General features: G+C 33.0%; 46 protein-coding genes and 1 riboswitch (2 of these 47 running past the window's edge). Of the genes, 22 read left to right on the top strand and 24 right to left on the bottom strand.

The window, feature by feature from the left end:
- From HM986_RS06640 to HM986_RS06625, 4 genes are all read left to right on the top strand, one after another.
- A protein-coding gene (locus tag HM986_RS06640; protein ID WP_179334252.1) for a chloride channel protein crosses the window boundary here: on the top strand, positions 1 to 924 show its 3' portion. Its footprint begins 867 nt before the window's first position; 924 of the gene's 1,791 nt are visible here — the last part of the coding sequence; the start codon falls outside the window, past its left edge; it ends in the stop codon at positions 922 to 924.
- Positions 925 to 995: 71 nt separating this feature from the next.
- Entirely contained in the window at positions 996 to 2,798 is a 1,803-nt protein-coding gene (locus HM986_RS06635) for a chloride channel protein (RefSeq protein WP_179334251.1), read from the top strand.
- A gap of 34 nt (positions 2,799 to 2,832) precedes the next feature.
- The gene (locus HM986_RS06630) at positions 2,833 to 3,078 is read left to right on the top strand and encodes a hypothetical protein (protein WP_179334250.1); all 246 of its coding nucleotides are present in this window, start codon (positions 2,833 to 2,835) and stop codon (positions 3,076 to 3,078) included.
- A gap of 111 nt (positions 3,079 to 3,189) precedes the next feature.
- Positions 3,190 to 3,381 carry a cold-shock protein gene (locus tag HM986_RS06625; RefSeq protein ID WP_020898101.1) on the top strand — a complete coding sequence of 64 codons (192 nt, stop codon included), beginning with the start codon at positions 3,190 to 3,192 and terminating at the stop codon, positions 3,379 to 3,381.
- Between the two features lie 108 nt (positions 3,382 to 3,489).
- Here the strand turns inward: HM986_RS06625 and HM986_RS06620 are convergent, their stop codons facing one another.
- Genes HM986_RS06620 through HM986_RS06610 form a run of 3 tightly spaced genes read right to left on the bottom strand, consistent with a single transcriptional unit; the run spans position 3,490 to position 7,084 of the window.
- Positions 3,490 to 3,954 carry a hypothetical protein gene (locus HM986_RS06620; protein WP_179334249.1) on the bottom strand — a complete coding sequence of 155 codons (465 nt, stop codon included), beginning with the start codon at positions 3,952 to 3,954 and terminating at the stop codon, positions 3,490 to 3,492.
- Positions 3,955 to 3,985: 31 nt separating this feature from the next.
- Positions 3,986 to 4,435 (bottom strand): nucleoside deaminase, encoded by a 450-nt coding sequence (locus HM986_RS06615; RefSeq protein WP_179334248.1) that lies wholly within the window; start codon positions 4,433 to 4,435, stop codon positions 3,986 to 3,988.
- 24 nt (positions 4,436 to 4,459) lie between these two features.
- Positions 4,460 to 7,084, bottom strand: coding sequence for a T9SS-dependent M36 family metallopeptidase (locus HM986_RS06610; protein ID WP_179334247.1), 2,625 nt, complete (start codon positions 7,082 to 7,084; stop codon positions 4,460 to 4,462).
- Between the two features lie 127 nt (positions 7,085 to 7,211).
- On the opposite strand from HM986_RS06610, the gene HM986_RS06605 reads away from it, so the two are divergent.
- Positions 7,212 to 8,996, top strand: coding sequence for a 1-deoxy-D-xylulose-5-phosphate synthase (locus HM986_RS06605; RefSeq protein ID WP_179334246.1), 1,785 nt, complete (start codon positions 7,212 to 7,214; stop codon positions 8,994 to 8,996).
- A 228-nt stretch (positions 8,997 to 9,224) separates the two neighbouring features.
- On the opposite strand, the gene HM986_RS06600 is transcribed toward HM986_RS06605, so the two are convergent.
- Complete coding sequence (locus HM986_RS06600; protein WP_179334245.1) at positions 9,225 to 10,565, bottom strand: deoxyguanosinetriphosphate triphosphohydrolase; 1,341 nt, start codon at positions 10,563 to 10,565, stop codon at positions 9,225 to 9,227.
- 234 nt (positions 10,566 to 10,799) lie between these two features.
- Here HM986_RS06600 and HM986_RS06595 point away from each other — a divergent pair, with 234 nt between their 5' ends.
- Both HM986_RS06595 and HM986_RS06590 read left to right on the top strand, forming a co-directional pair.
- Positions 10,800 to 12,104, top strand: a complete 1,305-nt coding sequence (locus HM986_RS06595) for a hypothetical protein (protein ID WP_179334244.1) — start codon at positions 10,800 to 10,802, stop codon at positions 12,102 to 12,104.
- 110 nt (positions 12,105 to 12,214) lie between these two features.
- Positions 12,215 to 15,016: a TonB-dependent receptor gene (locus tag HM986_RS06590; protein WP_179334243.1), complete on the top strand. Its 2,802-nt coding sequence runs from the start codon at positions 12,215 to 12,217 to the stop codon at positions 15,014 to 15,016.
- Positions 15,017 to 15,118: 102 nt separating this feature from the next.
- On the opposite strand, the gene HM986_RS06585 is transcribed toward HM986_RS06590, so the two are convergent.
- A complete protein-coding gene (locus HM986_RS06585; RefSeq protein WP_179334242.1) occupies positions 15,119 to 15,475 on the bottom strand; it encodes a toxin-antitoxin system YwqK family antitoxin in 357 nt (118 codons plus the stop codon).
- A gap of 435 nt (positions 15,476 to 15,910) precedes the next feature.
- Between HM986_RS06585 and HM986_RS06580 the strand changes: the two genes are divergently transcribed.
- The 3 genes from HM986_RS06580 to HM986_RS06570 all read left to right on the top strand — a co-directional run bounded on the left by HM986_RS06580 (position 15,911) and on the right by HM986_RS06570 (position 20,103).
- Entirely contained in the window at positions 15,911 to 18,181 is a 2,271-nt protein-coding gene (locus HM986_RS06580) for an inorganic phosphate transporter (RefSeq protein WP_179334241.1), read from the top strand.
- A gap of 246 nt (positions 18,182 to 18,427) precedes the next feature.
- Positions 18,428 to 19,279 carry an OmpA/MotB family protein gene (locus HM986_RS06575; RefSeq protein ID WP_179334240.1) on the top strand — a complete coding sequence of 284 codons (852 nt, stop codon included), beginning with the start codon at positions 18,428 to 18,430 and terminating at the stop codon, positions 19,277 to 19,279.
- Positions 19,280 to 19,386: 107 nt separating this feature from the next.
- Entirely contained in the window at positions 19,387 to 20,103 is a 717-nt protein-coding gene (locus tag HM986_RS06570; RefSeq protein ID WP_179334239.1) for a DUF6503 family protein, read from the top strand.
- 640 nt (positions 20,104 to 20,743) lie between these two features.
- Here HM986_RS06570 and HM986_RS06565 read toward each other — a convergent pair.
- Positions 20,744 to 22,528 (bottom strand): ribonucleoside-diphosphate reductase subunit alpha, encoded by a 1,785-nt coding sequence (locus HM986_RS06565; protein WP_179334238.1) that lies wholly within the window; start codon positions 22,526 to 22,528, stop codon positions 20,744 to 20,746.
- A 21-nt stretch (positions 22,529 to 22,549) separates the two neighbouring features.
- The gene (locus tag HM986_RS06560; RefSeq protein ID WP_179334237.1) at positions 22,550 to 23,824 is read right to left on the bottom strand and encodes a ribonucleotide-diphosphate reductase subunit beta; all 1,275 of its coding nucleotides are present in this window, start codon (positions 23,822 to 23,824) and stop codon (positions 22,550 to 22,552) included.
- Between the two features lie 829 nt (positions 23,825 to 24,653).
- Between HM986_RS06560 and HM986_RS06555 the strand changes: the two genes are divergently transcribed.
- Both HM986_RS06555 and HM986_RS06550 read left to right on the top strand, forming a co-directional pair.
- A complete protein-coding gene (locus HM986_RS06555; protein ID WP_179334236.1) occupies positions 24,654 to 25,388 on the top strand; it encodes a LytR/AlgR family response regulator transcription factor in 735 nt (244 codons plus the stop codon).
- A 9-nt stretch (positions 25,389 to 25,397) separates the two neighbouring features.
- Positions 25,398 to 27,350: a tetratricopeptide repeat-containing sensor histidine kinase gene (locus tag HM986_RS06550; protein WP_179334235.1), complete on the top strand. Its 1,953-nt coding sequence runs from the start codon at positions 25,398 to 25,400 to the stop codon at positions 27,348 to 27,350.
- Here the strand turns inward: HM986_RS06550 and HM986_RS06545 are convergent.
- From HM986_RS06545 to HM986_RS06510, 8 genes are all read right to left on the bottom strand, one after another.
- Positions 27,347 to 28,063 carry a DUF4412 domain-containing protein gene (locus HM986_RS06545; RefSeq protein WP_179334234.1) on the bottom strand — a complete coding sequence of 239 codons (717 nt, stop codon included), beginning with the start codon at positions 28,061 to 28,063 and terminating at the stop codon, positions 27,347 to 27,349. The two genes, HM986_RS06550 and HM986_RS06545, sit on opposite strands and share 4 nt — an antisense overlap.
- Before the next feature lie 95 nt (positions 28,064 to 28,158).
- Positions 28,159 to 31,974, bottom strand: coding sequence for a DUF7619 domain-containing protein (locus HM986_RS06540; protein WP_179334233.1), 3,816 nt, complete (start codon positions 31,972 to 31,974; stop codon positions 28,159 to 28,161).
- Positions 31,975 to 31,996: 22 nt separating this feature from the next.
- Positions 31,997 to 32,830 (bottom strand): DUF4412 domain-containing protein, encoded by an 834-nt coding sequence (locus HM986_RS06535; RefSeq protein WP_179334232.1) that lies wholly within the window; start codon positions 32,828 to 32,830, stop codon positions 31,997 to 31,999.
- A 213-nt stretch (positions 32,831 to 33,043) separates the two neighbouring features.
- Positions 33,044 to 33,559: an outer membrane protein gene (locus tag HM986_RS06530; protein ID WP_179334231.1), complete on the bottom strand. Its 516-nt coding sequence runs from the start codon at positions 33,557 to 33,559 to the stop codon at positions 33,044 to 33,046.
- Positions 33,560 to 33,647: 88 nt separating this feature from the next.
- On the bottom strand, positions 33,648 to 35,720 hold the full coding sequence (locus HM986_RS06525) for a tail fiber domain-containing protein (protein WP_179334230.1): 2,073 nt from the start codon (positions 35,718 to 35,720) through the stop codon (positions 33,648 to 33,650).
- A 36-nt stretch (positions 35,721 to 35,756) separates the two neighbouring features.
- Positions 35,757 to 36,272: a DUF6252 family protein gene (locus HM986_RS06520; protein ID WP_179334229.1), complete on the bottom strand. Its 516-nt coding sequence runs from the start codon at positions 36,270 to 36,272 to the stop codon at positions 35,757 to 35,759.
- A 4-nt stretch (positions 36,273 to 36,276) separates the two neighbouring features.
- Positions 36,277 to 36,759: a T9SS type A sorting domain-containing protein gene (locus HM986_RS06515; protein WP_179334228.1), complete on the bottom strand. Its 483-nt coding sequence runs from the start codon at positions 36,757 to 36,759 to the stop codon at positions 36,277 to 36,279.
- Between the two features lie 145 nt (positions 36,760 to 36,904).
- Positions 36,905 to 37,468 (bottom strand): hypothetical protein, encoded by a 564-nt coding sequence (locus tag HM986_RS06510; RefSeq protein ID WP_179334227.1) that lies wholly within the window; start codon positions 37,466 to 37,468, stop codon positions 36,905 to 36,907.
- A 185-nt stretch (positions 37,469 to 37,653) separates the two neighbouring features.
- On the opposite strand from HM986_RS06510, the gene HM986_RS06505 reads away from it, so the two are divergent.
- Positions 37,654 to 38,205, top strand: coding sequence for an RNA polymerase sigma factor (locus HM986_RS06505; protein ID WP_179334226.1), 552 nt, complete (start codon positions 37,654 to 37,656; stop codon positions 38,203 to 38,205).
- A gap of 2 nt (positions 38,206 to 38,207) precedes the next feature.
- A complete protein-coding gene (locus tag HM986_RS06500; RefSeq protein WP_179334225.1) occupies positions 38,208 to 38,924 on the top strand; it encodes a tetratricopeptide repeat protein in 717 nt (238 codons plus the stop codon).
- A gap of 3 nt (positions 38,925 to 38,927) precedes the next feature.
- On the opposite strand, the gene HM986_RS06495 is transcribed toward HM986_RS06500, so the two are convergent.
- Positions 38,928 to 41,960, bottom strand: coding sequence for a CHAT domain-containing protein (locus HM986_RS06495; protein ID WP_179334224.1), 3,033 nt, complete (start codon positions 41,958 to 41,960; stop codon positions 38,928 to 38,930).
- 286 nt (positions 41,961 to 42,246) lie between these two features.
- Positions 42,247 to 42,816 carry a DUF3109 family protein gene (locus HM986_RS06490; RefSeq protein WP_179334223.1) on the bottom strand — a complete coding sequence of 190 codons (570 nt, stop codon included), beginning with the start codon at positions 42,814 to 42,816 and terminating at the stop codon, positions 42,247 to 42,249.
- A 171-nt stretch (positions 42,817 to 42,987) separates the two neighbouring features.
- Between HM986_RS06490 and HM986_RS06485 the strand changes: the two genes are divergently transcribed.
- The 3 genes from HM986_RS06485 to HM986_RS06475 are packed head-to-tail and all read left to right on the top strand — an operon-like array spanning position 42,988 to position 44,386.
- Complete coding sequence (locus HM986_RS06485) at positions 42,988 to 43,569, top strand: MarC family protein (RefSeq protein WP_179334222.1); 582 nt, start codon at positions 42,988 to 42,990, stop codon at positions 43,567 to 43,569.
- An 11-nt stretch (positions 43,570 to 43,580) separates the two neighbouring features.
- The gene (locus tag HM986_RS06480; RefSeq protein ID WP_179334221.1) at positions 43,581 to 43,781 is read left to right on the top strand and encodes a hypothetical protein; all 201 of its coding nucleotides are present in this window, start codon (positions 43,581 to 43,583) and stop codon (positions 43,779 to 43,781) included.
- A complete protein-coding gene (locus HM986_RS06475) occupies positions 43,781 to 44,386 on the top strand; it encodes an NAD(P)-binding domain-containing protein (RefSeq protein ID WP_179334220.1) in 606 nt (201 codons plus the stop codon). The genes HM986_RS06480 and HM986_RS06475 overlap by 1 nt, the downstream gene beginning before the upstream one ends.
- Before the next feature lie 4 nt (positions 44,387 to 44,390).
- On the opposite strand, the gene HM986_RS06470 is transcribed toward HM986_RS06475, so the two are convergent.
- The 3 genes from HM986_RS06470 to HM986_RS06460 all read right to left on the bottom strand — a co-directional run bounded on the left by HM986_RS06470 (position 44,391) and on the right by HM986_RS06460 (position 47,152).
- Positions 44,391 to 46,001, bottom strand: a complete 1,611-nt coding sequence (locus HM986_RS06470; RefSeq protein ID WP_179334219.1) for a S41 family peptidase — start codon at positions 45,999 to 46,001, stop codon at positions 44,391 to 44,393.
- A 1-nt stretch (position 46,002) separates the two neighbouring features.
- Complete coding sequence (locus HM986_RS06465) at positions 46,003 to 46,455, bottom strand: deoxycytidylate deaminase (protein ID WP_179334218.1); 453 nt, start codon at positions 46,453 to 46,455, stop codon at positions 46,003 to 46,005.
- Positions 46,456 to 46,561: 106 nt separating this feature from the next.
- The gene (locus HM986_RS06460) at positions 46,562 to 47,152 is read right to left on the bottom strand and encodes a HupE/UreJ family protein (protein WP_179334217.1); all 591 of its coding nucleotides are present in this window, start codon (positions 47,150 to 47,152) and stop codon (positions 46,562 to 46,564) included.
- 135 nt (positions 47,153 to 47,287) lie between these two features.
- Positions 47,288 to 47,411, top strand: a riboswitch (SAM riboswitch).
- Positions 47,412 to 47,510: 99 nt separating this feature from the next.
- Here HM986_RS06460 and HM986_RS06455 point away from each other — a divergent pair.
- From HM986_RS06455 to metF, 4 genes are all read left to right on the top strand, one after another.
- Positions 47,511 to 48,680: a trans-sulfuration enzyme family protein gene (locus HM986_RS06455; RefSeq protein ID WP_179334216.1), complete on the top strand. Its 1,170-nt coding sequence runs from the start codon at positions 47,511 to 47,513 to the stop codon at positions 48,678 to 48,680.
- A 60-nt stretch (positions 48,681 to 48,740) separates the two neighbouring features.
- Entirely contained in the window at positions 48,741 to 49,742 is a 1,002-nt protein-coding gene (locus tag HM986_RS06450) for a homocysteine S-methyltransferase family protein (protein WP_179334215.1), read from the top strand.
- A gap of 27 nt (positions 49,743 to 49,769) precedes the next feature.
- Complete coding sequence (gene metH / locus HM986_RS06445; RefSeq protein ID WP_179334214.1) at positions 49,770 to 52,445, top strand: methionine synthase; 2,676 nt, start codon at positions 49,770 to 49,772, stop codon at positions 52,443 to 52,445.
- A gap of 81 nt (positions 52,446 to 52,526) precedes the next feature.
- Positions 52,527 to 53,480 carry a methylenetetrahydrofolate reductase [NAD(P)H] gene (metF, locus tag HM986_RS06440; RefSeq protein ID WP_178986112.1) on the top strand — a complete coding sequence of 318 codons (954 nt, stop codon included), beginning with the start codon at positions 52,527 to 52,529 and terminating at the stop codon, positions 53,478 to 53,480.
- 4 nt (positions 53,481 to 53,484) lie between these two features.
- On the opposite strand, the gene HM986_RS06435 is transcribed toward metF, so the two are convergent.
- The 4 genes from HM986_RS06435 to HM986_RS06420 all read right to left on the bottom strand — a co-directional run bounded on the left by HM986_RS06435 (position 53,485) and on the right by HM986_RS06420 (position 56,707).
- Complete coding sequence (locus HM986_RS06435; RefSeq protein WP_449441498.1) at positions 53,485 to 54,315, bottom strand: DMT family transporter; 831 nt, start codon at positions 54,313 to 54,315, stop codon at positions 53,485 to 53,487.
- 41 nt (positions 54,316 to 54,356) lie between these two features.
- On the bottom strand, positions 54,357 to 54,872 hold the full coding sequence (locus tag HM986_RS06430) for a LacI family DNA-binding transcriptional regulator (protein WP_179334212.1): 516 nt from the start codon (positions 54,870 to 54,872) through the stop codon (positions 54,357 to 54,359).
- A 3-nt stretch (positions 54,873 to 54,875) separates the two neighbouring features.
- Positions 54,876 to 55,544 (bottom strand): bifunctional 4-hydroxy-2-oxoglutarate aldolase/2-dehydro-3-deoxy-phosphogluconate aldolase, encoded by a 669-nt coding sequence (locus tag HM986_RS06425; protein WP_179334211.1) that lies wholly within the window; start codon positions 55,542 to 55,544, stop codon positions 54,876 to 54,878.
- A gap of 116 nt (positions 55,545 to 55,660) precedes the next feature.
- Entirely contained in the window at positions 55,661 to 56,707 is a 1,047-nt protein-coding gene (locus tag HM986_RS06420; RefSeq protein ID WP_179334210.1) for a sugar kinase, read from the bottom strand.
- A gap of 147 nt (positions 56,708 to 56,854) precedes the next feature.
- Here HM986_RS06420 and HM986_RS06415 point away from each other — a divergent pair, with 147 nt between their 5' ends.
- Positions 56,855 to 57,671, top strand: partial view of a LacI family DNA-binding transcriptional regulator gene (locus tag HM986_RS06415; RefSeq protein WP_179334209.1) — the 5' portion only. 203 nt of this gene lie beyond the right edge of the window; the window shows 817 of its 1,020 coding nt (coding positions 1-817); the start codon lies at positions 56,855 to 56,857; its stop codon lies off the right edge, out of view.

The raw sequence follows: 57,671 nt of genomic DNA, 5'->3' as shown, positions 1-57,671 counted from the left end.
TATGGTGAAGGATTTGATGTTATTAATAATCTTATTGTTGGAAATCCGGAAAAAGCTTTAGTCAATAATTTTTTAAATTTAGATCTGAGTAATATATGGATTGTAATTGCGCTTTTAGCTGGACTCGTATTCTTCAAAATTATTGCTAGTGCTTTGACTTTTGGTGCTGGTGGTGTTGGTGGAATTTTTGGACCAACGCTTTTTATGGGAAGTATAATGGGGAATTGCGTTGCTAAAGTCATTAATAATTGTGGCTTATTTAATACTCCTGTTTCAGAAAGTAATTTTACGCTTGTTGGGATGGCTGGGTTATTAGCAGGAGTGCTTCATGCTCCTTTAACAGCGATATTTTTAATTGCAGAACTTACAGGCGGATATGACTTATTCATACCTCTAATGATTACTGCTGCGATTTCATTTGGAATAACAAAATACTTTGTGTCGTATTCTGTTTATACGATGGAATTGGCTCGAAAAGGGGAATTAATCACACACGATAAAGATCATGCTGTTTTAACTTTAATGGATATAAATAAAGTTATTGAAACCAACTTTATTCATGTCACCACCAATATGACATTAGAAGAGATCATAAAAGAAGCCGTTATTAAATCGAATCGAAATATTTTTCCGGTAATAGATGAAGAAGACAACACTTTAAAAGGTATAATTTTATTAGATGATATTAGACCAATAATGTTTGACCAAACCCTATACGATAACGTATTTGCAATCGAAGTGATGCAAAAACCACCTGCGATCATCGATATTGAAACAGATAAAATGACCGTAATTATGAAAAAATTTCAAGACAGTAGTGCTTGGAATTTGCCAGTAGTTAAAAACGGTAGTTATATTGGATTTATTTCAAAATCAAAATTATTGACGGCATACCGGAGAGAATTAATTAATTTTACATCTTAACCTGAGTTAAGAAATCTTATAGTTAAGGTTTTGAATTGCAAAATAGTAGTACTACCAGGTTTTTTTAATTTATGCCAACAAAAAACTTCATAAGACGATTACTGCTATTGCGATACAAATATATATCGCAAAAGAACTTTATCTATATTTTAAGTATCGCTGTTGGCTTATTAACTGGTATTGCTGCCGTAACTCTAAAAAACATTACTTACGCCATACAGTCTGGATTAGAAGAAGGTATTATTTTTTCTCAAAACCAACTCTATTTTATACTGCCTGTAATTGGATTGTTCTTGGTATATCTATTAACAAAGTATATGTTTAACCAAGGAATGACACCGACGATTCCTCCGTATATAAAACGTGCAATACCTTCACTACTCTATTCTTTATTAAGGCAAAAAGGACTTTTATCTTATAAACTTATCTATCATCCGTTAATTATGGCACCGTTAACCGTTGGATTTGGTGGGTCTGTTGGGTTACTAGGACCTGCAATAACCTCTGGCTCTGCATTAAGCTCTAATTTAAGTCGGATTTTACATGTCGATAAAAAAACCAGGACACTTCTTATTGCTTGTGCGACCGCTGCGGCTGTGGCATCTATGTTTAAATCCCCAATTGCCGCGATTGTTTTGGCTGTAGAAATTTTCAGTTTAGATCTCACCTTTGCATCATTATTACCTTTATTGATAGCCTCAATATCTTCTGTCTTAACCTCTTATTTTTTCTTAGGCGATGAGTTGCTTTTTAACTTTAATGTCACAGAAAAATTCAACCCAAGAGATACGGCTTTTTATATGATTTTAGGGTTAGGAACAGGTATCGCATCCATCTATTTCACCAAAATGTATTTTGCTATTTATGCTTTTTTCGACCGATTTAAAACCAAGTTTACAAAACTTTTAGTAGGCGGAATCGCTATTGGTATTATGTTGTATTTTATTCCACCACTTCATGGTGAAGGTTTAAGTTTTACCAAAGATTTATTTGAAGGCAACTATCTACACGCACTTGGCTCTAATCCGTTTGACAAATACACGGATAATATTTGGGTAGTTATTGTGTTGCTCATCGGTTTTACCATATTTAAAGCTATTGCAATGACGACCACTTTTGCTGCTGGAGGTGTTGGTGGAGTTATTGTACCCACTATGGTAATGGGAAGTGCCCTAGGTAATGTTGTGGCTAAAATAATTAACAACATTGGATTTGGACACCAAGTATCTGAATCGAACTTTACACTCATTGGTATGGCAGGGTTAATTGCTGGTGTAATCCATGCACCATTAACGGCTATATTTTTAATTGCTGAAATTACAGGGGGTTATATTCTATTTTTACCTCTGATGATCACGGTGGCAATTTCATATATGATTACTAAGAATTATATGGAACACACCATTTATACCAAAGAATTAGCAGAGCGTGGAGATCTTTTAACGCACGATAAAGATCAAAGTGTTCTAACGGTAATGACATTAGATTCTGTTATAGAAAAAGATTTTATTGCCTTACATCCCGAAATGAGCCTAGGTGAGATGCTAAAAAAAGGGGTTTCAAAATCGAGTAGAAATTTATTTCCTGTTACGGATTCTAACGATATGTTTGTCGGTATTATTCTGCTAGACGATATTCGCTCTGTAATGTTTGATCAAAGTTTATATGAATCGACAACCGTAGAAACCTTTATGCATCAAGCACCAGATTATATTATTTATGAAAAGGATGCTATGCATATCGTAATGAAAAAGTTTCAAGACTCAAAAGCTTGGAATCTTCCCGTAATTAAAGATAATAAATATTATGGCTTTGTTTCAAAATCTAAACTATTAACGGCATATCGTACCGAATTAATTAACTTTACATCTTAAACCTATTATTAGGTATATTGAAAAATTTGCTTTTATGAAACCCATAAAAATTATCACATTTATTGCTTTTTTAGCGTCATTTACAAGTATCGTTTGCGGTTTAGTGTTCGCGCTGGAATACTCACAAAAACTAATTGGTTTTGGAGTTCTTGGATTGTTCTTTGTAGTATTCCCCCTATTTTCTTATTACAGATGGAAAGATAAAGATGTGAAAGACTATATGCTCACTAAAGAAAACCTTGATAAGATGCGTGAAAATCAACGAGATTCTATAAACTAACGTTTTAGATTATCTCCTTTGATTGAAGTAATAATTCAAAAAAAAACAATTTCTTAACATAGGGTTTTATTTTTATTTTATCTTTACACTTTAATTTTTATTTATATTATAATGACTGGAACAGTTAAATTTTTTAATGATTCAAAAGGATTTGGATTCATTACCAACGAAGAAACAGGAAAAGACATCTTCGTACACGTATCAAACCTTAATGGCGTAGAATTACGCGAAGGTGACACCGTAGAGTACGACGAAGAAGAAGGAAGAAAAGGTTTAGTAGCTGCTAACGTGCAGGTATTATAAGTATATATCTTACAAGTTTCAACGCTCAACCAATGGTTGGGCGTTTTTTTTTGCATTAATTTTAAGTTGCGACTTATTCAAAATATTTTAGAGAATTGATCTCATGCTCTACTGAAAAAGAATTGGCAACTTTGTCTTAGCAATCTTAGCAATATAAAATGGCTGTGTCATTACATTAGTCGCATATCCTGTAGAACTAACATACGTCACAGCAACAACTGTATTATGTTCCGAGGAAGTAGAAATCTCTAACTCTATACTATTACCTCCGTTTCCTTTAACACTACTAAACACTGCGATAATAGCATATTTTGAAAAGTCAATTTCCGTTTCTTTAAAACTATCCGAAACATTATTTGTTGTGTTCATTTGAGTCATTAAAAGCTCCCAATCACTCTGATTTTCTATAACAGCATTTTGTTTAGCAATACCTTCACCCCCTGCTCCATAGAGATCACCTTTAGCTATTAAGTTAAATTCTGAATTTTTTATTTTAGAATCATGCTCTTGGATTTTGTTGCTTTTACAACTCAAAACAGATACTAACAAAAGTATTAAAGTTTGTGTTTTCATAATTAGTCGCTATTTGAAATCTAAAATTTACTTAATTCAAACTACGCTTTTCGATGAAAAAGCGTTTTATCAAAGCAGAAGCTTCTTTTGCTAATACTCCACTAACCACTTCTGTTTTGGGATGCAGTTGTGTTCCCATTGTTTTAAAACCTCTTTGTTCGTCTGGAGCACCATACACAATCTTAGAAATCTGACTCCAATACAATGCACCAGCACACATTTGGCAAGGCTCCAAGGTGACATACAGCGTGCATTGATTCAGATATTTTCCACCTAAAAAATTAGCAGCAGAAGTAATAGCTTGCATTTCGGCATGTGCTGTAACATCATTTAGTAATTCTGTTAGATTGTGTGTTCTTGCAATGATTCTATCTTCTACTACAATTACTGCGCCAACAGGTATTTCACCTTTTTCAAAAGCAGCCTCAGCTTCCTGAAGTGCTTTTTTCATAAAATAAGTATCATCAAATGGGTTTATCATAAAAATTTAAAAAATAAATATACATTACTTCTTTATTATTTTTTCATTGTAGCTAATATTAACACCTATAATTCTTAAAATATATAATCCTGTCTGTAATCCACTAGTATCTATAGTAAGACTCGTAAATGATTCTTTTTGTGTTTCATAAACAACTCTACCATTAATATCAACGATACTAATATCAACTTTACCCAGAGTATTACCGGATGTAATTGACAACTCAGTTTCCGTAGGATTTGGATAAATACTAAGATTGGCCTTATCAAATTCAAGAACACTTAAAGCCGAACAATTACTTAATGACGGAGTACTACTTATTGGCATTGTAAAATCTTCTATTTGATCATTACGAGAATCTGCATCTCCTTGTTCTGCATTTACACCTAAACCTCTAGCAGCAAATACTTCCCAAATTAAACACTGATCAACACCTCCTGTACTTAATCTATCCGCTGCCAAAATTGCATCTCTACCATCTACAAATCCAGAATTACAGGGTTGTAATTTTAAACCATTAATAACTAAGCTCATCACTTTATTATTACCACCATTTCCATTATATAGATCAGAATCGAAACCATATTTATCTATATAAGCCCAAGTTAAATCCCATAATGTCGTTGCCCAAACAAAACCAATACCATGGGGTTGAGAAAGTGTATTTGATGCATTATATGTAAATCCATTATCTGCAAAATCAGTATTATAACGTGCAGGTCTAATACCACCACCTGTAATTGGTTCACTAATGGCAAATGTTCCTATTCCTCTTCCATCTGTAGGAAGGTCTGATGCTTTCAGAGTAACCATCAATGCAAACCAATCTGACCAACCTTCTCCCATCTGCTCATTGTTTTGTAGACAACCAGCAGCAGACGGACCTCCTGCTAATCTATTAGAAATACCATGACCATATTCGTGAGCTATAATTCCATTATCAAATCCACCATCAATAAAATCAGTTAAATCTGGCCCTACTAAACTCGCTGTAATGTTTTCGCCATTAGTTAATGCTGTAATGAGTGCTTCTCCAACATCTTGTGTAACCATTACTGAAGGTATAGATACTAAATCTCCATCCGTTCCTGGTCCCATTTCAATGGCAGCACCAGTCACATTGTTGACAACGATGACACCAATCGCACCAGCATTCTCTACTGCTAAAACTTTTGCTCCAAACTCACATATCCCACGTCTTAATATTGCTATATTTCCATTAAGCTGAGCAGGATTAATAATGGTTTCACAAGCATTTAAAATATCTGCAGAAGTATCAATAGCTCTTATTAAATTAGAGGTTACAGGCACTGCCGTTAATAGGGCTCCAAAAGAAGCACCAATAGCATCATACTCTCCTGTTAAACTTCCATTCTCTATTGCAACACGTTCATTTGTAGCAACGCCTGGTGGCGACCATAAAAACATTTGCATGCGTGGGTTAATACCATCTGGAGGTGTACCAAAATTAGCATTATTAAAACTGCTTCCATCTTGGGCATCGGCGAAAACAAAATCGTTACCATTTCCTTGATTACTGTAATTAGTTGTTTGAAAATTCCCCGAACTCTCATCGAAACCATGATTAAACCAAATATCATGCATCATATTATTCATATAAAATAAATTGGTGATAGCGGCTTCCTGGTAATCTAATGGTGACAAATCGAAATCCAATGGAAAATCAAAGTTTAATGATGCAGTACCTTCTGGAGAAAAACTATTAATAGCATCATTACCTCTAATATCGTCCTTTGCCCAAACATTATTACCTCTTGCAATAGTATAATCTGCACCAGGAAATCCATTATTATCGTGCCATCCAAATGGTGAAGCGTTAGAATTAGCAGGCTCTGTAATAATTTGTCTAGAACCATGATTTGGGCTCTCTAATGGAAGCGGAAAAACATTATAATTAGAACCATCAACTAAAACAGAATTAGAAGTAAACATTAGATTCGTAAAATCTTGTTGTTTGGTGTGCTTGAAATGGTCGTGTTCTTTATTAAAAGTACAGGTTAAAATTAAATCATTAAACTCGATGATCTCATTGGTCATTGCATCTACCCTAACACTCCACCAATGCTTAGTATCATTCGTGTATATAATAAAATCCCATGCCAATATTAAGTTATCTTTTTGTGCTACAAAAACCAATTCAACTTTTATATTTTGTGTTGAAATTCCTGAATTAGAAAACACATACTGATTACCGTTATGTTCTAACTCCTGCATATTTTTCACTTTCCCTAATTGAAATTGTTGTGCAACTTTAAGAATAGTAGCATTAGGAGAGTAGACTGGCACTACAGAATTAACTTTAGAAGCTATATTATTTAGAAACCTATTAGCGAAATAAGATACCTCACCATCTTTAATAGCGAGGCTAGATATAGCATTAAAAAGTCTGATATCTTGATAAGTTTGATTTAAATAAACATGTGTTACTGCAGTATTTTCAGAATAATATGCATTGTTTATTACAGGGTTTTCTAAGTCTTTATCTTTAAAATCGAATTCTGATTTGTTAGCTTTTAAATAATCAATTATCAAGATTCCGTATTCTGAAGATTTTAAGTCACTTTGACCAAATGAATAAGAAACTGATAACAGTAGTAAAAGAACTAAGTAAATGTATTTTTTTATCATAAGTAGCGGTTAATATTTAAATTTAAGTCTTTAATATATAAGCTTACTTACAATTATACTTTTTTTTTAACAAAAAGAGAAAACACAAAGCATGCATAAGAGATTCTAAATCTCGTATTTTTACACCGTGAATAAGACATTTTTAGACCATATTAACCTTCCTGAAGATTTACGTAATCTTAAACCAGATGATTTACCTCAACTTGCCCACGAGTTACGTAATTTCATTATTAATATAGTCGCAACGAAAGAAGGGCATTTAGGTGCAAGTTTAGGTGTTGTAGAATTAACTATTGCACTTCATTATGTGTTCAATACACCAAAAGATTTATTAATTTGGGATGTTGGCCACCAAGCTTATGGGCACAAAATCTTAACAGGACGTAAAGATATTTTTGAGACCAATAGACAACTGGGAGGCATTAGTGGTTTTCCAAAGCGTAGCGAAAGTATCTATGATGCTTTTGGTGTTGGACATTCATCTACCTCAATTTCAGCCGCTTTAGGAATGGCAATTGCCTCGCAACTAAAAGGCGAAGACAAACACCATATTGCTGTGATAGGTGATGCATCTATTGCAAGCGGTATGGCTTTTGAAGGTCTAAATCATGCAGGTGTTACCAATGCTAATTTACTTGTCATTTTAAACGATAATGCCATTGGTATCGATCCAAGTGTTGGTGCTTTAAAACAATATTTAACCAACGTAAAAAAAGGCACTGAGAAGCAAGACAATATTTTTGAAGCTTTAAACTTTAATTATTCTGGTCCAATTGATGGTCATGATTTTCCTTTATTACTATCAGAATTAAAACGATTAAAGACTGTAAAAGGCCCTAAGTTTTTACATATTATCACCACAAAAGGCAAAGGTTTAAAACAAGCCGAATTGGACCAAGTAAAATACCACGCACCAGGAAAATTTGATGCAAAAACAGGTGAACTTCCTATAAAATCCGAGTTGAAGCTGCCGCCTAAGTTTCAAGATGTATTTGGTGAGACTATTGTAGAACTGGCTTTAAAAAACAATAAAATTATAGGTATTACGCCAGCCATGCCAACAGGTAGTTCTTTAAAGTATATGATGGAAATGATTCCTGATCGTGCTTTTGATGTTGGTATAGCAGAACAACACGCAGTGACCCTTGCCGCCGGAATGGCAACACAAGGACTTATTCCTTTTTGTAATATTTATTCTACATTTTTACAACGTGCGTATGACCAAATAATTCACGATGTGGCTTTACAGAATTTACCTGTTGTTTTTTGTTTGGATCGTGCTGGCTTGGTAGGTGAAGACGGAGCTACACATCATGGTGTTTTTGATTTAGCCTATCTAAATTGTATTCCTAATCTTGTGATTTTCTCACCAAGAGATGCCATAGCCTTAAGAAACATAATGTATACCGTTCAATTAGGTATTGATTTCCCAATTGCTATTCGCTATCCAAGAGGACGAGGCCATTTATTAGATTGGAAAAAACCTTTTAGAGCTATTGAAATCGGAAAAGGACTTTGTCTAAAAACTGGTTCGCTAATCGCCATACTATCTATTGGTACTATTGCTAAAACAATTGCAGATGCTATTTATTCTTTAGAAGAAAAAGAAGCTATTGGTCATTATGATATGCAATTTGTAAAACCTTTAGATGAAAGCTTATTACATGAGATCTTTAAAAAATATAAAGCTATAATTACCATAGAAGATAGCACTATCGTTGGTGGATTTGGAAGTACTATATTAGCATTTGCTAGCACAAACAATTACCAACAAAAAATCACCACCTTAGGTATTGAAGATCAATTTATTGAACATGGCACCACAAACCAACTGCTACAGTTACAGAAATTGGATGTAACATCTATTAAGAATGTAATTGTGGATTTAGTTCTCAGTGTCAATAATAGCTAAGTCCGATATATTGTCAATCTGCTCAGTATTAACAGCGTCATAAGTTGATTGCTCTATACGATCGCTTGAAATATCGTCTAACATCAATAAACACGTTACTACAACTAAAAAAATGACAAGCCCTCCGAGTATATTATTTTTCATAAACAGGTTGGTTAATGGGTTGATTATGAAGTAAATTAAAACAATACATCGTTAAAAAACAAATTTATTCGATGAAATGCATTTTTATAATATTTGACCTTGAATTTTCTTGTGTAATAACATTGCATTAGTGTCTGACAATTTAGATACATAAAGACATACCGCTAATAGATTTTCATACAATGATTTATTATTTAGCTTTACGGTTTCAGGCAATGTACTAAGTAATAACTCATCATAATTAGACATGTTCTCTTCAAAACAATGCTCCGCCATTTTGCCAAAAGACTCTAATAATTGATTCAATATTTTATACCCTGCTATTTCTTTATTGATAACCTCTTTAGAACGGTACACATTTTTGATACTAATATTAATAATGTCCTTTATTTGTGCTTTATACTGACTGACGTCTAACAAAGCAGTTTCAAAATTACCAGCTAAAATAGCTTCTTCATGTTTCATGAATAGTGTAGCCGCTTCATCAATTAATCGTCCAATTGCTAATGCTCGCAAATAACTTACGCGATCTTCAGTGGTTTTTAAAGCATGGTAATTTTCCGTTTTAATGCTACCTCTAACCAAGTTGATTAAATACTCTAAAGCATAGTCCTCATCGATTAATCCTAAGTTTATCCCATCCTCGAAATCAATAATGGTATAACAAATATCATCAGCAGCTTCTACCAAAAACGCTAATGGATGTCTTTGATAACTAACATACGTATCACTTCGTTTTGCTAAACCTAACTCGGAAGCTATGGTTTCAAACATTACTTTTTCACTTTGAAAGAATCCATATTTTTTATCTACAATATGGTTGGTTGGTTTTTTAGGTAGCGATTCTTTTGGGTACTTTGTAAACGCACCAAGGGTGGCGTAACTTAACCTTAAACCTCCTTCTCTACCTTCTCTACTTTCTGTAAGAATCTTAAAACCATTGGCATTACCTTCAAAATCACATAAATCTTGATATTCTTTTTCGGTTAGGTGCTTTTTAAATTCAGACCCTTGTCCTTCTTTAAAGTAAGCACCAATCGCTTTTTCACCAGAATGTCCAAATGGAGGATTTCCGATATCGTGAGCTAAGGCAGCCGCAGCAACAATGGCACCAAAATCATTCATTTTATAACCGTGAACATTTTCTAATTGCGGATGCTTCTTTAATAATAACTGCCCTACTTTTCGCCCTAATGAGCGTCCTACGACACTCACCTCTAAGCTATGTGTTAAGCGCGTATGGACAAAATCCGTTTTAGATAAAGGCACCACTTGTGTTTTATCTTGTAGGCCTCTAAATTCTGAAGAAAATATAATGCGGTCATAATCAACCTCAAACCCTAAACGGGTTTCGTCTTGTTCTTTTCTTAATCTTTTATTGGTATCGCCAAAGCGCCTTAAGGAGAGTAATTGTTCCCAATTCATAGTTACATTCTTATAGGATGCAAGATAAATAAATTGGCATACAATCGATTATATAATGCGTAGATAGATGAAACAAATTTCAATGTTAACTAATTGTTTCCTCAATAACAATTGCCTTAATATTAAGCTAACACTTCACTAACCTTTTCATTACAAACCTTTAATTTTCAATTAACCTACAAGTTAGTTAATCATGTTTTCTTTGCGGCATAACATTTAATGAACAAAAACAAAATGAAAACAACTAAAAACTTATTTTTCTTACTTGCATTTTCTCTTATCGCATTTAACTGTAGTAGTGATGATGATAACACTGGTGGTGACGATGATGTGGTTCCAACTCTTAATTTCTCTGACGATTCAAATGACTGGTCTTCTACAGTTGCACAAGGCGCCCAAACAACAGGTGCTAATTTAAATGTATTTGGATGGACCTATACAGCTAGTCAAATCGCTGATGAAATTGATGGTTTATCTTATAACAATCCTACTTGGACTATTGCTAGCCCACAAGCTGATGCAACTCATACTGGATTTATTACAGCTGATGAAACTTGGACAAATGATAGATTTCACATTTTAGCAGGTAAAGTTTACGTACAAGATGGTGTTACTTTAACCATTGAGCCAGGTACAATTATTAAAGGTGCTGAATCTACAGGTTCTAATGCATCTGCATTAATTGTTGCTCAAGGTGGTAAGCTTATCGCAAACGGAACAGCTAGTGCTCCTATTATCTTTACTGCAGAAAGTGATAATATCGCTTTAGGAACTAACGCAGGAACAAGCCTTTCTATCGATGATAGAGCTTTATGGGGTGGAGTTTTAGTTTTAGGTAAAGCACAAGGTTCTTTTTCTGGTGATGCAGTATCAATACAAATAGAAGGTTTGCCTGCAACTGAGCCTGGTTCTTATGGTGGAACTAATGATGCAGACAACTCTGGTGTATTAAACTACATCTCTATCAGACATGGTGGAGCAGTAATTGGGTCTGACAACGAAATCAATGGCTTAACACTTGGTGGTGTTGGTAATGGCACTACAATTTCTAATATAGAAGTAGTAGCAAATTTGGATGACGGTATCGAATGGTTTGCAGGTGCTGTAAATGTATCAAACGCTGTTGTTTGGGGTTGTGCTGATGACTTATTAGACTTTGATGAAGCTTATTCTGGTACTGTTACCAATGCTTTAACAATATCTACAAATGTAACAGATCACGCTATGGAAATTGATGGTCCTGCAGGATCTTTTCAAGCTGGTTTTACAATCAACGGATTAACAATGATTGGTGATACTTCTGCTACAATTGATGGTGTAAGTGGAAACAGAGAATATTCTGATTTAAGAGATGGTGCTTTATGCACAATCAACAACGTTTATGCATACGGATTTAGAGCTGGTTCTGATGTTGAATTAGATGACGCTACTTCGGTTGAAAATTATGTTGATGGAAATATCACTTTCTCTAACTGGCAAGTTGTTTATCCTACAGGTGATGACAACTCTGTAATGTGGAATGATACAACAGTTGAATAATTCACTAAGAAATTAAATATTATTTGAATACACAACTTGTGTAATATTAAAATAATTTCAAACTCATCTCTTTCAAAGAGATGAGTTTTTCTATACTTTAAAATATTAAGATGAAACATTTATTTACGTTATTAGTTTTTAGTCTATTTTGTTTAGTTGGATTCTCTCAAACTGGTGTTGTAACTGGTAAGGTTTATGACGCAGAATTTAATGATCTTCTACCCTTTGCCAATATTGTGGTAAAGAATACCACTACTGGTACCACTTCTGATTTCGACGGAAATTATGAATTAGAGCTTGATCCCGGCACTTATGTTTTAGTGTACTCATTTGTTGGTTACCAACCAAAAGAAATAACTGATATTGTTATTGAAAGCAATAAAGAAGTTACTATTAACGTAACACTAAACCCATCATCAGAAAGTTTAGATGAGGTTGTGATTTCTACATCGGTTAGAAGAAACTCTGAAGCAGCCGTTTTAAATTTACAGCGTAAATCTGTTAATCTTTTTGATGGACTATCTATTGAAACAATGAAAAAATCTGGTGCTTCAAACGTTGCGAGTGCCGTAAAATCCGTACCTGGAGTTTCATTGCAGGACGGTAAGTTTGTATATGTAAGAGGTTTGGGAGATCGCTATACTAAATCTATTCTAAATGGAATGGATATTCCTGGCTTAGATCCTGATAGAAACACAGTTCAGTTAGACATCTTTCCATCTAACCTTATTGAAAATATCATAGTTTACAAAACTTTAACTGCCGATTTACCTGCTGATTTTACTGGAGGTGTTGTCGATATTGTTACAAAAGATTTTTCTAGTCGTGAAGAGTACAATTTAAGCTTTGGTGTCGGTTATAATCCTAGTATGCATTTTAATTCAGACTTTATTACGCAAAGTAAAAGTGGTACTGATTTCTTAGGTTTTGACAATGGCTTACGAGGTGACCCAATTGCTGCAGGTACGGATATACCTTCATTAGCTGAAAATAATCCAACTTTAACAGGATTAACTCGAAGATTTGAACCTGAAATGGCAGCACAGACTGGAACCAGTTTTATGAATTACAACTTTGGATTCAGCACATCTAACCAAATTGATATTGGAGATAATAAATTAGGATATATCGCTGCTATTAGTTACAATTCTGAAACTAGTTTATATGATGATTACAAACAAAACTTTTTATTTAAACCACAGAGTTTAAGCGAAACAGAATTGGTACCTAATAGATTACAGAAAGGTATTTTATCTGAGCAAAATGTTCTTATTAGTGGTTTAGCGGGTATAACTTATAAACGTGATTTTTCTAAATACAAGGTTGTTTTTACCAAAGTTCAAAATGGTACAGCTAAAACCGGTAAGTTTGAACAAGAAAGCTTTATAACTAATGCAGCACTTTTCTATAGCGACAACTTAGAATATACTGAGAAAGCAGTTAACAACCTTTTGTTATCTGGTACGCACGCCTTTAACGCAGAAAGCACAAATGAAATCGATTGGAGTATTTCTGGGACCAACGTAAAAGTAAACGACAAGGATGTGCGTTCTACATTATTTGAATTTGACGATGGTCAATATATTATTAGACCAAGTATTGGAGAACCTCGAAGAATATGGAGAAACTTAGAAGAAAACAATCTGTCATCTAAATTGAACTTTACTAAAAAACATGAATTATTTGGTAAAGATGCTAAATTTAAAGCAGGTCTAGCTCAAGTATATAAAGAACGTGATTTTGACATTAATCAATACAGTTTAAGAATTTCTGGTACACCTGCAGCTGCATTTAGTGGTAATCCAGATAATTTATTAATTGATGAGAATATCTGGACCACCGACAATTCAGGTGGTACATACGTCGTAAGTAATTTTGAACCTGCAAACACATTCAACGCTTATGCTACTACTTACGCAGCATATGCTTCAGAAGAATTTAAAATAACAGATAAGTTAAAAAGTGTTTTAGGTTTAAGATTTGAGAAATACGATAGTTATTATACAGGAAGTAACACCATAGGAGACATTAACTTTAATGACGAACGTATTATTGACGAAGCGGATATATTCCCATCTTTAAACTTAATTTATAGTCTTAATGATAATACCAATTTAAGATTGTCTTATGCTAAATCTACGGCAAGACCTTCTTTCAAAGAAGCTTCTGTAGCGCAAATTTTTGATCCTATTACTAACATTACATTTAATGGTAATATTGACCTTAAAACGACTTACGTCGATAATTTTGATTTACGTTATGAAATCTTTAGTGAGGATGCTGGTCTACTTGCTTTAAGCGCATTCTACAAGTCCTTCGATAATCCTATTGAGTTAACCATTTTTGGGCTAGAAGCGATTAATGATATTATCCCAAGAAATATTGGAGATGCTAAAGTTTATGGAGTAGAATTAGAATTTAGAAGAAACCTTGGTTTTATCTATGAAAATCTTAATAGCCTATCATTTAACACAAATATTTCTGTAATAGAATCTGAACAGACCATGAATGATGCTGAATATCAAGGTAGACTTTCTGCGGCACGTGACGGAGAAGAGGTTGATAACAAAAGACAGCTTCAAGGTCAGTCACCTTATTTAATTAATGCAGGATTAAGCTACGCAAAAAATGGTATTCAATCTGGTATTTATTATAACGTACAAGGAGAAACCCTTCAGATTGTTGGTATTGGTCAGGTATCAGATGTCTTTTCTGACCCTTTCCATAGTTTAAACTTCAATTTCTCTAAGTCATTTGGAGAGAAGGAAAATAAGACTGTTAGTTTTAAGGTGGATAACATTTTAAATGATGAAGTAAGATCTAATTACCAATCATATAATGCCGAAGATCAAATTTTTAGCAATTATAGTCCTGGTGTAGAATTATCTTTAAGCTATGCTATAAAATTCTAGTTTAGATCAAAACGATTCTAAGCAAAAAACAAAAGTTCATTAAATTAAAAAACCGTCTCATAAGCTTATGAGACGGTTTTTTTAATTTTATTTATAAAATAGTTAATCTAAAGACACTAATGTTCTATCATTAGACCATTCCACAACACTTACAACAGTATTGTTGCTATAATCTACTTCTTTTAGTGAATCACTTTCCCAGAAAAACCATTTACCAACTTTTTTACCAGCATCATATGTGGCTACGGCTAATTTATTACCTTCAACATCAAAACTCGTCCATTTACCTTGCAGTTTACCATTGGCATCAAAAGCACCAGTTTGTTGCACTTCTCCATTATCATAGAAATAAGTAGCAATTGTTAAATCACCTTTCTTTTCTAATTTAGGAGTATTTTTATTTTGAGCATATGTGAACCCTACACTCAACATTACTAATATTATGACTATCTTTTTCATCTCTATTTGGGTATTTAATTAATAATTACTTTACGAATATAACATTAATTTTACATTTAAGCAATATTTACATAACATTAAGTTAACATTAGACACTTAAAGACTTAATCTTAAGTCGTTTAACAATTACAAAGCCCTTGTCTTTTAAAATTTACACGTTAAAACCTAATATGATCATGGCGCCTAACGTTAATTACCTCGAGAACATCATAAAATCTAAAACTTAAGTTTAAATAAGCATACCGTTTTGATGTTATCAATTTTAGTATGTTTAAAACAAGAGTTTACCTACATTTTTATTAAAATTAATAAAGGACCAAAAACTAAACAACACTAACTATTTGATGCATTTGTAACCTCTAATAATAACATTTAGGTAACATTCTCTTGGAAATAAAAAAGGTACTTTGCAGTCAATTTTATTAATACTTTTTAATGGAAAACCTTTATATCTATATGCTTGCTGCCTTAGCTTTTTTAGCTGTAGCAGATTTAGTTGTTGGTGTAAGTAATGATGCTGTTAATTTTTTAAATTCTGCTATAGGATCTAAAGCGGTTTCATTTAAAACCATAATGATAGTTGCCAGCCTTGGGGTGGCCGTTGGTGCTTTAACCTCTAGTGGAATGATGGAAGTTGCCCGTAAAGGCATCTTTAATCCTGGTGAATTTATGTTCGATGAAATTATGGTCATTTTTATGGCGGTGATGCTCACGGATATTCTACTTCTCGACTTCTTTAACACACTCGGAATGCCAACCTCTACAACAGTATCAATTGTTTTTGAGCTCTTGGGTGCGTCGGTCGCTGTGGCATTGATAAAAATATACAGTAATAGTGAGCAATCTATAATAGACTTAGCGATTTACATCAATAATTCTAAAGCTATTGAAATTATCCTAGGTATATTACTCTCCGTCGCTGTTGCATTTACAATTGGAGCATTAATACAATATGTTTCAAGATTATTATTATCATTTAAGTTTCAAGAAAAACCGTCATGGTATGGCGCTATTTTTAGTGGTGTTGCTAACACGTCTATCTTATACTTCATCCTAATTAAAGGTGTAAAAAACGCTAGTTTTATGAGTGCTGATGTTTCTTCAGTAATAGCATCTAACCCCCTAGCGCTTATCGGCATTAGTTTTGTAGTGTTAACATTACTATCTTATTTAGTTATTCATCTATTTAAAACTAACATTTATACTGTAATTATAGTCATTGGTACGTTTGCCTTAGCAGTCGCTTTTGCAGGAAATGACTTGGTCAACTTTATAGGTGTACCTATTGCAGCATACAATTCTTACGAAGCCTGGTCTGCAAGTGGTGATTTACCAACAGAATATGTAATGACAGCGCTTAATGCGCCAGTAAAAACACAACCTATATTATTATTAGCAGCTGGTCTTATTATGGTTTTAACACTATGGTTTTCTAGCAAAGCTAAATCTGTAGTTAAAACTTCTGTAGATTTATCGAGACAAGATGAAGTTAAGGAACGTTTTGAGCCTAATTTTTTATCGCGGTCTATAGTAAGAGGCACAATTGGTTTGTCAGATAGTTTAAACAAAATCTTACCAAATTCTTATAAAAATTGGGCTGATCTACAATTTGTAAAACCAAAAGTTGTAGCTAAGGCACAAGATATGCCGGCATTTGATTTGGTGAGAGCAGCCGTAAATTTAATGGTGGCAAGTGTATTAATATCTATTGCAACCTCTATGAAATTACCGCTGTCTACAACTTATGTTACCTTTATGGTAGCTATGGGAACTTCTTTAGCAGATAGAGCTTGGGGAAGCGAGAGTGCTGTGTATAGAGTTGCCGGTGTACTTAATGTTATTGGGGGCTGGTTTTTTACAGCGTTTAGTGCTTTTGTTGCCGCTGCAATTATGGCTTATATCTTATATTATGGTCAAGGTTATGCATTGGTTGGCTTATTGGTTTTAGCAATTCTTCTTTTGTTAAGAAGCTTTTTATCGCATCGTAAGAGTTCTAAAATGTTACAAGAGGAAGACCAATTAGAGAAAGCTGAAAGTAGTTCTACTCAAGGTGTTATCCATGAGAGTGCTTCTAATATTGCTAGTGTTATAAAACGTGGTAACAGAGTCTATACATCAGCTATTAACGGTTTAGCTGTTCAAGATTTAAAATTGCTTAAAAAGAACAGAAAGCAGATTGAAAAGCTATCTAGTGAAATAGATGATTTAAGAGATAACATTTTCTATTTTATTAAAAACTTAGAAGAACCAAGTTTAGAAGCTAGTAATTTCTACATTAATATCTTGGGTTACTTACAAGATATGGCACAATCTTTAGACTACATTTCTAAAGTAAGTCATAAACACGTAAACAACAATCATAAGAAATTAAAGTTTAGCCAGATTAAGGAGCTTAAAGACTTAGACATACGTATGGAAGCTTTATTTTCTGCGACTCAAGCAGCCTTCGAATCTCGTTCTTTTGAACAAATTGGAGCTGTACTAACTGAAAAAACAGAAGTTTACAACTTAGTCCGAGATAAAATTCAGAAGCAAGTAGAACGAACTCGTAATGAAGAATCTAGTCCTAAAAACACAACATTATATTTTAGTTTATTACTAGAGACTAAAGATTTACTGACCGCAATGATGAATTTATTAGAAGAGTATTACAACTCACATGATAGTTCTGTTGAGCCTGCTACAATTCAAACAGAAGAAGAGTAGATCACATCTAAAATATTTAATTTAAAGCTTCAAGTCTTCATATGATTTGAAGCTTTTTTTTGCAAGAAACTTACAGACTGTATTCTCACCCTTAGACTTTCATCTTTAAACATATAGATCAAACTAAAAACCTAAGTTAATTTAGACTAAACCGGATAAAAGTTAATTATCTTTAACGTTCAACATCCAAATACGACCTTTTGTCGTATATATAACTTTAAAACTATAATAACTAAAAATTATAAAATGAAGAAAATTTCAATCCTATTAGTAACCGCTGTAATATTAAGTTCATGTGTGTCTAAGAAAAAATACCTAGCCCTAGAGCAACAACAAGGAGAAACTTTAAGTGAGTTAACTAAGACTAGAGTAGAAAAAGAAGATTTAGAAAATAAGTTTGCCGTTATTGAAGCCAGAGTGAATCAATACAATACTAAGATACAATCTTTAAACGAAGATGTTGAAGGCTTAACTATTGAGAACAAAGCAAAATTTCAGGTATCTGAAGATGGTACTGTAGCTTCTGGAGCAAGCAAAGAAAAAATGCGCGAAACGCTTAAAAACGTTAGCCCAGAGAAATTAGCAGGTGCTAAAACGTTAAAAGATTCTATGAATGTAGCAATACAGTACAACTTAAGTAAAGCTATGAACACTAGTGATCTTGACGAAGATGAAGATATCGTTGTTGATATCAACGAAACTGTAGTTATGATTTCTATTGCTGATAACATGTTATTTAACACAGCGAGTTACAGAGTAGGTAACAAAGCTGACAAAATTTTACAAAAATTAGCTGATGTCATTAACTCTGAGCCTAGTTTAGATGTTATGGTTGAAGGTCATACAGATGCAAGAAGCATAAACACCGATAAAATTGCAGACAACTGGGATTTAAGCGTACTACGTGCAACATCTGTTGTTAGAAAATTACAAAAGCAGTTTAAAGTAGCACCTGAGCAATTAATTGCTTCTGGTCGTAGTAGCTACCAACCTTTAGTTGAAAATGACAACAATGCTAACAGAGCAAAAAACAGAAGAACGCGTATTATATTAATGCCAAACATTGATAAGTTCTTCGCCATGATGGAAGAAAAATAAGTCATAAATCTATTTAGATTTTAACTCAAAAGCACCCTCCCGAACATATCGGCATTGGGTGCTTTTTTTTTGTTTGATATATTGTAATTTGTAAAAAAATAACTGACATGAAATCTTTCCTTGCCTTAGCCCTATTCTTATGGTCTTTTTCTAGTTTTAGCCAAAACCCATCCTCACAAGAATTATTAGACAACGCTATTAATTATCACGATCCTAATGGTAATTGGGAACACTTTAATGATACGTTTACCGTGGTAATGACTATGCCTAAGTCTGCAAAGCGTACTAGTACTATTTCAATTAATTTACCTGCTGAATATTTTAGTGTCACCGCCACAAAAGATACCGTAACAACGACGTATGCCTTAAACAAGGATAAATGCACGTTGACTTATAACGGTAAAGTTTTAGACAGTCTTAAGGCCAAAGACAAAAACATGACTTGCGATAGAGCGACACTTTACAAAAACTACTATTCGTATTTGTATGGTTTGCCAATGAAGTTGAAAGATGAAGGCACTAATCTTGGTAAGGTTGAAAAGAAAATCTTTAAAGGCAAAGATTATTTGGTTTTAAAAGTAACGTACGATGAAGCCGTAGGTAGTGATGTTTGGTATTTTTACTTTAACCCGAAGACGTATGCTATGGAAATCTATCAGTTCTTTAAAACAGATGAGAATGGTAAAGAGAAAACAGATAGTGGTGAATATATATTACTTTCTGAAGAAACACTTCTAAACGGTATTAAAATACCTAAAGTAAGAGCTTGGTATTATAATAAAGCGGATAAGTATTTGGGGACGGATACTTTGGTTGAGGATTAGAGTTTTTTAGGATAAAGATGATTTTAACAGAATTAGGATTTATCATTATTAATGATACTAAGCCCATTAACTATAGTAATAATAAAAAAAATTATTATTACTATATGAGTACGATAAATATATAGTACTTTTGTAATGCTTTTAAAAGCGAAAAGCCTGTTGTTGGCGCAACAGACTTATTTTTTACTAATTACACCTGCCGCTTTGGTCAGGAGTCGTGGAATTTAAAGTAGCCACATTTTGATAAGACTTACTGCAGTACGAACTACAAGTCTAATCTCTTTTTTGAACACCATCCACCATTGTGGGTTGTTCCGTTTATTTTTACTCAATATTTCTAAAGGTTAAAATTATACTCCCTTAATTTAAGGTCTAAGGGCTCTAACCTATTTTAACTTATTTCATTTTCAATATAGTTTAGGTTATTATTATTTTCTACTCTTTATTTTTAATATCTTTTTCTAGGCAATACCTTTTAATCTATAGCTTTAACACTTTATACAAAAAAAATTTTATAAAATTCTGATTTACAATATTTTACTAACAATTTAACAGTTTAAAATTCCGCCTTAAAAAACCACCCTACAGTAGAGTGGTTTTAAATTTTATTATGAGAGATTACTGCCTTCGCAGCAATTTATTACCCTTCACAACTCGTACAATCTTTCTTTTGCTTAAACTTCTGTGCAGCATTCATACTGTGTTGGTAGTACAATGACTTCACACCTAATTGCCAAGCCGTAACATAGATCTTATTAATATCTTTTACAGGCATATCTGGATGCACCATAATGTTCAACGACTGTGATTGATCGATATGATTTTGTCTGTTTGCTGCCTGGTAGATAATTGTCATTTGATCAATTTCAGAATAGGTTTTAAACACATTCTTCTCTTCTTCTGTAAGACCTTCTAAATGTTGTACAGAACCATCATAATCACGGATGCTTTTCCAAACATCGCTCGTATTCATTCCTTTTTCTTTTAAAAGCTCTAACAAATAAGGATTCTTAATCGTTGTTTTGATTTTTGCGATATCCTTTACATAACTATTAGACCAAATTGGCTCAATACCTTGCGATACTTGCCCTAAAATAAACGCTGAAGATGTGGTTGGCGCTACAGCATTTAAGGTAGTATTACGTCTTCCGTAACCTTTTAATACTTCTGGCTCACCAAATAACTTAGCTAGCTCTTCTGAGGCTTTAACCGATTTATCTTTAATTGTTTTAAAGATTTCACTGTTTAAGTCAAATGCCTCTTTACTATCAAAACCTACCATTTTAGATTGTAATAATGAGTGCCATCCTAAAGCTCCTAAACCTAAAGCTCTGTTTTCTTTAGCAAACGTGTATGCTTTTTCCATAAACATAAATGTATGTCTATCATCACGGCTATCAGAATCTCTATACACTTCTAATTTTGTAATAAACTCTTCTAAAACAGCGTCTAAGAAATATACCATTGTTTCAACAGCATCTGTATCTTTCCACTTATCATAATGTAATAAGTTTATAGAAGATAATACACAAACAAAAGACCAACGATCGTTTGTAGGTAACATAATTTCTGAACATAAGTTACTGGCATAAATCTCATGTTTTTGATCTTTATAAGCATCCGGTGCATTGTTATTAGCATTGTCTCTAAAGAAAATATAAGGATAGCCTATCTCTCCTCTACGTTGTAATACTTTTGCCCAAATAGCTCTTTTATCCGCATCGCCATCAATCATTTCTTGCATCCACTCATCACCTACAGTAACACCATGTGTTAACTCTTGTATTGGATTTCCTTCTGTTCCTATTTCTAAAAACTCGTGTATATCTTGATGCTCAATTGGTAAGTATGGAGAAAAACGACCTCTTCTCACTGACCCTTGACTTACAACATCAACCATTTTTTCAAACAACTGCATAATGTGAACTGCACCAGAAGACTCACCGTTATTTTTTACAGGAGCACCTCTATGACGCAATTTTCCAAAATAACCAGAAGTACCACCTCCTAATTTAGACATCATACCTACTTCTGACTGTGTATAAAGGATATCTCCCATATCATCAGAAATATGCGAACCAAAACAACTAATTGGTAAGCCACGTTTTTTTCCGAAGTTAGACCATACTGGAGATGCTAATGAATAGTAGCCTTCAGCCATATAACCGTAGAACTTATCTGCAAAACCATCGATGCCTAATATTTTCTCTGCATTATTAGCAACTTCTCTAATACGCTCTTCTGGAGTTGTATCTCCTGTAAGGTAACCAGAGGCTAAAAATTGACGACTATGTTCTGTTAACCATTTTATTTCTGGTTCTGCTTTAGCTTCTTTTATGGCTTCCTTTCTAGCTTTAATTAATTCATCGTGGCTAGATGTTTGTGTTGTTTCGTGAATCACTGTGTTTTTGATGTCTTGGTTCATATGGTCGTTGTTGTTTATGGTTTAAAATAAGTCGTCTCCGGTTACACTTTTTTGTCTCTTTGCATAATTTATAGAACGCTTCACGAAGAAATCTCCATGCTTTGTTCCAATAATTTCGTCATCAAACCATTCGGTTTGCACTAATAATTTTTCATCTACATCGAATACTTTGTCAATGCCAATGCTTTCTAATGAATTATTAAATCTGTTTTTAATGAACTCATTAATTACATCTTTAGGTAAGAAATCTAACTCACCGGCTTCAAAGATCCAATCCACAAGTTTACTTTCAGAATCAAATGCTTCTACACATAAGTCTCTTACTAAAGAACTATGTTCTGCATCAAACCAAGTTGGGTTTTCATTTTTGATAATTTTAATAATATCAATTCCGAAATCACCATGAATTTGTTCTTCCTTAGATGTTGCTTCAACCACATTAGACACCCCTTTAAGCATGTTTTTATGTTTGTTAAACGCCATGATGATTAAAAACTGAGAAAATAAAGATACATGCTCAATAAATAGAGAGAACAATAAAATTGACTCTGCATATTCTTTATTATCTTCACTTTTCGCATTCTTTAAAGCGGTTTCTAAATAATGAACTCGTCTCATTATTACCGGCTTTTTCTTCAGGTTTTTAAATTCGTTATTAAGACCTAATATTTCTAATAAATGTGAGTAAGCATCATGATGACGTACTTCACTTTCTGCAAATGTTGCTCCTACAGATCCGATTTCTGGCTTAGGCATTTTATTATAAATCTCACCCCAAAACGATTTCACAGCGACTTCAATTTGAGAAATAGCAAGCATTGTATTTTTAATAGCATTTTGCTCTACAACGGTCAATCTTGTTTTAAAATCCTGTATATCACTTGTAAAGTTAAATTCAGAATGAATCCAGTATGAGTGTCTAATCGCATCTACATATTCGTTAAGTTCTGGATACTCATAAGGCTTTAAGTTAATACGCTTTTCAAAAATGTTCGTTTTTCTACTTCTCGCCTGCTCGTCTCTATATAAGATGTATGCTTTTGCAACACTTGGAAATGAGCTTGTCATTAATTTTTCTTCAACAAGATCTTGAACCTCTTCTACAGTAGGTAAATAATTGTAATCTTTTCCTTTTCTCTCTAATAAGGTTTGCAACACACTAACGGAGATTGCATTGGCATCTTCCTTACCACCATTTCCTACAGAAAGCATCGCTTTCTCAATAGCGTTTGTAATTTTATTTAAAACAAACGGACTTGTTTCATAATCTCTTTTAATAATCTGGGTAATCTCCATAATTCTTTTAATTTTAAAGCCTATCTCGTCATCAGAATGGCATGAAACCATTCTAAACCAGTTGGGTAAATCCGTTAAACGTTTTATATTTTTCCTTTATAGAAATAAAGGGCTGAATTTTATAAAAAATGATTTTTCTTCTCGATTTTCAAATCCAAAAAACTAGAAAAATCTATTCTATTTTGCTCGCCACAAAGATTGACAATTGTCAGTAAAAATGAAAGCTAATTTTATAAACATTGTCAACAAGTTCTTAACAAATCAGTTTATCACAGAGAAAAACGGAAGATTACAAAAACACATACTAAACACCTGTTTTATAGTAATTTAAAACTGAGCAAATACATATAAAAATGTAAGTTTTATCGTGTTAAAATAAAGGTTAACAAGCGAGTTTATTGACGGTTAAGACATAAATATTTGGTTAAAATTAAGCCACAAAAAAGAGCGCTGACATAACGCTCTTTTTCCCTAATAACTAACTAAAATTAATAATAAGCAATTAAAAAATCACTTATTACAAATTAACACAGTAATGAAAGATTAGAATTTTTAAAATCCTAAATTCTACTAATTAATAGCGTACTAACCAAAAAGCAAACCCCTAATTCGCTATAATTTTTTTGGTTAATTTCATTACACAAATATGCTTATAATTATCTATAATTCAATAGTGTAATGTATAAATGGTAAAAAAACGTGTGTATCTGGCTGTGCTATTTTTCATCAAAACATTTTAGCACGCTATACACAAAACTATGCATTACACACATATTTATATTCCTAACACTCAATATATTGTTATATTTAGATTTCATAATTTATACCTATGTTAAAAGCAGTAATCGTAGACGATGAACCAAAAGCCGTACAAAGTTTAATTTGGGAAATCAATAATTTTAGTGATGAAATAGAAGTCATGGCCTCCTTTACTGATCCAGATGAAGCCTTAACGTATTTAAATTCGCATACTCCAGATTGCCTATTCTTAGATGTACAAATGCCAACTATTGGTGGTTTTCAATTTTTAGAACAACTTAACGATCCCAATTTTGCAGTAATTATTACTACTGCTTACGACGAATACGCCATAAAAGCTTTAAAGCACGATGCTATAGATTACTTACTTAAACCTATTGATTCGGACGATTTAAAACACTGCATCGCAAAAATTAAAAAACATAGTGAGCGCACTATTAATTCACAAAAATTAGAGCGAATGCTCACTAACTTTAATTCGCAATTCGATAAAAAAAAGATTACCATTAACACGGATGGCAAGCTCCTTTTCTTAGATGTCGATGATATTATATATATAGAATCCGACGGCAATTACAGCACGTTATTTTTACAAGACCAAAAAAAAATAGTGCTAACCAAAAAATTAAAAGAAGTTGACGCCATCTTACCAGAGCATTATTTTTTCAGAATACACAACTCTTACATTATTAACTTAAACAAGATTAAAGCATTCATTAAAAACGAGGGTTATGTAATTATGGACAGTGATCATAAAATTCCTGTAGCGAGACAGCGCAAATCAGATTTTCTTGAAAAACTATAAATCAAAATCATGAATTATTCGTTTAAGTTTCAACTATTAAACTTATGTCTGGTTTTTTTCTTTTTTAGTTCCTATAGTTCTGCACAACAACTAAATTTTGAGAACTCATTAATTTACATAAAAAACAATACACCAACGCTATACACCGAAATTGATTCTTTGTTTGAACCATTTGAACAAGATAGCCTAAAAATGAAACGCTTGTTTACGGTTTCTAAAGACATCGCTTCTTTTGAAAGTTGCAGCTATGCTCTTAACGCCCTAGGGGTCATTCAAAGAAATATTTCTAAATACGACCAAGCTATTGCTTTACATGAAGAGGCAAAAGTCTATGCAGATAAAACAGAGAGCACAGAATTTAAAATCATTAGCCTAAATATGATAGGCGTTGTTTATAGACGGATGGACGTGGTTAAATTGGCTTTGGATTACCACACAGAAGCTTTAAAAATCGCCTATTCTGTGCATCAACCCTCACAAACTATAACAGAGAATATCGCTGTTTCCCAAAATAGTATTGGTAATATTTATTTGGCATTAAAACAGTATGACTTGGCCATTAATCAATTTAATAAATCTCTTAAAATTGAAAAAAGTATTGATAATAAATTAGGCTTAGCTATTAATTATCATAACATAGGTTATGCACAAGAAGCTAAAGGAAATTTAGGCTCAGCCTTGTCTAGTTTTCAACAATCATTGGATTACAATAATATGATTAATTCTGAAATCGGACGTGTTATCTGTTTCAATAGCATCGGTGGCATTTATCTGAAACAACAGAATTACAAAAAAGCGGAACCGATTCTTAAAGAAGCACTAAGTAAGGCTTTAGATATTGACGATCAATACTATATTTCTGCTTCGTATGTCAACCTTGGGCAATTAGAAATAGAAACCAACCAACTCATTTCTGCAGAAAAGCATTTAAAGAAAGCACTTAACATTGCAAATTCTTATAACTTAAAGTCCACTGTTGTAGAATCTAGCAAATTACTATCTAAACTTAACCAAAAGAATAACGACTTTAAAACAGCATTAAAATATTACCAAGAGGCTGTTGAAATAGAAAACACCATATTAACGGAACAAAACCTACAGTATGTTAATGACATTGCTGTTGAATATGAAAACGAAAATAAAAACAACCAAATAAGAGCTTTAGCGTTAGAAAATGAATCTGTTCGCTTACGCCTAGAGCACAATAAACAAATCTTACTTTATACCTCTCTACTCTTAGGAATTATTGGCATCGCCCTTTTTATCGTTCACAGAACAAAAGCCTTAAAACGAGACAAACATATTTTAACTTTAGAGCAAGATATGTTACGAAGTCAAATGAATCCTCATTTTATTTTTAACTCACTAAATTCCATAAAGCTCTATATCATTAATAATGATAAAACTAATGCGGTTTATTATCTCAATAAGTTCTCAAAACTCATCCGAAAAATTTTAATGGCTTCTAAAGAAAAAGAAACCTCTCTAAATGACGAGTTAGAAACCATGAAATTGTATATGAATATTGAAAACATTCGGTTTTCAAATGAAATAGATTTTACGATTACGGTAGATCCGTCAATAAATACCGAGATTATAAAATTACCGTCGTTGGTACTTCAACCTTTTTTAGAAAACTCGTTATGGCATGGCCTATCTTCAAAATCTAACAACAAAACAATAACCTTGAATGTTAAAAAGAACTTAGCCAACTTTATCACCGTTGAAATTACAGATAATGGTATCGGCAGGCTAGCTTCCAAAAAACTAAATGACAGAAAGCGACTTGAACGGAACTCAGTAGGCATCGATATTACCAAAGCACGATTGGCTAATTTTTCGGAATCATTTCAAAATTCATATACTTTAGAGATTGAAGATTTATACGAAAACGAAAACCCTTCTGGCACTAAAATAATTTTACAAATTCCCGTAAAATTGAAGAATCAAATTATTACTTAACCTCCAAATACTCCCATCATAGAACCATATTTTGTGGTATCAATTGAAAAATCTGTTTTCTCCAAACTGGTGCATTCCATGGTGATATTATTTTTGGATTTCTTTTTATCTTCATAAATCATTTCCATCATTAAGCCTTTCTCAGCGTATTTTTTCATCATATCTGCATTAAATCCTTTTGGAAGATTCTTAACATTATCTCCAAACATTTGATTGAAACTCACAGGCACATCATCCGTAATATAATAGATAATTTTTACTTTATCATTTTCACTCAAATAGCCTTCGCAGTCATAACCATTAATAGTTTTTGAATCGATTTGTTTAAAATCATAATCTGACATATCCTCTTGCTTAGAAGTAAAATCTGAGGTTTTTAATTTTGTTTTCTGAACCACTTTTTTACCCATCATTTCCATAAACATGGCTGTAATTTCGAGCTCAGCATCCATGACCATAAATATGTTAGTATCCGCACTTCCTTTTGTCATTTCAGCAGTATCAAAACCAAAGTAGTTAGCATCTTCCTTTAGATAGTAATCCAGGTTTACATCTCCTTTTTTATGGGTTAATTTAAGTTTATAGATGTACTCAAAGTTATAAGACTCTGGAAGCTTAACTTTATTTGCTTTTCCGAATTGCGCAAAAACAGTTTGTAGCATAAAGAAACAAACTACAAATAGACTGCTTTTTAAAAAATTTAGAGTTTTCATATTTTATGTTTTTTATTAAAGCATACATAATCAATTAATAACTAAATGATTATGTATACTTAGAGAATTATATGGTGTAATTAGTAACCTTAGAGTTAATTTATAATTAGCTTCTTATTTAAGGTACCACGTTCTGAACTAACTTTTAAGATATAAGTACCTTCTGCTAATTGAGAAACATCAATATGCTTGCTTGTGGTTTCTAATACTTTGTTTCCCAAAATAGTATAGACCTCAACATTTTTAATTTGTAATTTTGTCTCTATATTAACTATTGAATGTGTAGGATTCGGATACATTCTAAACTGAGACACCAAGTCCTCATCTTCAATACCTAATGTTTCTATAGTTAAGAAACGCACCTGAATTATATTGGTAATAATCGCAGGGTTTTGATCAAAATAGATGTTAGCGCTATTATTTACAATGGTATCTTCTGCAATACCTTCATCTGCTTTTACCATAAACTTTATATAACCATCATTATTGGCATCATCAAATGGTAAAAAGATATCATTGAAGCTAAATTTTAAAACATTTTCCCCTGCTCCATTTTTAAGAATATCTACATTATAATTATGACTTGCTTCTATCACTTTTACTGAGTTAGGATCTAAATTAGCATCCAACACATCAGTGACAACCACATCTTTTGCTGAGAAATTTCCTGAGTTTTCAAAACGAATGGTATAGGTTAACCATTTGCGTTCAATATGTCTATCGTTAACTACTCCAGGAACCCCTTCATCTACCAATTTATCATTGGGATCGTATGAACTATAAATTTTAGCACTATAAGGTCCTGGTCCATACACTTGTTTAGGTTCTAAGTATGGTGGATCTATATAAACATCGTTTGGATTTAAATAGGGCGAATCGTCTACATCAAAACCACTATTGTTTTCATCACGATCTTCAAGAGGAAATAAAATTATAGGATCTATAAGCGGATTACTATTAGCGTCTTCAAAATTATCAGAGCCCATCTTTGAAACACCATGATTTATAATTACACCTGATTCAGAAGGATCAAACAGACCTGTATCTATTTCTATTATGTACGTATTAAGTGGACTTACCGCTGGTATGGTAATTTTAATATCGGTTTGTGCTCCAGTTTCTATGATGTCTGGCGTAATCGTTAATTCATTTTGCGTATAAGCACCTGGTAGTAAATCTACGCTCCACTTGTTATTTCTTTGATCAATAGTTACTTTTTCTATAAGTTGAAAGCCTCCATTAGGATCTAACTCATACACTTTTACATCATCTATTGACGGTAAAATATTGTTACTATTTTCATCTTGATTTTTAAACGTATAAGTAACTTCGAGATTGTTAAACGTTTTTGTTGGTGATAAATTACCGATTGCAGTAGTATAGGTGTTTTCAAAATTAGCTCTTACAAATCCCCAAGCTCCTAATTTAGAACTGCTTTTTACAAGTAAAGAATTCACAAACTTAGGTTTTAGCTGAAAATCATTTCCATCGTAATTTTGATCACTGCTACCAACAACAACTTCTAACTGTCTATTTGAAGCTGTAACAAATTGTCCAATAGTTGGCAATGTAATTTCATAAGTTGAATTTTCATCATACATATAGAATGCATAAACTCCATTGGCATTGGTAAATGTAGAATATACATTCCCATTTAGTTTTAAAGCTACTAATTGACCTGCATACTCTTCACCTGCATCAAAAACATCGTTTTCATTAAGATCGTTATATATTAAACCAGAAACATTATAAGTTTCACCTTCAGTTCTGTATTCCGTAGCCATATCTGCATCTGTAAGCTTAAATGTGTTTAGAGAAGCATGTGTCCACATGGCACCCTGACCATCAATAGACAAATCATCTGGTCTATAGTGACCCAAAGCTGGCAAAATAGAATTGATACCTTCTAAAAACGTGGTACTAAATGACACGTTAGAGGTTCCTGCATTTTCAATTTTTACAATGGCAGTATTATCATTTAATAATACATGAGCAACATTATTAGTATCTACTATTAATGATACTATTTTAGAAAGCTCAGGATAATTAGCCCCTGGGTAAGTTGTAAATGTGCTGCCATCGTAATAAATAAGCCCATTGGATCTCACAAACCACATCGCACCATTTGGTGCTGCAACAGTTCGTTTTAATGTTCCTAAATTTTCAGTAAATGTATAATCCGTTGTCGTTGCAGTACTGGTTTCAAACTTTTTAATGATAGAACCATTACTTGCATTTTTAGAAAACCAGGCATCACCATTAGAGTCTACCTGAAAATTATAAATATTTTCATAGCTAGCATCTAAATCGAACGTCGCTATAACTTGATTATATTTTAAAATCTTAACCTGTAAGGTACTTTCGTTATACCACCAAACCTCATCTTTATGACGTACTAATCCATTTGCGTTTTGATTTGTATCGTTTAATAAACCATAAAAAAGAGGTGTATCTATTTTGGTGATTTTAGTACCACTTATACTTAATGGTATAATAGGCTTATCATCTATATCGATGGCTGCATAACTACCGAGATTGGATACATCTGTAAATACAAACTGCTCGTCATTAGCCATACGATGTACAATAACATCGTCATACCAATTAAACCACCACATACCACCATTATCATCTGGTAAATTATAATTAAACCGCTTGCTAGATAAGTAAGAAATATTTCCTGTTTCATTATCTGTTATGGAAGACCAATTACCGTTATCATTTATTAAAATTTGATCAACACTACTAGAACCCGAAGAAGCTGAAAACGTTGTGAAATAAAATTTATCGTTTTTATAAAAGATATTATCTGGCACATATGGTGATTCTAAACCTAATTGTGGTAAATCTGCTAATGGTATTTGTTCCCATTGCGGCACACCTTGATCAAATTCTAACTTTATTAAACCATTATAGTTAAGTGCTGTACACCAAATTGTGCCAGCATTATCTAGAGCTATATTACTAAACTTATACGTATAGGCAGGATTAGTAGCTCTTGGTAATTCATATTGCTCAAAGGTTTCATTTGCGATATTAAATTTAAGAATACTACCATCGTTAGTTTCATTTAAAGCTAACCATAAGTCACCATTATCATCAAACTTAATATCACTTACATTGTCGCTTGGTATACTTGGTGTTGAAGTAGTATTGTAACTTGTAGTTGTATAATCTAGTACACTTACTTTAAATAAACCTGATTGAATACCAAAATACAAATGATTATCTCGATAGGTGAACGTTGGCGAAATCAGTGCACCAGCTGATAATTGCGCAACATTGATAGACAAAGACAATGCACTAATATGTACTAACCCAATAGTCTCATTGTAACTGTACAGATGAGGACCACTGCCATCACGTGCAATAATCCAAGCTACATCACGATCTTCATCGTATGTCATAGTTACAGGACTACGAAAATCAGAAAATTCTATTGTAGATATCGTCTTTTGAGTACGGTTGTAGGTATATAAATAATAGTCACCACCAGAAAAAATAACATTGTTATTAGGCATAATTAAAGCACCTCTAAAAATATTATCATTTTGCCAATCTCCAGCTGTGGTAAAATCTGGAATGGCAATGTTTGGTACATTTTCATATGTACCATCTGCTAGTTTAATAGATAAGCCATCATTAGTTACAAATGCTTCATCTGCATTCGCTCTATTCTCTACCATATACCTTATATTTCTGTTATTAAGCCCATAACTTTCTTCTACAACTCCTAAATTTCCGTTGCCATCGCAAAAGGTTAATTTACCAGCCGCTTCTGGTATGGTGTTTCCACATTCATTAGCATAAAACACTAATTTAGTTCCTGGAATATAAGCTTCAGATTTTGTAATTTGAGCACTAATCGCTATTGAAAATAACAATGCTAAAATGAGTAATTTTGTTTTCATGATTGGTTTTTTACGTCTATAATTAATTTTTACTACCTAATTCACTTAAAGAACCATACTGACTTACGTCTAAGGTATAATCTACTTTCTTAAGCTCGGTACATGTGGTTTTAAAATTGTTATTGCTGTTTTTATCACTAGTAAATTCGGCTTCTAACATAAGACCATCTTTTAAATTTGTTAGAAGTTCTTTATTAAAGCCTTTAGGCATGCTTTGATTTTTACCAAATGCAGAATGCAAACTAATTGGTGCATTATTTGCCATATAAAAATGCATGGTTCCGTCGTTTATTTGGGTTTTATAACCTTGACAACTATATCCTAAAATCTCTTTAGTATCTGTTTTTTCTAATGTGAAATTATTGGTGTTTTCTTCTAAAGGATCTGCTTCAGGAAGCTCCATCGCTCTGTATATTTTTTGACCATTTACATCCATAAAAGTGATAAACGCGCCTCTGTCACTATCCATTATAGTTTTGCTATTTTTTGAAGTATTAAACTCATCTAAAATCACAATTATACCAATGTATGCTGCTTCTTTCTTTAACATATAATACATGTTAATCTCTTTATCTTGAGTTTCCGTTTTCATGCTATATTTCCATTCAAAATGATAGCTATCCGGAAGTTTTACATCTACTTTTTCCGTTTTTAGATCTATATTATCTATGCCGTCTTCTGCTTCGTCAAATACTTTGTCTATATTTTTATTAACGCGTTTTTCTGCGCGATTTTCGGCTTCTCTTTCAATTTTTTTCTCTGCTTTTTTTGCTAATTTCTTCCAAAACTGCGCTTGAACAGCATTACTCATTAATAGAAAAACAAGTGTAAGAAATAGTGGTTTTAGTGCTTTCATATGCATTGCATTAACGTTTTAACAACTCGGTATTTTCTATTTAGTGTCTGTTTTAAAAAAAGGTAAACACAATTCTTTATTTTTTTTATTAATAATTTGAAATCTTACTTTTTAGTACGTCTAAATACTAGGGCATAAAAAAACTCAGGACTTTATATTATCCTGAGTTTTTTAAAATTTAAATAGTCTTAAAGGGCTAAAAAAGCTGATTGCTTATAATTTATATTTTACACCAGCTGCTATAACTAACTGTCCACCATCAATGATGACATATTTTAATTCTGCAAAAGGTTCAATTTTACTACCAATATTAAAGTTAGCACCTGCACCTAAGTTTAGACCTATTCTGCCATCACTTGATGAGTAATTTTCTCCTAAAAACGAATTATTACCATCATAAGAGACTTTGACACTAGAGTAATTTAAACCTCCAATACCATAAACAGAAATGTTTTCTTCATCCATAAAATAGTAATTGGCATTGGCATTAAACTCAAACCAATTCACTTTAATAAAGCTCTCTTCTTTTGGTAAATAGTAAATAAAGGAAGGCGCAATAGTAAGTTTATCCATAATTGGAAATTCTGCATTGACACCAATCCCTATATTTTCTATTTCTGTACCATAGGCTAAAAAGCCACCTATTTTAGTCTCTGTTTGTGCGTTAACGGTAAATACACCTAAGACACTAATGAATACAAATACTGTTATTAATTTAAAGTTTTTCATGGTTTAAAATTTTGTTTGTTTTATTGCTGTTTTTAATGATGATTACGCTTTTTATTTCTATAAAAAATGCAATTTGTTGTTTAATTATTTAGTTGGCACTACTTAAACTATTCCCTTTGTTTTTATTTAATTCTGCTGTATACTCTAAAGTTTTTACACGTTTTAAAATCTCAGCTAACGCAACATCTTTGGTAGTGTTTGTTGTTTTTAAAGTTTCTATCTGTGTTTGTTGCTCTTTTATGGCGTTTATGAGTACTGGGATTAATTCCAAATAACTTACTGATAACGTTTTTTGTTCATCATCCTGCTCAGTTACAATCTCTTTAATGATTCCTTGTACGTCTTGAGCAATTAACCCTAAAGATTTATACTCTTGTGTTTTGTGTTTCCAATTATAAGCTTTTGGTTGTAATTGCAAAACCTCATCTAAACCATAAGATAAACTTTCGATATCTTTTTTAAGGCGTCTATCTGAGTAATTATTAAAATCACCAAAAACAGTAAGATCTTCTGTATAAATTTTTTCATCTACAGTAATTTGTTTACATATAGTAAATCCGTCCTCTAAAATCGAAAAAATAACCTCTCCAGCACCTGATTTTATTTCAAATTCTCCGTCTTCATTGTTATCACTATCTAGTTCAATAACTACAGCATCATTACTTCTAATGAATACATCGCTACCAGCATAATTTGGATCTGAAGAAATTATCCCGTTATCACCCGACGCACTATTAGACGTACCTCCCAAAATAAGATCTGGATCTGCATTTGCCGCACCTCTAACAGGCGTTCCGTTTAATAAAATATAGTCCTCTTCATTAACCTCAAAGAGAAGATCTCCATCACCAGCTAATATCTGAAACTGGCCAGTTTCATTATCATCAATATCTAACTCTATAACTACAGCATCGTTACTTCTAATAAAAATATCACTACCTGCATATTTAGGGTCTGAAGAAATAATACCGTCATCTCCTGCTGTGGTGTTTGCAGTACCACCTAGAATTAAATCTGTTGTGGTTGGGCTATTGAAATAACTTCTAGCTTCCGTAGTTCCATTGAATCTTAAAATATTATTATCAAATTCACCGTAGATTAATGGGTTAGACGTACCGTTATTAGAAATATAAAGTTTGCTGTTTCCTGTTTCAAATTTTCCAGCTTGATAGCCCAAAGCTACGTTACCAGAACCGATTATATTATTGTCAAGGGCATCAGAGCCTAATGTTGTATTGTGAGAACCTGTTTCATTAAGCGACATGGTAGAAGTTCCAACTGCAGTATTTAAATAACCTGTAGTATTAGATCGAAGTGCAAAACTACCTACAGCTATGTTATTAGAACCTGTAGTATTTTGATTAAGAGCAAAATGACCAATTGCTGTCACCTGATTTCCATCGGTTAATAATGGTAAAGCTTCATTACCAATTGCAGTATTCTGAGAACCAGAAGTCTCTGCATTTCCAGAAGAATTACCTAAAAATATAGACTCACTAGATGTTTTCCCATCAATTAAATCATTTATCCTAGAAACAGAACCACTTGTCGCATTATCTACATAAGTTTTTACTGCTTTTTCTGTTGGTAGAGCTGTATCACTATTACCTGCCAAAGTAGCGTCAGTTGAAAACTCGTTTATATATGCTCCTTGTGGTGCTGTGCCTCCATTTGGTGTAACTCCTAGACTTCCTTGTATAACAACATTAGTTACTCCATTTTGAATGAAACCATTAGTAGAATCACCACCACCATACCATAAATTATCTCCAGATTTTAGTGAACTTAACGCAAATGGAACAGCTTTTAACTCAGTAGTTCCAATTTCTAATCCATTTAAAGAAACGGTTATATAACTAGCATTAAATCCAAAATCATTAGGATTATAAACTCCAGAAACTAAGGTACCATTACCAATTTCAAGACTAAAAACACCATTGGCATCGGTAGTTGGGTTGTGTGTTTCTATATAGCTAGCTGTTGCTGTTTCGCTACCAAATTTTAAGGCTATTTGTAATGCTATAGCTGTTTCTGAGATAACCTCTCCAGAGGCATCACTTGCCACACCTTGATAGTTAATAAAGTTTGATTGTCTATTTTGAGCATAACTGGTTAAGCAAATGCATAACGCAAATGCTATAGTTTGTAATATTTTTTTCATTTGTTAATGATTTAGATGTTTTATAATTGATTTGAATTAAAAGTAGAGAACATCAATATTAAATTCGCCTTCGGTAAACTCGTAAACCTGTGGCTCATCGTCTCTTGTATATGTAAAGAAAAAAGTTCCTTTTACATTACGCAAAACAGAGCTAATTTGCTCGCTACTTGTAATGGTTACACTGCCTTGCATTGCAGTGTACGTACTTAAAGCTGGATTTGTATCATTGAGTCTATATGTAGAAATAACCTGAGTATCGGTATCTCCTGTTGCCGTATAAGTACCTAACTCTACACTTGGTATCGTAATGTCTACATTTTCGCCATTATCTTTTGTAGCCGTTATACTAAAAAAATTAACTCCTACTGAGCCTATTGCTATAACATCGTCTGGGGTAAATTGCCCATCATTAACTCTGGCGAAAAATTCTACATCGCTTCCTCCGTCATCATCTGGTGCATCTGAATCATCAGAAGAACAGGATACAAATGTCATTGAGATAAAAAGAGCTACTAAAATTGTTTTTGTGATGTTTAAAAATTGTGTTTTCATAATTTTATTTTTTAATAATTTTAAAAGTTTTTATTTTATTTGAGTCCTTAAACTGAAGCTGTATCATGTATACTCCATTATTAAAAGCACTAACATTTAGAGTTTGTAATTCAGAATTTGTAGTCTGTTCTGTTATTAATTTCCCTGTAATATCATAAATTGTTGTTGTAACCTGTTCTGTGTTATTTGGCATACTTATATGCACACTGTCTGTAACAGGATTAGGAAATATTTTTACGGCAGGACTATCAATTAATGTTTCAATAGAGAGTGTTTCATTAGTTACAGCTCCGGCTAAAAAACCTTGACTAATACTAACGGTTGTACTTTTTAAACCAACTATAGGCTCTCCAATTGTTGTTGTTAATTTGTGCGATGCATTACTAGAGGTATTTCCTGCAGTTGCAACCACTTGCTTATCTATACTTTGTGCAGAAGCTAATAGCATAAAGCCAATAGAAAAAATCATTGTAAAACGTGTTTTCATGAGAATTGAGTTTGTGTTCATTTCTCTTTAGTGTTCTAATTAGATCTAGGTAAACATAGAAATTGCATTTTTTTTTAAAAGCAACCTCATCTTGTATTATCATTTCAAAAAAACACTAACCAATAAATGGTTAAAAAAACAACTCTTACTCTATAGTTTTAACTAGAGCTTCCATTATTGCAATGGCATCTTCCTTTGCAGATTCCTTTTGGCTATTCATTAGCAAGCTGTATCTAACATCATTTTTCATCACCAGTACACTTGCTCCATTAAACCATGGAAAGAAATAAGCTTCATCTCCTAAGCCTTCTATTTTAGACCATCCTTTTTCATTCTCTAATTTCCAATCTAAACTAAAGTTGTTATGTTTTCTAGGCTGGCCTTTCAAAATTAATCCCATACGATCTTCACTAGACGTAAATGTAATTTCGCATTCTGGTGTTAAACGATCTGTTGCCTCTTTCGTTTTTATTTCAGTGGCATCAGGGAAAACGGATTTTATAATATCTATATTTAGTATCTCACAAAATGGTGCCCCATATTGCTCATAACTTTTGCCTACTAACTTAGAGTTTGTTTTAGGCGCTTCTTCTATTATTTCAGTTGTAGTGTTTTTTATTTCTTCGTTCTCTTTATCAGAAACCGATTGATTACATGAAGTAAACCCTAAAACCAAACTGAGAACCACTGCCTTTTTAAAAAATTTCATAATTATATGTTTTCAATAGTGACGATTAATATGACTTTTAAAATTGACTACCATTCTAGTAAGTTTCAAAGCCATTATATTCATTTCTCTTTAGTGTCCTTATTATCAAAAAGGTAAACATGTCTTGGTTCTTTTTTATATTTTTAATTTATGTTGTTTACTTTTGAAAACTTAATGACACTAATATGGTAGATAAGGTTCTTGTTGAAGCTTTAAAAAAACGAAATTCAGAAGCACTGAAATCCGTTTATTTAGATTACAAGGCAGCTTTTATTGGATTTGCAAAAAAATATCCTTTAGATGAAGCAACGATTATTGATATTTATCAAGATGCCATTATTGCGTTGCATGATAACGCTGTTGATGGAAAATTAGACCATTTAAAAAGTGAATTAAAAACCTATCTCTTTAGTATTGGAAAATACATGATTTACAAAAGGTTGAAGCAACAAAAAAGTATGTATTCAATTGATGAGGATACAACTTTAGACAGCTTAAAAATAGATACTGATTACACTATAGATTTAATAGAAGATCTGTCTGAAGATCAGCAAAAATTACAAATGGCCTTTAAAAGTTTAGGTGAAAAATGTAAAGCCATATTAACGCTATTCTATTACAGAGGTTTTACTATTGATGAAATTACAAATGAATTAAACTATTCTAATAAAGATGTAGCAAAAAGCCAAAAATCGCGTTGTATAAAATCCCTTAAAGACCTGATTTTTAAACCCTAATTATGACTAAAGACAAACTCATAGCGCACTATTTTTCTAAAACGCTTTCCCCTGAAGCGCAAAAGGAATTTGACCATTTATTGGCCACAGATCCTGAATTTAAAAAAACGTTTAAATTCCAAGAGAATCTTAAAACGGTTATCAAAAAAGATACACAAACACAACTAAAAGAAGAACTACAGTCTTTTGAAAATTCTACAAAAACATCGTCAAAAACATATATAAAATGGCTTGTTGCCGCTTCCATTATTATACTATTGGCACTGCCTAGTTTTTGGTACTTTGGATCATCAAGTTTAGATAACGACGCTCTTTTCGCTAACAATTTTACACCTTTTGAGAATGTAGTGCACCCAATAGTACGTGGAGAAGCCTCTGATGATTTAAAATCAAAAGCTTTTATTTCTTATGAAGCTAAAGACTATAAAGAAGCACTCAATTATTTTGATGCTATTTTAAAGGAAAGTGACAATGCTACTATTTCGTTTTACAAAGCCAATGTTTTATTACAATTGAATAAGAATAACGAAGCTATAAAAATATTGGAACAGAATAATGAGCTACCACAAAAACTAAAAGTCCAACAGCAATGGTACTTAGCACTAGCTTATATTAAAACTAATAACACTAAAAAAGCTAGAGTGAGTTTGAACACAGTGATAGAAAATGGTACTTATAAGAAAAATGCCGCTGAGCAACTATTAGAACAATTGGATTAGAAGTTATGCCGCTTGCTTCTTCTTACTTTTAAAAAATACAAAAGCTAATAGCACTAATCCAAAGCCTCCTAAAAAATACCAAATATCATCCGATTCTTTAGTTGCAATATATGAAATATCACCAGAAACAACAAAACCAGCCCAATAATAAGGATGCTTTAATAATTCATTTTCCGTAGTATTTAGATAATCTTGTTTTGCCAATTGTAATGCTTCAGATTTATCAGAACCCTCTTTAAGATGCTTATAAAATGCAATCATAATTTCTTGTGTAGCATCATCTGGTGCGCTCCACAAACTTGATAATACGGAAGGTACTCCTGCAGCTGTAAAAGCGGTATTCATAGACACAATACCTTTTCCTGTTTTCAACTCTCCAACTCCTGTATTACAAGCACTTAAAACCACCATGTCTGCATTGAGATTTAAGCCATATAATTCTGAAATGTAAAGTTCATGATCCTCATCATCGTCCGAAAACACTAAACTACTCAACTCAGAGTCGTCATCGTTTAAAAAGGAATGCATTGACAAATGCAAAATAGAATAATCAGGAGACAATGATTTAAATGATCCTTTTGACGCTTTATCATTTACATAAACATCACTATTTTCAAATAGCTTAGAGATGGAAGAAACTTCCTTTAAAGCTCCTTCTAAATGATAAGGCTCACCTCTTACTGCTAGTTGCTTATCTGATGGAGCAAACAATGCATATGAAGGAGCAAATAAAGCAATTTTTCCGTTTTTTTCATTGTTATGTATGGGAGAATTTATAAAGCTTAAAGAAGATGCATAACTCACTTTCGTTTCATTAAGAATGTAGTCGTTATTAGTCACTAAAAGCTCAAATGGTAAATAATGTAAAATACCATCTGGTATAATATGAACATTATCAATAGCCAAAATATCTACATCTTTGAGTAAAGTGTTATATAGACTTTCAGAATGTTGCTTTATAGTTGCAACTGGAACATTGATGTCCTTTAATTCAGAAACAAGACCTTCAACTTTAGAGCTTAAACTCTTGTAATCCCCTATTTTTTTAATTGCTATTTTATTATCGTAACAGAGGACTCTAAATAATTGGTTGTCTACAACTTTAAACTTAATAATATAACGATCTTTAAAGGTTTCAAGATTTTGAAGCGGATGTGCTATATTAACTAGCTTAGAAATATTAAAACCATCTTTCTGCAATTGTTCTTCAATAGACTTGAGTTTTACATTTTCTTCAAAAATAAGCTGGCTTAAGCTATCTGATTTCGTCGTTATATTTTTCTTTTTTAAATACGTAATATTTGATCGTATTTGTTGCTCTTTTTCAACTGTTAAATCTGCCTCAGTTTTTCCTGATGTTATTCTATTTGCGAGAAAGGTGTTTAATAAAAATTTAGCTTCAATAGCTTCCGTAAAATTCAAGAAACGAATTTTATCTTCCTCTCTAAGAAGTCCTTCAGAAGCTTTATTGTAAAAATATAATCCTATTTGATCATAGCTTTTTTTAAGTTTATCATTTAAAAATTCTTGGTTAAAATTAGATTCAAATTGTTTTAAAGCTAACACATGTAAATTATGGTTTATCTTATCATCTTTAAAAGGCGCGTCATTAAGATCATTTACAACTTCTAAAATAAGTTCTGTATCGTTTAAAACAAGACTTGGTGTAAACTCATTATATGTAATTGTTTTAATATCTAACGCGTTATTGGCATCAGAAAAACCATGAATCAATTTATTAATATAACTGTACGCTACATCGCTATTATTGTTTTTTAAATTTAATGATGCATTAAGGATTAGTATATCTTTTTTAATAAACTGGGGTAAATCTTCTACAGCCTCTAACGCTTTTAAAAGTTCTTCTGCTTCAAGAAATCGCTGTTGATCGATATAAATATTAATTCTTGCTATTGTAAACTCTTCTTCAAATTTATCAAACCTTAAGTTTTTATGAATCTTCAAACCTTCATTCAGATATTCTAAAGCTTTATCATTATCCCTAAAACCGTAATATTTTGCAAGTATAATGTGCGCTGTTGCATAAAAGTCCGACTCAATATCATCTAATGTGTGTTTAGAATTTATTTTCTTCATTTCCTCAAAATGATAAAGCACAAAATCTTCTTGTCCTGTTTCTCTGTAAATTTCCATTAAGGCAGAATGAAATTGCAGTTCTTTTTTCACTCCTATTTTACCCATTCTATAGCGTTGAGCCTCTTCTCTATTATTTAAATAGATGTCTAGACCTTTATTTAAATAACCTGCTGCAATTTTGTAATTACCTTGACGCTTTTCATATTCTGAAAGATCATTATATACACCTAATAAATAATCTAAGTTAGGTCTACTAACACTATTAAATAAGGCTTCTGCTTTTTTTACATATTTTAATCGTTCAGAAGGAATATTTAAAAAATTGTAGTGATAAACCATGGCCAAATCTTTATAAACACTGGCCATTACATTGGTGTCTTTTGCCGTCATAAAACCATAAAAACGCTCTGCTTCCTTAAATACCTCTACCGATTTATTAAGTTTACCAACTTCTCGAGATATAACGCCAGAAGTGTGTAAACCTTTAAATAAAACTAAAGAATCAATAGTCTCACATTTATAATGATATGCTATAGATTTACCGACATAGACTTCTGTATCCTCCATGTTGCGAATAAAATTATGCGCAATAATATACATGCGCCTATATGCTTGGTAAAGTCGTTCTGGTTTTGCGTTGCGTGCTTCGAGTTCTAAAATTTGAGATTGAAGCGCTTTATAAAGCGGTTTATTAATTTCAGGATTGTCTACATAACGTTCATTTTTACTCGTTGCTAACAATAAATTTAAAAACGGAATGGTATCTTTTTGAGTTACCGCAGCTAATTCAATTGCTTTCTCTCTTGGCGCTATTACAACATCAAATTGAAATTGTACCTGCAGAGAATCTGCTATTTTTGTATACTCTTGCCAAGTAGTTTGGGCTGGCAAAGTAATAAAAAAGACAAGTGAACTTAAAATAAGGTAGATGTGTTTCATAGCTATAGTCACTTTTTAAAATGCTACTAAAGAACCCAACAAAAATTAGATCTGTAGGTTCATATTAGAGTTTTAAAAGTCTAATATACTACTTATAAGGAATTTACTTGTTTTTTTGACTTCTTTTATAAGTGAATAGGCCTACTTTTGAAATTCTACCCAATCACTATATTATTTAAAAAATCACAGGAAAGGTTTGGCTTATGCAGAACTTAACACGGATGAATTAAGCATTCCTTTAACTGAAGCTAATATAACTTATACATTTATTTAAGCAACTTAATTATTACTTCTTCATTTTTTCGGCCACCTTCTCCAACTCAGCATACCAATCTTCTCCAAACTTTCTAATCAATGCTTCCTTTACAAATTTATAAACAGGCACTTGCAATTCTTTACCCAAAGAACAGGCATCGTCGCAAATTTCCCACTTATCATAATTAACACCAGAAAACTCTGTATAATCCCGCACTCGTATTGGATACAAGTGACAAGACACCGGTTTTTTCCATTTAATCTCTCCTTGATTATAGGCTTCTTCTATGGCACAAAGTGCTGTTTTTTTCTCATCAAAAATAACATACGCACAATCTGCACCATTGATTAGTGGTGTTTCAAAATCTCCAAAATCATTAGTTATTGAAGTCCCTTGAGACTCTATAGCGTCAATACCTTCTTTACGAAGAAATGGCTTTACTAATGGATAAATATTTTCTAAAATTTTGACCTCATCTTTTTCTAAAGGAGCACCTGCATCACCGTCGATACAACAGGCACCTTTGCATGCCGAAAGATTACAAACAAAATCCTTTTCTATAATGTCTTCTGAGACTATGGTTTTTCCGAGTTGAAACATGCCGCAAAAATACTTAAACTTAACGGTAATTTTCCATTGAAAATCTTTAATAATATCGCACCTTTGCAAAAAATTTCAAAATCGATACTAAAAACAGACTATTAAGTATTTAAAATCCAATATCTTATAGTCCATTTTTAGAAATTATAAAATATTTAAAATACTAAAAAAATGCAACTGAATTTTAAAGAAATAGTTACAGCTTTCATGATTCTCTTTGCGGTGATTGATATCATCGGAAACATTCCAATCATTATAGATTTACGTAAAAAGGTAGGCCATATACAAAGTGGAAAAGCCTCTATTATTGCCGGTGTAATAATGATTATTTTCCTTTTCGTAGGAAAAAGTTTATTAAGTCTCATCGGTATAGACGTCAACTCATTTGCTGTTGCTGGTGCCTTTGTCATATTCTTTATTGCTTTAGAAATGGTTTTAGGTATTACCCTCTACAAAGATGACGAACACAGTTCGGTTACGGCTTCCGTTTTTCCATTGGCATTTCCATTGATGGCAGGACCAGGAACATTAACAACATTATTATCGTTACGGGCAGAATTTGCTATTGAAAATATTATTGTTGCTGTAATTAGTAATGTCGTTGTTATTTATATTGTCTTAAAAACATCATCAAAAATAGAGCGTATTATAGGCACAAACGGAATTAACATTATAAGAAAAATATTTGGTGTAATTTTGTTAGCCATCGCAGTAAAGTTATTTGCTCATAACATTAAAGCTTTATTGGCTTAAATTTTTTAAACATGAAAGTAGTTACACTTATCCTATCAGTTGTTGCCTTGGCGCTTATTATTTTCAACACGACAAAATTAAATTTTGATGCTCTTTTGCAAGACGAAAGTCAAACAGCTCTAATTACAATTGTAGCTGCACTTTGCGCACTTATATTATTGCAAATTCTAAGAGTTTCTAAAAAAATTGAAAAATTAAGTAAAGGGCGCTAATGAATTATGATGCTTTAATTATCGGTGGTGGAGCAGCTGGCTTGTCTTGCGCTTTGATTTTAGGCTCTGCTAAAAGCAAACCTTTTGCCGAAGGCAAACATATCGGCATTATCGCACATCAAAAAGCATCACATCTTCAAGATGCCTTATTTAATAATGTCTTAGGATTGCAACCTGGCACGTTAGGTTCGGATATTTTAACGGAAGGAAAAACACAATTGACAGCGCTATATCCTCATATTTCTCAAATTGAAAATGAAAAAGTAAATGAAATTAAGAAAAACGAAGAGGGTTTTGTAATTAAGACCAACAAAAATAGCTATTATTCAAAAATCGTTGTTATTGCAGTTGGCTATACTAATTTAATGACCATAGATGGTCTTGAAAGCTATATAGAACCACACCCAAGAGCTGCTATTGAAAAAGATAGAATTTGGCTAAAAAACACTGATCATCTTATTGAAAAAAATCTATACGTTGCTGGTACTTTAGCTGGTTGGCGTAGTCAATTTGCCATGGCTTGTGGTAGTGGATCGCATGTGGCTACTGACATTTTAACCCTGTGGAACGATGGTAAACAAACCAAGATTCACGATAAAATCTAAAGATTTAGTCTTGCTTTAAACTTGGATATTCTGTACTTAATAGAATCACTTCTTGCACCATAATATCGTCTTTATTCAATATTTCTTCAAAGGCATTATCATCATATAACTGCTGTGCCAATGTGGCTTTTATTATGCGTTTTATTTCAGCATTATAAACAGTAAAACTAATATTAGTGCTCTCCCTTATGTTAATGTAATTTTGAAAACCTATCACAATATCATCACTCACTTCAAAATTATTAATAAAATCATACTTAGAAATATCTTGGTATATCGTGCGATCTTTGTCCAATTCTTCAAACACAAAATAACCAAAATGTCCTCGACGTCTTAAATAATTGATGGTCTCATTATCAAACAAGCGATCTACTGGCACAAATACATCCGGAATTATCCCACCTCCTCCATAAACCACTTTACCTTTTGGTGTTGTAAATTTTAAAGAGTCATCAACAATGATGCTTTCTTCATCTACTAATTCTCCGGTTCTTAAACGTTTATAGTAATCGTTATAATATTTTTCACTTTCACCATTCGTGTAAGGTTTTTGTATTGAGCGCCCTGTGGGTGTATAATATCTAGACACCGTTAACCGTACAGCACTACCATCGCCTAAAGCCATTTCGCGCTGCACTAAGCCTTTTCCGTAAGAACGTCTACCAACAATAATTCCCTTATCGTTATCTTGTAATGCACCTGCAATCACTTCACTTGCTGACGCAGAGTTTTCATTGATAAGGATGTAAAGTTCCCCCTCTTCAAAATCACCTCTTTTGGTAGCGTAGATGCGTTCTTCTTTACCTCTTTTATCTTTTGTAAACAATATAAGCTTATCATCTTCTAAAAACTCATCAGCAATTTGCTCCGCAATACCTAAGAAACCTCCAGGATTATCTCGCAGATCTAAGGCTAATTTAGTAGCGCCAAGATCCTTCAATTCGCTAAGAGCCAACTTAAACTCTTTAAAAGTAGACTCTGCAAAACGATTCATTTTTATATATCCTAAATCATCCGTAAGCATATAAGCCGCGTCTATACTTTTTATAGGAATGGCTTTTCGTTTAACATCAAACTCTAATAAGTCATTCTCTCCTTTTCTATAAATTGTAAGTTTTACGTTTGTATTTTCATCTCCTTTTAGCTTTTCACTTATAAAATCGGTAGAAATATCAGGACCATAAAGCGTATCCCCATCGGCTAAAAGTATACGATCTCCACTCATAACACCAGCACGCTCACTCGGCCCATATTCCGTAGGCCTTATAACTGCTATACTATCTTTATAAGCATAAAAATTAATGCCTATACCTACAAAATCACCTTTCATATTTTCAGTAATACGTTCTAAGTCTTCTTTAGGTATATAAGTTGAGTGGGGATCTAAATTGTGTAAAATACCATTAACTGTAACATCGACAATACTGTCTGTATTTACTTCCTCTACGTATTCGTAATCTATATAATCTATTAACCGATTGAGTTTATCTTTTTTGCTATTTGTAGTGAAGAGATTATCTGATGTGTCAGAAAAATTTAATTTTCCACCTATAATAACGCCAGCCGCTATTGCAACACCAATAATAAGTGGTATGTATTTATTTTTTGTGGACATACTATTTCCCATCAGAATGGAAATCTGCGTTTAAGTCTTCTATAAGCTCTAATTCAATACCTGCTTTTCTAAGAAAATCAATCCCTGAGCAATCCTTATAATCTTGTTGGTAAACAACTCTTACGATTCCTGCTTGATGAATTAATTTACTACATTCTTTGCAAGGTGAAAGTGTAATATATAATGTTGCTCCTTGGCAAGATTGTGTGGATGATGCTACTTTTAAAATGGCATTAGCTTCTGCATGCAATACATACCATTTGGTATAGCCTTCATCATCTTCGCAATAGTTTTCAAAGCCTGTTGGCGTACCATTATAACCATCAGAAATAATCATTCTATCTTTAACAATAAGGGCACCTACTTGTTTTCGCTTACAATGAGATAATTTCCCCCATTCTTTTGCAATTCGTAAATAAGCTTTATCGTAGCGTAATTGTTTTGCCTTTGACATTAATAATTAGTGTTATACAAACGTACCATGTACGTAACGAAGATAAACGGATAGTATTTTATATGCTATTACCTTCTCGTTAAAGTTTTACCAAACTTTTTTTGGCTTATTTTAGAAAATCGCTCTCTATAATCATCGGAATTACAAGCCCTACTACAATAGCAGAAATAACCATCACCCAATCGCGACGCGAAAACCTAAAGACTGTTTGGCATAAAAACCCTAAAAATAAGACAATAAAAACAATGATGACTTGAGCAAGTTCAATCCCTAATGCGAATTCTATAAGAAGTTCAAGTTTATTTTCCGATTGACCCGAAAACATTTTAAATTCTCTTGCAAACCCTAAACCATGTACAATTCCAAAAAACAAAGTTGTAAAAAACAACAAACCAATCTTACCCGTTTTTGATTTTTTACCTGCAGTAAAGACGTTGTAAAGTGCCATTATTAAAATAGTAACAGGAATTAAAAACTCTACTAATTGACCATTAATACTCACAACACCATAAGCTGCCAAAACTAATGAAAGCGTATGACCTAACGTAAATGTGGTCACTAAAAGAAGCACACGTTTCCATTCATTAAAAACGTATGGTACTGCCAATACCATTAAAAAAAGGACATGGTCATATCCATTAATATCTAAAACATGGTTCATGCCGTATTGCACATTAAACCAGAAATTTTCTAACATAATAATTTTATTTGGGTAAATCAAAGTTACAATTAAAATGCAACAAGTCTTAATTAAAATAAAGTGAATAAAATTTGTGTAATCCTATTTTCTTTCGGAATATTGTAACTTACAAAGTTCAAACAACTTATTGAAATGTTATCAAGAAAGGTGGAGGGATTAGACCCTTTGAAACCTTAGCAACCCTTAAACTTATTAAGAAGGTGCTAACTTCTACGTTATTGTCGATTCATTTATCGCGCAATTGGATAGATAACCCAACATAATTACACATCTGTAATTAATATTCTTTATAATATTTTCTATACATACGTCTGCAGCGTTTTTAAGTTTATTGATTTGCTTAAATTATTAGAAAATGAATACCAAACACATTGAAACACAAGCGATACGAACACAAATAGAGCGTTCGCAATTTTTAGAACATTCTAATCCTTTGTACCTTACATCGAGTTATGTTTTTGAAGATGCTGAAGATATGCGCGCATCGTTTGCTGACGAAAAACAACGTAATATTTACAGTCGCTATTCTAACCCTAACTCATCAGAATTCGTAGAAAAGGTGTGTCTAATGGAAGGTGCAGAACGTGGTTACGCTTTTGCTTCTGGTATGTCCGCCGTGTTTTCAACTTTTGCAGCATTACTCGATGCTGGCGATCATATCGTTTCTTGTCGTAGTATTTTTGGTTCCACTCAAACGCTATTTAACAACATACTACCGAAATGGAATATTTCGAGCAGCTATTTTAAAATTGATGAATTAGATAAAATTGAAAATCTAATTCAACCTAATACTAAAGTGATTTATGCTGAGAGTCCTACAAATCCTGCTGTAGACATTTTAGATTTACAACGTTTAGGCGACATTGCAAAAAAGCACAATCTTATATTTATAATAGACAATTGTTTTGCAACACCATACTTGCAGCAGCCTATAAAATTTGGTGCCAATTTAGTGATTCATTCGGCTACTAAATTAATGGATGGACAAGGCAGAGTTCTAGGAGGTGTCACTGTTGGTAGTGCAGATTTAATCCAAAAAATATATTTATTTTCAAGAAATACAGGTCCTGCTTTATCACCATTTAATGCCTGGGTTTTATCTAAAAGTTTAGAAACCTTACCTGTTAGAGTCGATAGACATTGCGATAATGCATTAAAAGTTGCGACTTTTTTAGAGTCTAACGAGAATGTGAATTTTGTAAAATACCCATTTCTAAAATCGCATCCACAATACGAATTAGCAAAAAAACAAATGAAACTAGGAGGCAATGTTGTTGCTTTTGAAATAAAAGGAGGCATTGAAGCAGGCAGAAAGTTCCTTAACTCCATTAAGTTATTATCACTTTCAGCAAATTTAGGTGATACACGAAGTATTGTAACACATCCTGCATCTACAACACATGCAAAAATACCAGAAGATGTCCGTTTAGAAACAGGTATAACTTCAGGATTAATAAGAGTATCTGTTGGCTTGGAACATCCAGAAGATATTATTAACGATTTAAAACAAGCTTTAGAAAACTAAGGTTAGTTCGAGTGATTTTATGCCATCGGAATAAAGTTGCATCGAGAACACACACATATTATGAGCACAATAACAGACGAATTACAAAAACGAATCTTGGTTCTCGACGGAGCTATGGGAACCATGCTTCAACAATACAATTTTCAAGAAGAAGATTTTAGAGGCGAACGTTTTAAAGATTACCCATCCCCTTTACAAGGAAACAATGACTTATTATCATTAACACAATCTGAAGCCATTGCAGAAATTCATGCAAAATATTTCGAAGCTGGTGCAGATATCGTAGAAACCAACACCTTTTCCGGGACTACCATTGCTATGGCAGATTATGACATGGAAGATTTAGTATACGAACTGAATTATGAATCGGCTAAAATCGCAAAACAAGTCGCTGACAAATTCACAAAAGAAAACCCCGAAAAACCGCGTTTTGTTGCAGGAAGTATTGGCCCTACAAATAAAACAGCGAGTTTATCACCAGATGTGAATCGACCAGAATATAGAGCGATAACTTTTAATGAATTACGCATCGCCTACAAACAACAAGTTGAAGCCTTAATTGACGGTGGTGTTGACATGCTTTTAGTCGAAACTATTTTTGATACATTAAATGCAAAAGCAGCTTTATTCGCCATTGAAGAAGTAAAAGAAGAACGCCATATTGATATTCCAATAATGGTTTCAGGAACCATAACAGATGCTTCTGGTAGAACATTATCTGGGCAAACGGTCGAAGCATTTTTAACTTCAATTTCACATATTCCATTATTGAGTGTTGGATTTAATTGTGCACTTGGTGCGCAACAATTAAAACCTTATTTGCAAAGACTTTCTAACGAAACGGAATTTTTCACTTCGGCACATCCAAACGCAGGTTTACCAAATGCCTTTGGAGAATATGAAGAAACACCGAAGCAAATGCAACAATATATTGAAGACTATTTAAAAGATGGATTAATAAATATAATTGGTGGTTGCTGCGGTACGAGTCCTGACCATATAAAAGCAATTGCTGAAGCTGCCAAAAACTACGAACCAAGAAAAATTGTCATTTCTGCATAACCAGGAATCTACTTTTAAAAGACTGACATGACTGAAACAAAAAAATACCTTACCCTTTCTGGTTTAGAACCCTTAGTAATAACACCAGAAAGCAACTTCATTAACGTTGGAGAACGCACAAACGTTACTGGTTCTCGAAAATTTCTTCGACTTATAAAAGAAGAAAAATACGATGAAGCTTTAGAAGTCGCAAGAGATCAGGTTGATGGTGGCGCACAAATTCTGGACGTTAACATGGATGAAGGGATGTTGGATGGTGTTTATGCCATGACGACCTTTTTAAATTTGATTGCTTCAGAACCCGATATTTCTCGAATCCCTTTAATGATAGACAGTTCTAAATGGGAAATCATAGAAGCTGGCTTACAAGTAGCTCAAGGAAAATGTGTAGTAAATTCTATCAGTTTAAAGGAAGGTGAAGCCCAATTTAAACACCATGCAAAACTCATTAAACGTTATGGAGCTGCTGTAGTCGTGATGGCTTTTGATGAAGATGGTCAAGCCGATAATTACAATAGACGGATCGAAATTTGTAAACGTTCGTATCATATTTTGGTAAACGAACTTAAATTCCCTGCTCAAGATATCATCTTTGATCCCAATATTTTCCCGGTGGCTACAGGTATGGATGAGCATCGCAGAAATGCACTCGACTTTTTTGAAGCGACCAAATGGATTCGTGAAAATTTACCATATGCTAACGTTTCTGGAGGGGTAAGTAATGTCTCTTTTTCTTTTAGAGGAAACAATATTGTGCGAGAAGCGATGCATTCTGCCTTTTTATATCATGCGATTAAAAATGGTATGAATATGGGAATCGTCAACCCAACAATGTTAGAAATTTATGATGAAATTGACAAAGATTTATTAGAGCGCGTAGAAGATGTTTTGTTTGACAAACGTGATGACGCCACTGAGCGTTTATTAGATTTTGCTGAATCCTTAAAAGGACAGAAAAAAGAACATGAAGAAAAGGTATTAGAATGGAGAAGTAATCCTTTACAAGAACGAATTACACATGCCTTAGTTAAAGGTATTGATGCATTTATTCTTGAAGATGTGGAAGAAGCACGTGTAGCTTCAGACAAACCAATTCATGTTATAGAAGGTCATTTAATGATTGGCATGAATGTGGTTGGTGATTTATTTGGAAGCGGTAAAATGTTTTTACCTCAAGTGGTAAAATCGGCACGAGTAATGAAAAAAGCGGTAGCTTACCTTCAACCTTTTATTGAAGCCGAAAAAGATGGAAAACAAGAATTTGCAGGTCGTATTTTAATGGCCACCGTAAAAGGCGATGTGCATGATATTGGAAAGAATATTGTAAGCGTTGTTTTAGGCTGTAACAATTACGAAATTATTGACCTTGGTGTTATGGTTCCACCAGAAAAAATAATAGAAACCGCAATAAGAGAAAAGGTGGATATTATTGGGTTGAGCGGATTAATTACACCATCACTTGATGAAATGGTTTATGTTTCTAAAGAACTCGAAAAGCAAAACGTGAAAATCCCTCTTATTATTGGAGGCGCAACAACCTCTAGAGCACATTCGGCGGTAAAAATTGCACCACATTACACAAATACTGTTGTTCATATCAATGATGCATCGAGAGCAGTAACTGTCGTTGGAGATTTACTCAAAAAAGACAGCAAAATATATAAAAATCAGATTCGTGAGGAGTACGATTTGTTTCGAGAGCAATTCTTAAAAAGAACCCGAAAAAAAGAATATTTAACGATAAAAGACGCGCGAAAAAACAAATTTAATATTGATTGGAATACTTCTGAAATCGTAAAACCAAAACAATTAGGGATTCAAGTTATTGAAAATTTTGATATTACAAAACTTGAAGATTTCATTGATTGGTCGCCTTTCTTTAGAAGTTGGGATTTACATGGAAAATATCCAGCGATTTTAACTGATAATGTCGTTGGAGAACAAGCCACAGAATTATTTGCCGATGCAAAAGTATTATTGAAACGTATTTTTGATGAAAAGCTTTTAAAGGCAAAAGCCATTTTTGGTTTGTTTGAAGCCAATACGATTAACGATGATGATATTGAGATTAAGGATACTTCTGGTAAAATAGTAGATACATTTTTAACGCTACGTCAACAATCTAAAAAATCAGAAGGAAAACCAAACATTGCCTTATCAGATTTTATAGCACCAAAAGCAACAGGAAAACAAGATTATATGGGTTGTTTTTGTGTCTCAACAGGTTTTGGAACCGCAGAACTAGCAGCTCAATTTGAAGCAGAGCACGATGATTATAATTCTATAATGATTAAAGCACTTGCCGATCGTTTAGCTGAAGCTTTTGCAGAATACTTACACAAAGAAGTTAGAATTAACCACTGGAATTACACCAATGACAACAACCTAACTAACGATGATTTAATTAAAGAGAACTATAAAGGAATTAGACCAGCACCTGGTTATCCTGCTTGTCCTGACCATTTAGAAAAGAAAACTATTTGGAACCTTTTAAAGGTCAAAGAAAATATTGGAGTTGAACTCACAGAAAGTTTAGCCATGTGGCCAGCCGCCAGTGTAAGTGGTTATTATTTCGCAAACCCTGAAGCTAAATATTTTGGATTAGGAAAAATAAAAGAAGATCAGGTTGAAGATTATAGTAAACGTAGAGATATTTCGAATGAAGAAGCAACGAAATGGTTGAGTCCTAATATTGCGGATTAACAGTAATTCCTGCACAAGCAGGAATCTATTTTATAATATAATTAGTAATTAAAAAGATTCCCACTTTCGTGGGAAGTGCGTATGAAAGTAACAGATCACATAAAAAACGCCAATGGAAAAACGTTATTTTCCTTTGAAATTATTCCACCTAAAAAAGGAAATAGCATTCAGCAATTGTACAATAATATTGAGCCTTTAATGGAATTTAACCCACCTTTTATAGATGTTACAACCTCTAGAGAAGAATACCTCTATATTGAAAAAGAGGGGCTTCTAGATCGCAAGATTACACGTATGCGACCAGGAACTGTTGGTATTTGTGCTGCTATTAAACACAAATATGACGTTGATACGGTTCCGCATGTATTGTGTGGCGGATTTACAAAAGAAGAAACAGAGTATTTGCTTGTAGATTGTCATTATCTAGGTATAAATAATGTGATGGCCTTACGAGGAGATGCGATGAAGCATCAACAATATTTTGAGGCTTGTGATGGAGGACACCAATTTGCAAAAGGTTTGGTGAGTCAGATTCAAAATCTTAATAAAGGGCAGTATTTACATGATGTTCTTGAGGCTGATGACAAATCTGATTTTTGCATTGGAGTTGCTGGTTATCCTGAAAAACATATTGAATCACCATCTTTGAAGACGGATTTAAAACGTCTAAAAGAAAAAGTAGATGCAGGAGCTGATTACGTAGTTACGCAAATGTTTTTTGACAATAAAAAGTATTTTGAATTTGTCGCAGCTGCTAAGGCAGAAGGGATTAATGTACCTATAATTCCTGGTATTAAACCTATTGCCGTAAAGCGCCATTTACAGTTATTACCACAAGTTTTTAAAATTGATTTACCTGAAGATTTAATAGAAGCTGTAGATGGTTGTAAAAGCAATGAACAAGTGCGGCAAGTTGGCGTAGAATGGGCTATTCAACAATCTAAGGAATTACAACAAGCAGGTGTTCCTGTTTTGCACTACTATTCTATGGGAAAAAGTGACAATATAAAAGCGATTGCGTCTGAGTTGTTTTAGTATTCTATTTTTTCTTTGTCACAACGTTCAACGTTAAGCCCAAGACAATAAGTAAAATTCCCAAAACCGTCCAAATGGTATAAATTTCGCCAAACCAGAATAAGCCGATGATCATGGTAAAAATAACCTCTAGATATTTAAGTGGTGCTATTTGATTGGTCTCGCCTACTTGCATGGCTTTGGTCATGTACAATTGCGCAAAATAGCCAAAAACACCTAAACTTAATAATACTAGCCATTCTTTACCAACAGGATTTACCCAATCGGTAATGGCCAACACACCACCAATAACAGCTGATATAATCATAAAATAATTGACTACAACTACTGGGTGGTCTCCACTTCCAATTTTTCGTATAGTGATGTAAACTAGTCCTACAAACACCGCCGAAATTAAAGCAAACACAATACCCTTAATATCTGTTTCGGTATCAAATCCTTTTAGCACAAGGACACCTATAAATGCAATTAGGAAAAATAACCATTGAATAGGTTTTATTTTTTCCTTTAGAAATAGCAAGGCAAAAAATGCCGCAAATATTGGACCGATATACCGAATGGAAACCGCTGTTCCCATGGCAATATATTTTATAGACAAAAAGAATAATGTCATTGAAATAAGCCCAAATATACTTCGCATTATTAAGAGTCCTTTTTTATTTCCTAATAGCGAAATTTTATTCTTCAATAAGAATGGCATCGTAAAAAACAACGATCCGATAGATCTAAAAAAAACAATTTGATAAACACTAAAATGGTCTAAATACTTCACAAAAGCATTCATAAATGTAAATGCAAAAGCGCTTATAACCATATATTGTATTGCTTTTTTCAGAGCAGTAGGATTTTGAAGTTATGATGCACAAAAATAAAGTTTTATCTATCTAATAAATTTATTAGACAACTATAAGATAATCGATTAATTTCGTCTACTGATTGATTGTAGTCAATATAAAGTAATTCAATAGGAAATGAATGATTAGTATATTCTGGTTTCTGCTTGTCTTGTGCCGAAACAACGATAATACCATCAATAGAGCCGTCACTAAGACTCTTTATATAATTTAACTCCTTTGTTTCAGAATTGAATGATTGATAAAACAAAACTCTATAGCCTAAGTTTTCAGCCGACTTTTGTAGTTGACATAGCGATTGACTGAAGCACGCCTCAGTAACTTCGGGGACGATTACCGCAATAGAGCCCGTTTTTTGCATTCTAAGAGAAACAGCATAACTATTTGGTACATAGTCATACTGTTTAGCTATAGTTTTTATTGTTTCTCGTGTAGCCTTACTAATATCTAGCTTATTATTTAATGCTTTAGACACTGTAGATATAGAATACCCAGATAAAGACGAAAGTTCTTTGATAGTTACAGCTGACGATTTCAATAATTATGATTTTAAAGCACTAATAATACTTAATGCATTTCTTGTATCTGATTCAATTTTTGCTAAATCGTAGCTACCATCTGCACCTTTTGCTATCAATTGAGACCCCATACCAACACATGTTACTCCGGCTTTAAACCAACCTTCTAAATTTTCTTTTGTTGGCGATACTCCACCTGTTGGCATAACGCTTGTCCAAGGTTGCGGCCCTTTAATGGCTTTAACAAATGCTGGACCATAGATATCTCCCGGAAATAATTTTACAACCTCACATCCTAATTCTTCGGCTCTACAAATTTCAGTTAGTGTTCCACAACCTGGTGACCAAGCGACTTTACGTCTATTACAAACAATGGCGATATCTTCTCTTAAAACAGGTGTTACAATGAAGTTGGCACCCAGTGCCATAAAACGAGAGGCAGATGCTGCGTCAGTTACAGAACCAACTCCCATAATCATGCCTGGCAATTCTTTAAGTACCCATTTGTTTAACTCACCAAAAACTTCGTGAGCAAAATCTCCTCTTGCTGTAAACTCTAGTAAACGTGCACCACCATCGTAAGTAGCTTTGATTACTTTTTTACTAATTTCTATGTCTGGATTATAAAACAAAGGCACCATTCCGGTTTGTTTCATAACATTTGCGACTTCTATTCTTGTATAATTTGCCATAATCTTATCTTAAATCGCCCCTATTCTTCAGTTGATCTTACGAAATCATTTTAGCGATGCACGTACGTTCAACACAAGCTTTAGAAGGATTTTTATTTTTATTGATTAATATTTAATTAACGTGCTACACGCCCAGATGCATCACCTCCCATTAGTTTTTCAACCTCAGAAACAGTAACTAAGTTAGCATCACCTTTTATCGTGTGTTTTAAACATGATGCCGCAACAGCAAAGTCTAACGCGTTTTGATCATCTTCAGGATATTTTAGCAAACCATAGATTAATCCACCCATAAATGAATCTCCACCACCTACACGATCCACAATATCTGTAATTTGATACTGACGCGTTTCGTACATTTTTTTACCATCGTACAATACACCAGCCCAAGTATTGTGTGATGCAGAAATTGAACCTCTTAATGTCGTAATTACTTTTTTAGCTCTTGGAAATTTTTCCATCATTTGCTTACAAACGGATAAGAATGCTTCTGCTTTTACATCGTGCCCTTGCGTTGTAATATCTAAACCTTCTGGCTTTATATTAAAATGTTTTTCAGCATCTTCTTCATTTCCTAAAATAACATCACAATACGATGTTAATTCTGTCATTATTTTCTCTCTGTGAGCTTCATCACAAAATGTCCAAAGTTTAGCTCTGTAATTTAAATCTGTAGAAATCGTAACACCCATTTCGCTAGCTATTTTTACAGCTTCTAAACATGCATCTGCTGCACCTTGAGAAATTGCTGGAGTAATACCTGTCCAATGAAACCAGGCCACATCTTTAAAAACAGCTTTCCAATCTACCATTCCTGGTGTAATTTCAGAAATTGCAGAGTGTGCTCTATCGTAAACTACTTTAGAACCTCTACTTACAGCACCTGTTTCTAAGAAATAAATCCCCAATCGGTCTCCACCATAAATAATTTTATCGACACCAACTCCTCTTTTACGCATTTCCATCATCGCACATTCTCCGATATCATTCTTTGGTAACCTTGTTACAAAATCAACAGGTACACCATAGTTTGCTAAAGAAACTGCAACATTAGATTCTCCACCACCATAGATGGCATCAAAATTATTAGCTTGAGAAAATCTTAAAAAACCTTGAGGTGCTAATCTTAGCATAATTTCTCCAAAAGTGACTACTTTTTTCATTCTGAATATTTGTTTATTTAGTTATAAAATCTTTATTTGCTTAATCGATTAAGCAACGTAGTTAAAAATAAATCAAAACCTAGCAGCTTTGATTCTTATAGTTAAAATACTATATTTGCTTAATCGATTAAGCAAATATATAAAAACTTGGCGAATAAAAAAAGAACAACTCTAAAAGACATTGCTAGCAAGCTAAACATTTCACCTGCAGCAGTTTCCAAAGCAATGCATAACGATTCGCGAATTAGTGATAAAACGAAGCGGGCCGTTAAGCGTGTTGCTAAAGAACTCGATTACCAGCCTAATCATTTGGCAAGTGCCTTAAGAAAGGGAAAAACCAATTTGGTAGGTGTTATTGTGCCTCGAACTAATAGTAACTTCTTTTCTTCCGTTTTAGAAAACATGGAGGCTGTTCTTAACAAAGCCGGTTACAACATCATCATTACCCAATCTAACGAATCTTTTGAAAAAGAATGTAAAAATATAGATACGCTTTTATACACTCAAGTCGATGGTATTATAGCTTCAATGGCTAATGAAACTGTTGATGTATCGCATTACGAAAAAATAAAGTCTAATGGTATTCCTTTAATACTATTTGATCGCGGGGAAAACGATCTTAATGTAGATTACGTTGGTATTAATGATTATGATAGTAGCCATGTCATCGTTGAGCATTTGGTTGAAAAGGGGTGTAAACGCATTGCTCATATAGGTGGCTATAGGCGAACACGAATTTTCAATAATAGAATTAGAGGTTATGTTGATGCTTTAAAGAAAAATAAGCTTCCTATTGATGATACGCTTATTGTTGAATGCTCTCTTACACTTGAAGATGGTAGAATTGAAATGGAAAAACTACTTCAATTAAAAAATAGACCAGATGCAGTTTATGCTGCAAGTGATAATGCGGCCCTTGGAGCCTTACAGATTTTAAATGAGAATCGCATACACGTCCCTAACG

The organism is Winogradskyella costae (assembly GCF_013403865.1).
Taxonomy (GTDB): Bacteria; Bacteroidota; Bacteroidia; order Flavobacteriales; family Flavobacteriaceae; genus Winogradskyella; species Winogradskyella costae.
Note: the sequence above shows the minus strand (reverse complement) of the source record. Positions and strands in the feature narration are given on the sequence as shown.

What these genes read in the sequence shown, in the direction of transcription:
- HM986_RS06635 (WP_179334251.1), top strand. Translation starts at nt 996, where the DNA reads ATGCCAACAAAAAACTTCATAAGACGATTACTGCTATTGCGATACAAA.
- HM986_RS06630 (WP_179334250.1), top strand. Translation starts at nt 2,833, where the DNA reads ATGAAACCCATAAAAATTATCACATTTATTGCTTTTTTAGCGTCATTT.
- HM986_RS06625 (WP_020898101.1), top strand. Translation starts at nt 3,190, where the DNA reads ATGACTGGAACAGTTAAATTTTTTAATGATTCAAAAGGATTTGGATTC.
- HM986_RS06620 (WP_179334249.1), bottom strand. Translation starts at nt 3,954, where the DNA reads ATGAAAACACAAACTTTAATACTTTTGTTAGTATCTGTTTTGAGTTGT.
- HM986_RS06615 (WP_179334248.1), bottom strand. Translation starts at nt 4,435, where the DNA reads ATGATAAACCCATTTGATGATACTTATTTTATGAAAAAAGCACTTCAG.
- HM986_RS06610 (WP_179334247.1), bottom strand. Translation starts at nt 7,084, where the DNA reads ATGATAAAAAAATACATTTACTTAGTTCTTTTACTACTGTTATCAGTT.
- HM986_RS06600 (WP_179334245.1), bottom strand. Translation starts at nt 10,565, where the DNA reads ATGAATTGGGAACAATTACTCTCCTTAAGGCGCTTTGGCGATACCAAT.
- HM986_RS06595 (WP_179334244.1), top strand. Translation starts at nt 10,800, where the DNA reads ATGAAAACAACTAAAAACTTATTTTTCTTACTTGCATTTTCTCTTATC.
- HM986_RS06590 (WP_179334243.1), top strand. Translation starts at nt 12,215, where the DNA reads ATGAAACATTTATTTACGTTATTAGTTTTTAGTCTATTTTGTTTAGTT.
- HM986_RS06585 (WP_179334242.1), bottom strand. Translation starts at nt 15,475, where the DNA reads ATGAAAAAGATAGTCATAATATTAGTAATGTTGAGTGTAGGGTTCACA.
- HM986_RS06580 (WP_179334241.1), top strand. Translation starts at nt 15,911, where the DNA reads ATGGAAAACCTTTATATCTATATGCTTGCTGCCTTAGCTTTTTTAGCT.
- HM986_RS06575 (WP_179334240.1), top strand. Translation starts at nt 18,428, where the DNA reads ATGAAGAAAATTTCAATCCTATTAGTAACCGCTGTAATATTAAGTTCA.
- HM986_RS06570 (WP_179334239.1), top strand. Translation starts at nt 19,387, where the DNA reads ATGAAATCTTTCCTTGCCTTAGCCCTATTCTTATGGTCTTTTTCTAGT.
- HM986_RS06565 (WP_179334238.1), bottom strand. Translation starts at nt 22,528, where the DNA reads ATGAACCAAGACATCAAAAACACAGTGATTCACGAAACAACACAAACA.
- HM986_RS06560 (WP_179334237.1), bottom strand. Translation starts at nt 23,824, where the DNA reads ATGGAGATTACCCAGATTATTAAAAGAGATTATGAAACAAGTCCGTTT.
- HM986_RS06555 (WP_179334236.1), top strand. Translation starts at nt 24,654, where the DNA reads ATGTTAAAAGCAGTAATCGTAGACGATGAACCAAAAGCCGTACAAAGT.
- HM986_RS06550 (WP_179334235.1), top strand. Translation starts at nt 25,398, where the DNA reads ATGAATTATTCGTTTAAGTTTCAACTATTAAACTTATGTCTGGTTTTT.
- HM986_RS06545 (WP_179334234.1), bottom strand. Translation starts at nt 28,063, where the DNA reads ATGAAAACTCTAAATTTTTTAAAAAGCAGTCTATTTGTAGTTTGTTTC.
- HM986_RS06540 (WP_179334233.1), bottom strand. Translation starts at nt 31,974, where the DNA reads ATGAAAACAAAATTACTCATTTTAGCATTGTTATTTTCAATAGCGATT.
- HM986_RS06535 (WP_179334232.1), bottom strand. Translation starts at nt 32,830, where the DNA reads ATGAAAGCACTAAAACCACTATTTCTTACACTTGTTTTTCTATTAATG.
- HM986_RS06530 (WP_179334231.1), bottom strand. Translation starts at nt 33,559, where the DNA reads ATGAAAAACTTTAAATTAATAACAGTATTTGTATTCATTAGTGTCTTA.
- HM986_RS06525 (WP_179334230.1), bottom strand. Translation starts at nt 35,720, where the DNA reads ATGAAAAAAATATTACAAACTATAGCATTTGCGTTATGCATTTGCTTA.
- HM986_RS06520 (WP_179334229.1), bottom strand. Translation starts at nt 36,272, where the DNA reads ATGAAAACACAATTTTTAAACATCACAAAAACAATTTTAGTAGCTCTT.
- HM986_RS06515 (WP_179334228.1), bottom strand. Translation starts at nt 36,759, where the DNA reads ATGAAAACACGTTTTACAATGATTTTTTCTATTGGCTTTATGCTATTA.
- HM986_RS06510 (WP_179334227.1), bottom strand. Translation starts at nt 37,468, where the DNA reads ATGAAATTTTTTAAAAAGGCAGTGGTTCTCAGTTTGGTTTTAGGGTTT.
- HM986_RS06505 (WP_179334226.1), top strand. Translation starts at nt 37,654, where the DNA reads ATGGTAGATAAGGTTCTTGTTGAAGCTTTAAAAAAACGAAATTCAGAA.
- HM986_RS06500 (WP_179334225.1), top strand. Translation starts at nt 38,208, where the DNA reads ATGACTAAAGACAAACTCATAGCGCACTATTTTTCTAAAACGCTTTCC.
- HM986_RS06495 (WP_179334224.1), bottom strand. Translation starts at nt 41,960, where the DNA reads ATGAAACACATCTACCTTATTTTAAGTTCACTTGTCTTTTTTATTACT.
- HM986_RS06490 (WP_179334223.1), bottom strand. Translation starts at nt 42,816, where the DNA reads ATGTTTCAACTCGGAAAAACCATAGTCTCAGAAGACATTATAGAAAAG.
- HM986_RS06485 (WP_179334222.1), top strand. Translation starts at nt 42,988, where the DNA reads ATGCAACTGAATTTTAAAGAAATAGTTACAGCTTTCATGATTCTCTTT.
- HM986_RS06480 (WP_179334221.1), top strand. Translation starts at nt 43,581, where the DNA reads ATGAAAGTAGTTACACTTATCCTATCAGTTGTTGCCTTGGCGCTTATT.
- HM986_RS06475 (WP_179334220.1), top strand. Translation starts at nt 43,781, where the DNA reads ATGAATTATGATGCTTTAATTATCGGTGGTGGAGCAGCTGGCTTGTCT.
- HM986_RS06470 (WP_179334219.1), bottom strand. Translation starts at nt 46,001, where the DNA reads ATGTCCACAAAAAATAAATACATACCACTTATTATTGGTGTTGCAATA.
- HM986_RS06465 (WP_179334218.1), bottom strand. Translation starts at nt 46,455, where the DNA reads ATGTCAAAGGCAAAACAATTACGCTACGATAAAGCTTATTTACGAATT.
- HM986_RS06460 (WP_179334217.1), bottom strand. Translation starts at nt 47,152, where the DNA reads ATGTTAGAAAATTTCTGGTTTAATGTGCAATACGGCATGAACCATGTT.
- HM986_RS06455 (WP_179334216.1), top strand. Translation starts at nt 47,511, where the DNA reads ATGAATACCAAACACATTGAAACACAAGCGATACGAACACAAATAGAG.
- HM986_RS06450 (WP_179334215.1), top strand. Translation starts at nt 48,741, where the DNA reads ATGAGCACAATAACAGACGAATTACAAAAACGAATCTTGGTTCTCGAC.
- metH (WP_179334214.1), top strand. Translation starts at nt 49,770, where the DNA reads ATGACTGAAACAAAAAAATACCTTACCCTTTCTGGTTTAGAACCCTTA.
- metF (WP_178986112.1), top strand. Translation starts at nt 52,527, where the DNA reads ATGAAAGTAACAGATCACATAAAAAACGCCAATGGAAAAACGTTATTT.
- HM986_RS06425 (WP_179334211.1), bottom strand. Translation starts at nt 55,544, where the DNA reads ATGGCAAATTATACAAGAATAGAAGTCGCAAATGTTATGAAACAAACC.
- HM986_RS06420 (WP_179334210.1), bottom strand. Translation starts at nt 56,707, where the DNA reads ATGAAAAAAGTAGTCACTTTTGGAGAAATTATGCTAAGATTAGCACCT.